Annotated in this window: 42 protein-coding genes, 2 tRNA genes and 1 pseudogene (2 of these 45 cut by a window edge); 18 read left to right on the top strand and 27 right to left on the bottom strand. The window is 42.1% G+C overall.

What is annotated here, in order from left to right; genetic code table 11:
- The 14 genes from pnp to rlmE all read right to left on the bottom strand — a co-directional run.
- A protein-coding gene (gene pnp, locus F0226_RS11090) for a polyribonucleotide nucleotidyltransferase (protein ID WP_171735697.1) crosses the window boundary here: on the bottom strand, window positions 1-1901 show its 5' portion. 220 nt of this gene lie to the left of the window's left edge; 1901 of the gene's 2121 nt are visible here — the first part of the coding sequence; its start codon is at window positions 1899-1901; its stop codon lies off the left edge, out of view.
- A 360-nt stretch (window positions 1902-2261) separates the two neighbouring features.
- The gene (gene rpsO, locus F0226_RS11085; RefSeq protein ID WP_010436144.1) at window positions 2262-2531 is read right to left on the bottom strand and encodes a 30S ribosomal protein S15; all 270 of its coding nucleotides are present in this window, start codon (window positions 2529-2531) and stop codon (window positions 2262-2264) included.
- Between the two features lie 185 nt (window positions 2532-2716).
- The gene (gene truB, locus F0226_RS11080; protein ID WP_171735696.1) at window positions 2717-3670 is read right to left on the bottom strand and encodes a tRNA pseudouridine(55) synthase TruB; all 954 of its coding nucleotides are present in this window, start codon (window positions 3668-3670) and stop codon (window positions 2717-2719) included.
- Window positions 3670-4083 carry a 30S ribosome-binding factor RbfA gene (gene rbfA, locus F0226_RS11075; protein WP_171735695.1) on the bottom strand — a complete coding sequence of 138 codons (414 nt, stop codon included), beginning with the start codon at window positions 4081-4083 and terminating at the stop codon, window positions 3670-3672. The genes truB and rbfA overlap by 1 nt, the downstream gene beginning before the upstream one ends.
- Window positions 4084-4217: 134 nt before the next feature.
- Window positions 4218-6908, bottom strand: a complete 2691-nt coding sequence (gene infB, locus F0226_RS11070; RefSeq protein ID WP_171735694.1) for a translation initiation factor IF-2 — start codon at window positions 6906-6908, stop codon at window positions 4218-4220.
- A gap of 20 nt (window positions 6909-6928) precedes the next feature.
- Window positions 6929-8416 (bottom strand): transcription termination factor NusA, encoded by a 1488-nt coding sequence (gene nusA, locus F0226_RS11065; RefSeq protein WP_171735693.1) that lies wholly within the window; start codon window positions 8414-8416, stop codon window positions 6929-6931.
- Window positions 8417-8451: 35 nt separating this feature from the next.
- The gene (rimP, locus tag F0226_RS11060) at window positions 8452-8907 is read right to left on the bottom strand and encodes a ribosome maturation factor RimP (RefSeq protein WP_137373440.1); all 456 of its coding nucleotides are present in this window, start codon (window positions 8905-8907) and stop codon (window positions 8452-8454) included.
- A gap of 235 nt (window positions 8908-9142) precedes the next feature.
- Window positions 9143-9219, bottom strand: a tRNA-Met gene (locus tag F0226_RS11055).
- A 53-nt stretch (window positions 9220-9272) separates the two neighbouring features.
- A tRNA-Leu gene (locus F0226_RS11050) sits at window positions 9273-9357 on the bottom strand.
- A 15-nt stretch (window positions 9358-9372) separates the two neighbouring features.
- Window positions 9373-9705, bottom strand: a complete 333-nt coding sequence (gene secG / locus F0226_RS11045; protein WP_171735692.1) for a preprotein translocase subunit SecG — start codon at window positions 9703-9705, stop codon at window positions 9373-9375.
- A 236-nt stretch (window positions 9706-9941) separates the two neighbouring features.
- Window positions 9942-11282, bottom strand: a complete 1341-nt coding sequence (gene glmM / locus F0226_RS11040) for a phosphoglucosamine mutase (RefSeq protein WP_171735691.1) — start codon at window positions 11280-11282, stop codon at window positions 9942-9944.
- A 19-nt stretch (window positions 11283-11301) separates the two neighbouring features.
- Entirely contained in the window at window positions 11302-12144 is an 843-nt protein-coding gene (folP, locus tag F0226_RS11035; RefSeq protein ID WP_171735690.1) for a dihydropteroate synthase, read from the bottom strand.
- Window positions 12145-12233: 89 nt separating this feature from the next.
- Window positions 12234-14192 (bottom strand): ATP-dependent zinc metalloprotease FtsH, encoded by a 1959-nt coding sequence (gene ftsH, locus F0226_RS11030; RefSeq protein ID WP_171735689.1) that lies wholly within the window; start codon window positions 14190-14192, stop codon window positions 12234-12236.
- Window positions 14193-14299: 107 nt separating this feature from the next.
- Window positions 14300-14929 (bottom strand): 23S rRNA (uridine(2552)-2'-O)-methyltransferase RlmE, encoded by a 630-nt coding sequence (gene rlmE / locus F0226_RS11025; RefSeq protein WP_171735688.1) that lies wholly within the window; start codon window positions 14927-14929, stop codon window positions 14300-14302.
- A gap of 127 nt (window positions 14930-15056) precedes the next feature.
- On the opposite strand from rlmE, the gene yhbY reads away from it, so the two are divergent.
- On the top strand, window positions 15057-15353 hold the full coding sequence (yhbY, locus tag F0226_RS11020; RefSeq protein WP_004738252.1) for a ribosome assembly RNA-binding protein YhbY: 297 nt from the start codon (window positions 15057-15059) through the stop codon (window positions 15351-15353).
- A 77-nt stretch (window positions 15354-15430) separates the two neighbouring features.
- On the opposite strand, the gene greA is transcribed toward yhbY, so the two are convergent.
- Window positions 15431-15904 carry a transcription elongation factor GreA gene (gene greA, locus F0226_RS11015; RefSeq protein ID WP_171735687.1) on the bottom strand — a complete coding sequence of 158 codons (474 nt, stop codon included), beginning with the start codon at window positions 15902-15904 and terminating at the stop codon, window positions 15431-15433.
- Between the two features lie 513 nt (window positions 15905-16417).
- On the opposite strand from greA, the gene F0226_RS11010 reads away from it, so the two are divergent.
- Together F0226_RS11010 and dacB are read left to right on the top strand one after the other, a co-directional pair.
- On the top strand, window positions 16418-17410 hold the full coding sequence (locus F0226_RS11010; RefSeq protein WP_171735686.1) for a porin: 993 nt from the start codon (window positions 16418-16420) through the stop codon (window positions 17408-17410).
- Between the two features lie 112 nt (window positions 17411-17522).
- Window positions 17523-18923, top strand: a complete 1401-nt coding sequence (gene dacB, locus F0226_RS11005; RefSeq protein WP_171735684.1) for a serine-type D-Ala-D-Ala carboxypeptidase — start codon at window positions 17523-17525, stop codon at window positions 18921-18923.
- A 108-nt stretch (window positions 18924-19031) separates the two neighbouring features.
- On the opposite strand, the gene F0226_RS11000 is transcribed toward dacB, so the two are convergent.
- Window positions 19032-19877: a magnesium transporter gene (locus F0226_RS11000; RefSeq protein WP_171735682.1), complete on the bottom strand. Its 846-nt coding sequence runs from the start codon at window positions 19875-19877 to the stop codon at window positions 19032-19034.
- 415 nt (window positions 19878-20292) lie between these two features.
- Window positions 20293-21480 carry a tyrosine--tRNA ligase gene (tyrS, locus tag F0226_RS10995; protein ID WP_171735680.1) on the bottom strand — a complete coding sequence of 396 codons (1188 nt, stop codon included), beginning with the start codon at window positions 21478-21480 and terminating at the stop codon, window positions 20293-20295.
- A gap of 129 nt (window positions 21481-21609) precedes the next feature.
- Here tyrS and F0226_RS10990 point away from each other — a divergent pair, with 129 nt between their 5' ends.
- A complete protein-coding gene (locus F0226_RS10990; RefSeq protein WP_171735678.1) occupies window positions 21610-22899 on the top strand; it encodes a peptidoglycan DD-metalloendopeptidase family protein in 1290 nt (429 codons plus the stop codon).
- A 185-nt stretch (window positions 22900-23084) separates the two neighbouring features.
- Here F0226_RS10990 and F0226_RS10985 read toward each other — a convergent pair.
- The 3 genes and pseudogenes from F0226_RS10985 to erpA all read right to left on the bottom strand — a co-directional run bounded on the left by F0226_RS10985 (window position 23085) and on the right by erpA (window position 27993).
- Window positions 23085-26142: pseudogene (locus F0226_RS10985) on the bottom strand (efflux RND transporter permease subunit).
- 11 nt (window positions 26143-26153) lie between these two features.
- Window positions 26154-27290, bottom strand: coding sequence for an efflux RND transporter periplasmic adaptor subunit (locus tag F0226_RS10980; RefSeq protein ID WP_171735676.1), 1137 nt, complete (start codon window positions 27288-27290; stop codon window positions 26154-26156).
- 361 nt (window positions 27291-27651) lie between these two features.
- Window positions 27652-27993 carry an iron-sulfur cluster insertion protein ErpA gene (erpA, locus tag F0226_RS10975; protein ID WP_171735674.1) on the bottom strand — a complete coding sequence of 114 codons (342 nt, stop codon included), beginning with the start codon at window positions 27991-27993 and terminating at the stop codon, window positions 27652-27654.
- 296 nt (window positions 27994-28289) lie between these two features.
- Here erpA and hemL point away from each other — a divergent pair, with 296 nt between their 5' ends.
- From hemL to F0226_RS10905, 14 genes are all read left to right on the top strand, one after another.
- Window positions 28290-29582: a glutamate-1-semialdehyde 2,1-aminomutase gene (gene hemL, locus F0226_RS10970; RefSeq protein WP_171735672.1), complete on the top strand. Its 1293-nt coding sequence runs from the start codon at window positions 28290-28292 to the stop codon at window positions 29580-29582.
- A gap of 319 nt (window positions 29583-29901) precedes the next feature.
- Entirely contained in the window at window positions 29902-30987 is a 1086-nt protein-coding gene (locus tag F0226_RS10965; RefSeq protein WP_171735670.1) for an AI-2E family transporter, read from the top strand.
- Between the two features lie 116 nt (window positions 30988-31103).
- On the top strand, window positions 31104-32126 hold the full coding sequence (rsmC, locus tag F0226_RS10960; RefSeq protein WP_171735668.1) for a 16S rRNA (guanine(1207)-N(2))-methyltransferase RsmC: 1023 nt from the start codon (window positions 31104-31106) through the stop codon (window positions 32124-32126).
- 215 nt (window positions 32127-32341) lie between these two features.
- Window positions 32342-35731, top strand: coding sequence for a response regulator (locus F0226_RS10955; protein ID WP_171735666.1), 3390 nt, complete (start codon window positions 32342-32344; stop codon window positions 35729-35731).
- 666 nt (window positions 35732-36397) lie between these two features.
- Window positions 36398-38080, top strand: a complete 1683-nt coding sequence (locus tag F0226_RS10950) for an ABC transporter substrate-binding protein (protein ID WP_171735665.1) — start codon at window positions 36398-36400, stop codon at window positions 38078-38080.
- Between the two features lie 171 nt (window positions 38081-38251).
- Window positions 38252-39238, top strand: coding sequence for an ABC transporter permease (locus F0226_RS10945; RefSeq protein WP_171735664.1), 987 nt, complete (start codon window positions 38252-38254; stop codon window positions 39236-39238).
- A 2-nt stretch (window positions 39239-39240) separates the two neighbouring features.
- Window positions 39241-40266 carry an ABC transporter permease gene (locus tag F0226_RS10940; protein ID WP_171735663.1) on the top strand — a complete coding sequence of 342 codons (1026 nt, stop codon included), beginning with the start codon at window positions 39241-39243 and terminating at the stop codon, window positions 40264-40266.
- 2 nt (window positions 40267-40268) lie between these two features.
- Complete coding sequence (locus F0226_RS10935) at window positions 40269-41249, top strand: ABC transporter ATP-binding protein (protein ID WP_171735662.1); 981 nt, start codon at window positions 40269-40271, stop codon at window positions 41247-41249.
- Window positions 41250-41357: 108 nt separating this feature from the next.
- Window positions 41358-42353, top strand: a complete 996-nt coding sequence (locus tag F0226_RS10930) for an ABC transporter ATP-binding protein (RefSeq protein WP_171735661.1) — start codon at window positions 41358-41360, stop codon at window positions 42351-42353.
- 93 nt (window positions 42354-42446) lie between these two features.
- Window positions 42447-44183: a glycoside hydrolase family 9 protein gene (locus F0226_RS10925; RefSeq protein ID WP_171735660.1), complete on the top strand. Its 1737-nt coding sequence runs from the start codon at window positions 42447-42449 to the stop codon at window positions 44181-44183.
- 2 nt (window positions 44184-44185) lie between these two features.
- Window positions 44186-45061 carry an N-acetylglucosamine kinase gene (locus tag F0226_RS10920; RefSeq protein ID WP_171735659.1) on the top strand — a complete coding sequence of 292 codons (876 nt, stop codon included), beginning with the start codon at window positions 44186-44188 and terminating at the stop codon, window positions 45059-45061.
- Between the two features lie 21 nt (window positions 45062-45082).
- Window positions 45083-46999 (top strand): family 20 glycosylhydrolase, encoded by a 1917-nt coding sequence (locus tag F0226_RS10915; protein ID WP_171735658.1) that lies wholly within the window; start codon window positions 45083-45085, stop codon window positions 46997-46999.
- Between the two features lie 98 nt (window positions 47000-47097).
- On the top strand, window positions 47098-49503 hold the full coding sequence (locus F0226_RS10910; protein WP_171735657.1) for a N,N'-diacetylchitobiose phosphorylase: 2406 nt from the start codon (window positions 47098-47100) through the stop codon (window positions 49501-49503).
- 70 nt (window positions 49504-49573) lie between these two features.
- Window positions 49574-50986, top strand: a complete 1413-nt coding sequence (locus tag F0226_RS10905; protein ID WP_171735656.1) for a phosphoglucomutase/phosphomannomutase family protein — start codon at window positions 49574-49576, stop codon at window positions 50984-50986.
- 122 nt (window positions 50987-51108) lie between these two features.
- Here F0226_RS10905 and F0226_RS10900 read toward each other — a convergent pair whose 3' ends face one another.
- The 7 genes from F0226_RS10900 to acnB form a co-directional block, all read right to left on the bottom strand.
- Entirely contained in the window at window positions 51109-52137 is a 1029-nt protein-coding gene (locus F0226_RS10900; protein WP_171735655.1) for an ABC transporter ATP-binding protein, read from the bottom strand.
- On the bottom strand, window positions 52137-53762 hold the full coding sequence (locus F0226_RS10895) for an iron ABC transporter permease (RefSeq protein WP_171735654.1): 1626 nt from the start codon (window positions 53760-53762) through the stop codon (window positions 52137-52139). Before F0226_RS10895 ends, F0226_RS10900 begins: the two co-directional genes overlap by 1 nt.
- A 102-nt stretch (window positions 53763-53864) precedes the next feature.
- A complete protein-coding gene (locus tag F0226_RS10890) occupies window positions 53865-54878 on the bottom strand; it encodes a Fe(3+) ABC transporter substrate-binding protein (RefSeq protein ID WP_171735653.1) in 1014 nt (337 codons plus the stop codon).
- 146 nt (window positions 54879-55024) lie between these two features.
- Window positions 55025-56254 carry an ammonium transporter gene (locus F0226_RS10885; protein ID WP_171735652.1) on the bottom strand — a complete coding sequence of 410 codons (1230 nt, stop codon included), beginning with the start codon at window positions 56252-56254 and terminating at the stop codon, window positions 55025-55027.
- Between the two features lie 27 nt (window positions 56255-56281).
- Window positions 56282-56620 carry a P-II family nitrogen regulator gene (locus tag F0226_RS10880; RefSeq protein ID WP_137373407.1) on the bottom strand — a complete coding sequence of 113 codons (339 nt, stop codon included), beginning with the start codon at window positions 56618-56620 and terminating at the stop codon, window positions 56282-56284.
- A gap of 248 nt (window positions 56621-56868) precedes the next feature.
- Window positions 56869-57246, bottom strand: a complete 378-nt coding sequence (locus tag F0226_RS10875; RefSeq protein ID WP_171735651.1) for a YacL family protein — start codon at window positions 57244-57246, stop codon at window positions 56869-56871.
- A 218-nt stretch (window positions 57247-57464) separates the two neighbouring features.
- Window positions 57465-57671, bottom strand: the 3' end of a protein-coding gene (gene acnB, locus F0226_RS10870) for a bifunctional aconitate hydratase 2/2-methylisocitrate dehydratase (protein WP_171735650.1). Its footprint extends 2382 nt past the window's final position; only the last 207 of its 2589 coding nucleotides appear in the window; the start codon falls outside the window, past its right edge — the gene reads right to left on this strand; its stop codon occupies window positions 57465-57467.

Raw genomic sequence — 57671 nt, 5'->3', positions numbered from 1 at the left:
GCTAGACGAGCAACTTTACCTTGGTAGATACGACCCACTTCAACTTCAGCAGTGATCTCTTCGATACGACGGATAGCTTCTTTAGCAGCTGCGCCTTCAGTAGCAGCAATCTTGATTGTGCCATCGTCTTCGATTTCGATTGTAGTACCCGTTTCTTCACAAAGAGCACGGATAACTGCGCCGCCTTTACCGATAACATCTTTGATCTTATCAGAGCTGATCTTCATCATGTGAATACGCGGAGCGAATTCAGAGATGTCTTCACGAGCACCAGAGATAGCTTCATCCATTACAGAAAGGATGTGCTTACGTGCACCTTGCGCTTGGTTAAGAGCAATTTGCATGATCTCTTTAGTGATACCTTCGATCTTGATATCCATCTGAAGAGCAGTGATACCAGCGTTAGTACCTGCTACTTTAAAGTCCATGTCACCTAGGTGATCTTCATCGCCAAGGATGTCAGAAAGAACAACGAAATCGTCGCCTTCTTTAACAAGACCCATTGCGATACCCGCAACAGAAGCTTTGATTGGAACACCAGCATCCATAAGTGCTAGAGATGTACCACATACAGAAGCCATTGAAGAAGAACCGTTAGATTCTGTGATTTCCGATACAACACGAACTGTGTATGGGAATTCGTCAACAGAAGGCATTACTGCTTGGATACCACGTTTAGCAAGCTTACCGTGACCAATTTCACGACGCTTTGGAGAACCAACAAAGCCAGTCTCACCTACACAGTATGGAGGGAAGTTGTAGTGTAGAAGGAAGTTGTCTTTCTTCTCACCCATTAGGCTATCAATGATTTGTGCATCACGTTGTGTACCAAGCGTTGCAGTAACAAGTGCTTGAGTTTCACCACGAGTAAATAGAGAAGAACCGTGTGTACGTGGAAGAACACCAGTGCGTACGTCTAGTGCACGAACCATGTCTTTTTCACGACCATCAATACGAGGGTTGCCAGCGATGATGCGGCTACGTACTACGTTTTTCTCTAGAGAACCAAGCATGCCGCGGATTTCGCGCTCATCTAGGTTTTCATCTTCAGCAAGAAGTGCAGCTACAGCTTCAGTTTTGATTGTGCCAACTTGCTCATAACGAGCCATTTTCTCAGTGATCTGGTACGCGTCAGATAGACGAGTTTCAGCTTGCTCAGCCACTTTAGCTTTAAGCTCAGTGTTAACTGCTGGCGCTTCCCAGTTCCAAGATGGAGTTGCAACTTCAGCAGCAAACTCGTTGATCGCTTTGATTACAACTTGTTGTTGGTCGTGACCGTAAACAACCGCTGAAAGCATTTCTTCTTCAGATAGGTTATCTGCTTCAGATTCAACCATTAGTACTGCGCCTTCTGTACCAGACACAACTAGGTCTAGTTTAGAGTTTTCAAGCTCAGTATTTGATGGGTTAAGAACAAGTTCGCCGTCGATGTGACCAACACGTGCAGCACCGATAGGACCATTGAATGGAGCACCAGAGATAGCAAGCGCAGCAGACGTCGCGATCATAGTGATCATGTCTGGGTTTACGTCAGGGTTGATAGAAACAACCGTAGCGATAACTTGAACTTCGTTTTTAAACGCACTTGGGAAAAGTGGACGAATTGGACGGTCAATCAGACGAGCTGTTAGCGTTTCGCCTTCAGAAGGACGACCTTCACGCTTGAAGAAACCACCAGGGATTTTACCCGCAGCGTATGTACGCTCTTGGTAGTTAACTGTTAGAGGGAAGAAATCTTGACCTACAACAGCTTCTTTTTTAGCAACAACAGAAACGAATACTGATGTATCGTCCATCGTTGCCATTACAGCAGCAGTAGCTTGACGTGCCATTACGCCCGTTTCTAGAGTTACAGTGTGGTTACCGTACTGGAATGACTTTACAACTGGTTTTTCAAACATTGTATATCCTTCATCTGAAAATCGCTTTTCAGAATAAGTGAATGAATGCTCCGCAATAACTAATCGCGACTAGTAAAAAAAGACGAGTAGCTCAATAAGGCTTAACATCTGCTTTTAATAGTCGCGACCTATTGGCCGACATCTGTGACTGTTATTGTTGAGCTAAATAGAGTGCTAAATAATCAAACAATTATTAGCGTGCAAGAGTATAAACTATTTTCTTGGCAAGAGACATTTTCACGACTAAAAATCAGGTTAACCGCACAGAGACCCCTCATTTATCACATCAAAAATATTACAGGCACAAAAAAAGGAGCATAAATGCTCCTTTTCTTCAAACTGTCTTCGCAGACATCGCAATTAGCGACGTAGGCCTAGACGCTTGATTAGGTCTTGGTAACGAGCAAGGTTTTTACCTTTCAAGTAATCAAGAAGCTTACGACGGCTAGAAACCATACGTAATAGACCACGACGGCTGTGGTGATCGTGTTTGTGCGCTTTGAAGTGACCTTGTAGGTGGTTGATAGAAGCAGTAAGTAGTGCTACTTGTACTTCTGGTGAACCTGTGTCGCCTTCAGATTGTGCGTATTCTGCAACGATTGCTGCTTTAGTTTCTGCATTCAGAGACATAAATCTCTCCTGATAAGAGTAAGTTTATATTTGTAGCAGCCAATCTCTGATTCAGCCGCTACGCGAGCCGAGGATTATAGGGAAGTTTCCCAGTAAGGGCAATAATAATTGAACGTAGAATAAACAAAAAAGCGGACACCGAATCGGATACCCGCTTTTTATTTAATGACGACTATTACCAATAGCTAAGCTTGCGGCTCTTCATCTCGAAAAACAACAAGTCGCTTAGGTGCAACGCGACCGTCTTTATCGATCTGAGCAACGCCAAGGAAAAGTTTTTCCTCACCACTTGTCATTCTGACAGTACCTTCAGTAGGAGCACCTGCAATTTGAACCGGCATTCCGTGCTGAACAAGGTCCATCAACTCAGCATTCATATTCACTTCAGGTAAATCTTCAACTGCGGTATCCATTGGCATAAGCAATGGATCAAGCAACTCTTTAGGTGCAATATCTTGATCTTGAGCTTGCTCTAAAAGCTCATTCAATTGCTCTAACGTTACCATTCGTTCATACGGATACTTTGCAACACCAGTACGACGAAGCATAGTCACGTGAGCACCACAGCCTAGCATTTCACCAAGATCATCAGTAATCGTGCGGATATAAGTGCCTTTTGAACAATGTACTTCCATCTCAACTTCATCGCCTTCAAAGCGAAGAAGCTCAATAGAGTACACAGTGATCTTACGAGATTCACGAGGAACCTCGATACCTGCACGTGCGTATTCATACAAAGGCTTACCTTGATACTTCAATGCAGAAAACATTGAAGGAATCTGGTCAGTTTCGCCTTTGAAGGTTTCGATACAACGTTCAAGTTGCTCTTGAGTCACGTTTACATCACGCGTCTCAACCACTTCACCATCTGAATCAGAGGTATTGGTACGCTCACCAAGCTTTGCAATAACCACGTAGCGCTTATCAGAATCCAATAGAAACTGAGAGAACTTCGTTGCTTCACCAAGACAAATTGGCAGCATGCCAGTCGCAAGAGGATCCAAAGCACCGGTGTGCCCTGCTTTCTCTGCAAAGTAAATGCGTTTTACTTTTTGCAGTGCATCATTAGATGAAATACCAGTTGGCTTATCTAATAGAATTACCCCGTTAATAGGGCGACCTTTACGACGGCGAGCCATTACTCTTCACCCTTTGTTTCTGTATCTTCATCACGACCAGCTTCATGCTGCTTACGCTTATCTTCACTCAGAACTTCACTTACTAAGTTAGACATACGCATACCTTCAACTAATGTATCGTCATATGTAAAACGAACTTCAGGAGTCAGGCGGTGACGAATACGCTTACCAAGAGCCATACGAACTGGCACTTCATGCTCTTTAAGAGCAGCAAGACATGATTGAGGTGTTTGTTCACCGATACATAGGAAAGTCACGAACACTTTTGCGTATGCAAGGTCACGAGACACTTCTACATCAGAAATAGTTACCATACCAATACGTGAGTCACGGACTTCACGTTGCAAGATAAGTGCTAGCTCTTTTTGAAGCTGCTGAGACACACGTTGTGTGCGGCTAAATTCTTTTGACATTTTCTTTTCTCACTTAGAAAGATGGGGGGCTTGGTAATAACCAGCCCCCCATGGTGTATTCAACAACCGATTACTTATTACCTTTACTAGTAATGTTAGTAACCTTAGTCAATATGTCGAGTCGTACAGACTGATTAGTCTAGAGTACGTTGAACCTCAACGATTTCGAATACTTCGATCTGGTCACCAACGCGAACGTCGTTGTAGTTCTTAACGCCAACACCACACTCGTAACCATTCTTAACTTCTTGTACGTCATCTTTAAAGCGACGAAGTGACTCTAGTTCGCCTTCGTAGATAACAACGTTTTCACGAAGAACGCGAATTGGGTTGTTACGCTTGATGGTACCTTCAGTCACGATACAACCAGCAATTGCGCCGATCTTAGGAGACTTAAATACGTCACGAACTTGAGCAAGACCAATGATCTCTTGACGGAATTCAGGAGCAAGCATACCGCCCATCGCCTGTTTAACTTCGTCGATCAGTTGGTAAATGATTGAGTAGTAACGTAGATCTAAGTTTTCATTCTGAACAGTGCCACGAGCAGTTGCGTCAGCACGAACGTTGAAACCTAGGATAATAGCGTTAGAAGCTGCTGCAAGCGTTGCATCAGTTTCAGTAATACCACCAACACCAGAACCTACGATGTTCACTTTAACTTCATCAGTTGAAAGTTTCAGTAGAGAATCTGCAATTGCTTCTACAGAACCTTGTACGTCAGCTTTAAGTACAACATTAAGTTCAGCAACTTCACCAGCTTCCATGTTCGCAAACATGTTCTCTAGCTTAGCTTTCTGTTGACGAGCTAATTTAACATCACGGAATTTACCTTGACGGTAGTTAGCTACTTCACGAGCTTTACGCTCATCACGAACAACAGTCGCTTCATCACCTGATGAAGGAACACCAGAAAGACCTAGAATTTCTACAGGAATAGATGGACCTGCAGTTTCGATGTCTTTACCGTTTTCATCGCGCATTGCACGAACACGACCGTACTCTTGACCACAAAGAACGATGTCGCCTTTATTTAGAGTACCAGACTGTACTAGTACTGTTGCAACTGGACCGCGACCTTTATCAAGACGAGATTCAACAACAACACCAGATGCCATGCCTTCTTTAACTGCTGTAAGTTCAAGAACTTCAGACTGAAGAAGGATTGCTTCTAGAAGACCTTCGATGTTTGTACCCTGTTTAGCAGAGATGTGAACAAACATGTTCTCACCGCCCCATTCTTCAGGGATAACGTCGTATTGAGCTAGCTCATTCTTAACGTTGTCTGGGTTTGCACCCTCTTTATCAATCTTGTTCACAGCAACAATCAGAGGAACGCCTGCCGCTTTCGCGTGCTGGATTGCTTCGATTGTTTGTGGCATTACGCCATCGTCCGCTGCTACTACTAGTACAACAATATCTGTCGCTTGAGCACCACGAGCACGCATTGCAGTAAATGCCGCGTGTCCAGGAGTGTCAAGGAAAGTGATCATGCCGTTGTCAGTATCAACGTGGTAAGCACCAATGTGCTGCGTGATACCACCAGCTTCGCCAGAAGCAACGTGTGCTTTACGAATGTAATCAAGTGTTGAAGTTTTACCGTGGTCAACGTGACCCATGATAGTAACAACAGGAGCACGACCTTCAGCGATTGCATCGCTATCACGATCCGCTAGTACTGCTTCTTCAAGTTCATTTTCTTTACGAAGAATAACCTTGTGACCCATTTCTTCAGCAACAAGAGCTGCTGTTTCTTGGTCGATCACTTGGTTGATAGTCGCCATAGCGCCCATCTTCATCATAACTTTAATTACTTCAGTTGCTTTAACTGACATTTTGCTCGCCAGTTCAGAAACAACGATTGTTTCGCCAATAGCAACGTCAGACTTAGCAACAGTTGCAGATTTATCAAAACCTTGCTGCATTGAAGTTGGTTTAGCAAGCTTACCTTTACCGCCACGACCACGTTGGTTGCGACCACCACGGTTGTTGCCAGGTTGAGCTGCTGGAGCAGGCTTCTTCTTGCGACGACGAGGTGCTTTCTCGTCTTTTTTATCAGCTGCATCTTCTGCTTCACGAGCGTAAGTAGAAGTAGTCACATGGTAATCCGCAGATTTCTCTTGCTCTTTCTTCTTTTTCTCTTCTTCAGACCAACGTTCTTGGTTCTCTTCTGCTAGCTTACGAGCATCTTCAACTAGTTTTGCAGCTTCAGCTTCAGCTTTACGCGTTGCTTCTTGCTCCTGACGTGCTTTTAGCTCATCAGCTTCTTTCTTCGCTTGTGCGTTTGTGTCTGCGTTCTTTGAATTCATGTCTTTTTTAGCCTTATCAGCTTGTGCGCGTTTTGCCTTTTCTTCAGCTTCACGTTTAGCATCTGCTTCACGTTTTACTTTCTCTTCGGCTTCGCGCTGTGCTTTCTCTGCAGCTACACGTTGCGCTTGCTCTTCAGCTTCGCGTTGTGCTTTATCTTCCGCTTCACGAGTATCAGCTTCTTCGGCTTCTCGTTTCGCTTCATCTTCGATTGTGCTGCGCTTTACGTAAGTACGCTTCTTACGTACCTCAACTTGAACATCCTTACTCTTACCGCCTCCAGCGGCAACACTTAACGTGCTGCGGGTCTTGCGTTGAAGAGTTAAGCGAGTCGGTTCAGTTTCACCAGAAGTGTCACCATGTTCTTTTTTCAGGTGAGTAAGCAAACTTTGCTTTTCTGCATCTGAAACTTGATCCGTTCCTGCTTTCTTCATTCCTGCATCAGCAAGTTGTTCAATTAAGCGGTCAACTGGCGTACCAATCTCTTCACTCAGTGCTTTAACTGTTAATTGTGTCATACCGCTCTCTCCTTGCTGAGTTATTCTTCGTCGCCGAACCAACAGATGTTACGTGCAGCCATGATAAGCTCACCGGCACGTTCTTCTGTTAGATCTTCAATACCTTCTAGTTCATCGACACCTTGATCAGCTAAATCCTCAAGTGTAGCAACACCTTTCGCTGCTAACTTGTAAGCCATCTCGCGCTCAAGACCTTCTAATGCAAGCAAGTCTTCTGCTGGCTCAACGCCATCAAAAGTTTCTTCTTTAGCAAGTGCTAGAGTAGTCAGAGCATCTTTTGCACGGTTGCGTAACTCTTCAACGATGCCTTCATCTAGACCATCAACTTCAAGAAGCTCATTTACAGGAACGTACGCTACTTCTTCTAAAGTAGAGAAACCTTCTTCAACAAGCATTTGAGCGAAATCTTCTTCGATGTCTAAATGCTTCATGAAGTTTTCAATTGAAGCAACCGCTTCTTCTTGGTGTTTCTTCTGAAGATCTGCAACTGTCATTACGTTCAGTTCCCAACCAGTTAGTTGAGATGCTAGACGTACGTTTTGACCGCTACGACCAATAGCTTGAGCTAAGTTATCTGCTTCTACTGCGATATCCATTGAGTGTGCGTCTTCATCAACGATGATAGAAGCTACATCGGCAGGAGCCATTGCGTTGATAACAAATTGTGCCGGGTTATCATCCCAAAGCACGATATCAATACGCTCACCGCCAAGATCATTAGAAACCGCTTGTACACGTGCGCCACGCATACCAACACAAGCCCCTACAGGGTCAATGCGTTTATCATTCGTTTTCACTGCGATTTTAGCACGTGAACCTGGATCACGAGCTGCACCTTTCAATTCAATCAGTTCTTCACCAATTTCAGGCACTTCTACGCGGAATAGTTCAGCTAACATTTCAGGCTTAGAGCGAGTAATGAATAACTGGAAACCACGAGCCTCTGGTTTAACTGCATAAAGCAAACCACGAACACGGTCACCTGGACGGAAGTTTTCACGAGGAAGTTGGTCATCACGAAGGATTACCGCTTCAGCATTGCTACCTAGGTCTAGGATAATTGTGTCACGGTTAACTTTCTTAACAACACCAGTAACTAACTCACCTTCATTATCGATAAACTGCTCAACGATTTGAGCGCGCTCAGCTTCACGTACTTTTTGTACAATAACTTGCTTAGCGGTTTGAGTCGTAATACGGTCGAAAGTTACAGATTCGATGTCATCTTCAATGAAACCACCTAATTCGATTTCAGGGTCATCGTACTGTGCAGCTTCAAAAGAGATTTCTTTTGTTGGGAATTCAACAACTTCAACAGCTTCCCAACGACGGAAAGTTTCAAAATTACCCGTTTTACGGTCAATTTCAACACGAACTTCAATTTCAAGTTCGCTTTTCTTTTTAGTTGCTGTTGCAAGCGCGATTTCAAGCGCTTCAAAAATACGCTCACGAGGAACTGCTTTCTCATTTGAAACAGCTTCTACTACCGCTAAAATTTCTTTGTTCATTTATCTAGCCTCTTAAGCTTTTCTCACGAGGAGAACTAAAATTTAGGGATCAGGTTAGCTTTCGAAATATTGCTTAATGGAAACTCTTCTGTGTTCCCTTCAGCTAATATCGAAATAGTCTCACCATCAACAGATTGGATATCACCTTTCCATTTACGACGGTTGGCTACAGCCATTTTCAAAACAATGCTGACCTCGTGACCAATAAATTGTTGGTAATGCTCAGCTTTAAACAGTGGTCTTTCTAGACCTGGTGAAGACACTTCAAGGTTGTAAATCACTGAAATTGGATCTTCAACGTCTAATACTGCACCTACTTGATGACTTACTTCAGCACAATCATCTACAAAAATACCATTTTCATGATCAATGTAGATACGTAGCGTTGAGTGCTCACCCGCACGAATAAATTCTAATCCAACTAACTCATAACCTGACGCAGCTACAGGAGCTTCAAGCATTTCAGTAAGTTGTCTTTCTAAACCAGTCATTTAACCACTCCAGAAACAAAAAAAGGGCTCAAAGCCCAATTTAAATTCCAAGCAAACATTACCTAAATGCATTTATAAATGCTTAGATAACAAAAAACCCCGTAATAAGCCGGGGTTTTTGTTGCTGGACCCTGATTCGTTAAGTAATTATCTAATAAGATTAATACTTAACTCGTAGTGAGGTTCACACTACGTAAACTTGCTACCAACTTTCACACATACGTGCTTAGAAAATTGGTTGCGGGAGCCGGATTTGAACCGACGACCTTCGGGTTATGAGCCCGACGAGCTACCAAACTGCTCCATCCCGCGTCCGACTTGTGAGCATTATACGCCCAACAAGATGTTTTACAAGTTTGTAAACATGGTGCCGAGAGAGGGACTCGAACCCTCACACCCTAAGGCACTAGCACCTCATGCTAGCGTGTCTACCAATTTCACCATCTCGGCATCAAATCTTTCAGATTATTGTGGAATCTCGTCGCCTTGCGCCGGAACTTCACTCACTGCATCATTAGCTTGTTGAATTACCTGACCTTGAGTCGGGTCAATCCACTGTGACTCAGTTTTATGTGTGTACATATTACCAAGCACTAAGCTAATAACAAAAAATACGATTGCAAAAATTGCAGTCATTCGGGTAAGGAAATTTCCTGAGCCACCAGCACCAAACACAGTGTTTGAAGCGCCAGCACCGAATGAGGCTCCCATATCTGCGCCTTTACCTTGTTGAATTAACACTAGGCCAATTACACCAAGCGCTGCCAACAGGTAAATCACAAGTAGAACTGTAACCATTTTTCCACCTATGTTCCTAATTGTTGAGCCAGCGCCGTTCTAAAACACTATTTAACGATGTTTAGAGAACAAGGCTAGCGACCTCCTAACTGAAGGCCGAGCAATACTAACGAATGCTTACTTACCTGACAAGTGGAATTTGCCAAAAATAAGCCTTTAGAAAACAAACGCTCAAAAAAAACACAAAACAAGCACAAAACTACTCTATGCTTGTTTTGATTAACGCTATAAGTTGACTAACAACTGGCTTTTACTGCGCCTGCAATTTTAAGAGCAGAGCTTTGTACTAACTCTGCATCTTCACCTTCGACCATTACACGTAGCAATGGCTCTGTACCAGATTTTCGAAGTAAAACTCGCCCTTTTTCACCAAGAACAAGTTCAACCTCTTTAACTGAACGAATTACCGCTTCTGCTTCTAATGGGTTTGAATCACCACTAAATCTTACGTTTTCTAAAACTTGTGGGTATAGCGTCATACCTTGCGACAGCTCGTTCAACGACATTTCACTGTCGACTACAGATGCTAGCACCTGCAATGCCGCAACAATCGCATCACCAGTTGTCACTTTATCAAGCAAAATAACGTGACCAGAATTTTCAGCACCGATCTTCCATCCTTTAGCCAAAAGCTGTTCCATTACATACCGGTCACCTACAGCAGCACGTACAAATGGAATACCTAATTGCTTAAGCCCATTTTCCATACCAAGGTTAGTCATCAATGTACCGACAACACCACCCTTCAGTTCACCACGGCGCAGAGCATCACGAGCAATGATGTATGCGATTTGGTCGCCATCAACTTTGTTCCCCAACTCATCAACCATAATGATACGATCACCATCACCATCAAAGCCGAGACCTAACGCGGCTTTCTCTTCAACCACTTTCGCTTGCAGAGCTCGCACATCTGTTGCACCTACTTCATGGTTAATGTTGGTTCCATTTGGCTCAATACCCATTGCAATGACTTCAGCACCGAGTTCTCTAAAAACTGCTGGAGCAATGTGGTATGTCGCGCCATGAGCACAATCCACAACAATTTTCATTCCAGATAAGCTCATGTGATTAGGGAATGTGCTTTTACAAAATTCAATATAACGACCAGCAGCATCATTTAAACGAACGGCTTTACCTAGCTCTGATGACTCTACACATTCGATGTCTTTATCTAATTCAGCTTCTATTGCTAACTCAATCTCATCTGACAACTTTGTGCCTTCAGAAGAGAAGAACTTAATACCGTTATCATAATATGGGTTATGAGATGCTGAGATAACAATCCCAGCTTCTGCACGGAAGGTTTGTGTTAAATAAGCAACAGCAGGAGTTGGCATTGGGCCTGTGAAAGTGGCTTGAAGACCAGCAGCAGCAAGACCAGCCTCTAACGCAGATTCCAGCATATAACCAGAAATACGAGTATCTTTACCTATGATAACTTTTTTCGTTCCTTGCTTAGCAAGAACACGACCAGCAGCCCAACCAAGTTTAAGTACAAAATCCGGGGTGATTGGGTATTGACCTACTTTTCCACGCACACCATCTGTACCAAAATAACGTCTTTTATCTGACATGAGTTTTCCTTAATTTTTATTATTTTTCAATTGAATGATTGTTGTTCATCACTTGAATGATCTTCATCGCTTCTAATGTCTCTTCAACATCATGAACACGAATAATTTGTGCACCTTTCATTGCCGCGATTGTAGCGCAAGTAACGCTTGCGACCACACAATCAGCAGGAGCTTTATCTAACAGCTTAAAAATCATAGATTTCCTAGACATTCCCGCTAAAATCGGTAAGCCAAGCGTATGAAATTTTTCAAAATTCGCTAATAGATGGTAATTATGCTCAATGGTTTTACCGAAGCCAAAGCCAGGGTCTAAAATAAGTTGCTCTTTAGATATGCCCACAGCCTCACAAGCCTCAACCCTTTCTTTTAAAAAGCCTTCAACATCCGTGAAAACATCGTCATAACTCGGGTTGGCTTGCATAGTTCTTGGCTGACCTTTCATGTGCATCAAACAAACAGGAACTTGAGCTTGAGCCGCAGCTTCTAAAGCACCTGGCTCTTGGAGCGCTCGCACATCATTGATCAAGTCAGCACCGGCTTCAACGGCTTGACGCATCACTTCTGCTTTGCTGGTATCAATAGAAACCCAAACATCAAAATTGGCTCGAATTGCCTTAATGACAGGAATAACCCTTGATAGTTCATCTTCTAATGTAACTTCAGGCGCTCCTGGGCGTGTAGATTCACCACCGATATCAATAATACTGACACCAGCTTTGATCATACGCTCAGCTTGCAGCAATGCATTATCTAATGAGTTGAATTGACCACCATCAGAAAATGAATCGGGAGTAACATTGAGGATACCCATTACATGCGGACGATCTAAAGGGAGAGTTTTGTTGTTTGCTTGTAATATCATGGAAGGCAGGTCTTAAAAGGTTAAAACACTTTACGCTATAAACAGAAAAACCCTGAGCGTACTCAGGGTTTTAATTAATAGCTTAGCGATTAAGAATCTTTGTTTTGCGCATCATCTGATTCAGATTTAGCATCTTCAACTGTCGACTCTTCAGCTTTTGGTTCAGCTTTAGCTTGTTCTTCTGACTTAGCTTCTTCCTTTGCAGGTTCAGCTTTTGCCTGATCACCCCAGCCAGCTGGCTCACGAATGTCAGTCTTACGTTCCATGAGGTCATCAATCTGACCTGCATCGATCGTTTCGTACTTCATAAGCGCATCTTTCATCGAGTGCATCAAATCCATATTGTCTTCTAGGATTTGTTTAGCTCGAGCGTAGTTGCGGTCGATAAGAATACGAATCTCTTCATCGATAAGTCGAGTTGTATCGTCAGAAACATGCTTCGCTTGACTCATACCGCGACCTAGGAAAACTTCGCCTTCTTCTTCAGCATAAAGAAGAGGACCCAGTTTCTCAGAGAAGCCCCATTGCGTAACCATCTTACGAGCAATATCTGTTGCACGTTCGATATCGTTAGACGCACCAGTCGAAACCTTCTCTTTACCGTAGATAAGTTCTTCAGCAAGACGACCACCGTACAAGCTAGAAATCATTGACTCTAGATGTTGGCGAGACATACTTACGCGATCTTGCTCTGGTAGATACATCGTCACACCAAGTGCACGACCACGTGGGATGATTGATACCTTGTACACTGGATCGTGTTCAGGTACCAAACGACCAACAATCGCGTGACCAGCTTCATGGTAGGCCGTTGATTCTTTCACTTCTTCAGACATAACCATTGAACGGCGCTCTGCACCCATCATGATCTTATCTTTCGCAAGTTCAAACTCAACCATAGATACATTGCGTTTGTTTCCGCGAGCAGCAAATAGAGCCGCTTCGTTAACAAGGTTCGCAAGATCTGCACCAGAGAAACCTGGAGTACCACGAGCAATCAGAGATGGTTCAACATCGCCTGACAGTGGAACTTTACGCATGTGCACTTTAAGAATCTGTTCACGACCACGGACATCAGGTAAACCAACCACAACTTGACGGTCAAAACGACCTGGACGAAGTAGTGCTGGGTCAAGTACGTCTGGACGGTTAGTCGCAGCGATAACAATAATACCTTCGTTACCCTCGAAACCATCCATCTCAACTAGCATTTGGTTCAGTGTTTGCTCACGTTCATCGTGACCACCACCAACACCAGCGCCACGTTGACGACCTACTGCATCAATTTCATCGATAAAGATGATACATGGCGCGGCTTTCTTCGCTTGTTCGAACATGTCACGTACACGAGATGCACCAACACCAACGAACATTTCTACGAAGTCAGAACCAGAGATAGTAAAGAACGGTACTTTTGCTTCACCCGCAATCGCTTTTGCAAGCAATGTCTTACCAGTACCAGGAGGACCAACCAACAGAATACCTGTAGGGATCTTACCACCTAGCTTTTGGAAACGGCTTGGGTCACGAAGGTAATCAACAAGTTCTTTAACGTCTTCTTTTGCTTCGTCACAACCTGCAACATCAGCAAACATCGTTTTAATTTGTTCTTCGCTCATCATTCGAGCTTTACTCTTACCAAACGACATTGCGCCTTTACCGCCGCCGCCGCCTTGCATTTGACGCATGAAGAAAATCCATACACCAATCAGTAAGATCATTGGGAACCAAGAGATGAAGATAGTGCCAAGTAGGCTCTGTTCTTCTGGTGGTGTGCCCTGAACTCGAACATTTTGATTAATTAAGTCATCAAGTAGCTTTTGATCATAAACAGGCATGTAAGTTACATACTTAGAACCACCACCACGACGGGTAAAGGTGATTTCACTGTTATTGAACTGTGCGTCTTGAATCTGGCCTTGGCCAACTTCCTGTACAAATGTGGTGTAATCTACTGCTCTGCCATTACTTTCACCAGGGCCAAAGCTCTGGAATACAGACATAAGCACTACAGCAATAACAAGCCACAGAATTAAATTTTTTGCCATGTCACTCAAGGTGTCAGCCTCTCGATAACTAATTGTAATTAAAGGTAGGGTACTACAGTTTGTAAACTGTAGCCATATTGTTAACGCTCACTTTTGAAAGAGAATCGTTAACCTTTGTAACCAGTGGCTACGATAAAAACTTCACGAGAACGTGCTCGTGATGAATCGGGTTTTCTGACCTTTACCGTTTTGAACATCTCACGGACATCCTTAACGTATTGATCAAACCCTTCGCCTTGGAAAACTTTGACAACAAAACTACCATTGGTAGCTAGAACTTGTCGACACATATCCAATGCTAATTCAACTAAGTACATAGCTCTAGGCTGATCTACAGAGTTATTACCCGCAATATTTGGTGCCATATCTGACATCACTACATCAACCATATTAGGTTGAATGCGCTCTAATAGTGCGTCTAATACTGCTTCTTCACGAAAGTCACCTTGAAGAAAGCTAACACCAGCAATTGGATCCATTGGTAGTAGATCACACGCTATGATCTGACCATTGTCACCTATAATCTTAGCACCGTATTGAGACCACCCCCCAGGAGCAGCACCCAAATCGACGACAGTCATACCTGGTGCAAGCAATTTATCTTTGGATTGAATCTCTTCCATTTTAAAATAAGCACGAGAACGATAGCCTTTTTTTCTAGCTTCATTTGCATACTTGTCGTCGAAGTGTTCCTTCAACCAACGACCAGAACTGGCCGAATGTTTCTGTTTACTCATTAGATACCTAAATCGGTGAATAAATACTGATTGCCCAATACTATGATGAATAAATTATAGTCTTCAGCATTAGATGGCGTTAAAATAGGTTTTTTCAACCCTAATATTAAAGAAAATTGGCCGCGTAATGAACCTAAGTACCAAACAAAAGCAGCATCTAAAGGGCCTAGCTCACAGTTTAAAACCTGTAGTGCTAATGGGCGCAAATGGACTTACTGAAGCTGTTCTAGCGGAAATCGAATTAGCTCTAGACCACCACGAACTGATCAAGATTAAAGTTGCATCAGAAGACCGTGAGACTAAGCAACTGATTATCGATGCAATTGTACGTGAAACTAAAGCAGAGAAAGTACAGACTATCGGTAAAGTTCTAGTACTGTTCCGTCAGTCAGAAGCACGTAAAATCGAGATTCCACGTAAGTAATCTATTATTACCTACATGAGAAACAAAAAAGGTCGCAGTTAGCGACCTTTTTAATATCTGCGATAAAATAGTTAACTTTAGATGTATTCTACTTTATCAATTTCGAAATCTTTCTCACCACCAGGTGTAGAAATAAGCACTTCATCGCCTTCCATCTTACCAATAAGACCACGAGCAATTGGCGATTTTACAGAGATACGACCTGTTTTTATTTCCGCTTCGTCTTCTGAAACAATTTGGTATTTCACTTCTTCGTCAGTATCGACATCAATTAATGTCACTGTAGTACCAAAAATGATTTTCCCAGTATTTTCCATTTGAGTAACATCAATGATTTGAGCTAAAGAAAGCTTGTATTCAATATCACGGATCTGTGCTTCACAGATACCTTGCTCTTCACGAGCGGCATGATATTCAGCATTTTCTTTTAAATCACCGAGTTCACGAGCTTCACCAATCGCTGCTGAGATAACAGGGCGTAGCTTTAATAGGCGATCTAATTCGTCACGTAGCTGCTGAGCGCCACGTACTGTCATTGGAACCTTTTCCATTTCTTACCTCTATGCCAAAGTTTTCTTTGGACAAAATAAACCTACCCAACCTTAGTGATTAGGTAATAGAAACAAACTCATTTATATAGTGTAAACAAACTTGATATCTAAATCACGTTTATTCCGCTTTGTATTCAAAAAGCGTAATCGAGCTCATATTTGCCTACATCACAAAACTAGAATTTTGGTCTCATCTTTAAAACTAACAAAAGAAAAACATAAAAAAACAAAAAAAAATAAAAAAAAATTACGCCGAACAAAAAATCAAAATAAAACAAAATCAACAAGTTAATAACTCTTACACTCAATAAAACAGTGTTCATAATTTCAATTTATATTGTTTTACTAACTCAGTAGGGAACTTTAAGGTAAAAAGTAACCCACGGATTGCACTGGCAAGTTTCTCGCTTAATGTTATAAGCCTGATTATGAAGCTTGATTTATACAGGCAATACAAAAAGGATACATATCCTTGATAAAACTATTTATGGACAGTAATTAGGAATTAATAACATGAACAAAACAATTATCGCTCTAGCAGTATCTGCTGCTGCTCTTACTACTGGTGCAAACGCTGCTGAACTTTACAACCAAGATGGTACATCTCTAGAAATGGGTGGTCGTGCTGAAGCTCGTCTATCTATGAAAGATGGCAAAGCATCTGATAACTCTCGTATCCGTCTTAACTTTTTAGGTAAAGTTGAAATCCAAGACGGTCTATACGGCGTTGGTTTTTACGAAGGTGAATTCACTACAGCTGATAACGATGGCGGTTCTGACCTAGATAACCGTTACACGTACGCTGGTCTTGGCGGTAAATTTGGTGAAGTAACTTACGGTAAAAACGATGGCGCACTTGGCGTAATCACTGACTTCACAGATATCATGGCTTACCACGGTAACTCTGCTGCTGATAAATTAGCGGCTGCTGACCGTACGGACAACATGCTTTCTTACAAAGGTCAATTCCAAGACCTAAGCGTAAAAGCAAGCTACCGTTTTGCTGACCGTTCTGAGAACGCTACTGAAACTGAGTATGTAGATAACGGCGAAGACGGTTACTCTCTATCTGGTATCTACGCTATCGGCGAAACTGGCGTTAAGCTAGGTGCTGGCTTCGCAGACCAAGCTGAAGAAAACGAATACATGCTTTCTGGTTCTTACACAATGGGCGACCTATACTTCGCTGGTGTATTTACTGACGGCGAAAAAGCTAAGAACAACGGTGACTACACTGGTTACGAGCTAGCAGCTGCGTACACTATGGGTCAAACTGTATTCTCTTCAACATACAACAATGCTGAAACTAACGGTGACACATCTGCTGATAACCTTGCTGTAGACGCAACTTACTACTTCAAGCCTAACTTCCGTGGTTACGTATCATACAACTTCAACCTTATCTCTAAAGGTGATACGTACGGTACAGCTGGCGGCGCAAACACTGGCGCAACGTCAATCCAAGCTGAAGACGAGCTAGCTCTTGGTCTACGTTACGACTTCTAATTTTAGTTACCTAATTGATTAATTAGTTAATTGAGAATCAAAACGCCCGCTCTCTAGCGGGCGTTTTTTATATCTGTATACTAAAAATTCTAATCACAACTTTGATCTGACTATGCGAATTCTTACTGCCCTAATATTTTTTAGTTTTTCCTTTTCAGTCTTTGCATACACTCCACTGAATTACCTCCCAGAAGGAAGTGTCTCTAGCCTTATAGTAGAATCACTAGATTCAAGTGAAGAGTTCATTTCGCTCAATAGTGATCGGTTTTACCCTCCAGCAAGTACCCTTAAGCTCGTCACTGCTCTCGCAGCTAAATTAGAATTAGGGAATCGCTTCCACTACTCAACGTCTTTATATAAAAGCGGCAATGATGTTGTGATTGCTTTTTCTGGTGACCCAACGTTAAAGCGAGAACATTTAAAGCAATTACTTAGTGATTATAAAATAAAGTATGGAAGCCAAATAGCCGGTAACATTTTGCTAGATAACTCTGCGTTTACAGGTTATGACCGTGCTGTAGGCTGGCCTTGGGATATTTTAGGGGTGTGCTACAGTGCCCCTGCATCAGCTATTACGCTTGATGAAAATTGCGCTCAGGCATCAATATATACTCAAGATGATGGACATACTCGGGTTTACATTCCGGCTCACTACCCGATCACGGTAAACACTGAGACATCAACAGTCTCCCGCTCCGGGCAAAAAGCAACACAGTGCAGCTTAGAGTTAACGACCACACCGAATAATGAATATCAACTGTCTGGCTGCTTAATAGAAAGAAAGAAGCCTCTCCCTCTTAAATTTGCTATACAAAACCCCGAATTGTACGTGCAAAATGTAACCTCTGATCTAGTCGCTGAACTTAAAATAGATATAAAAGGGCAAATCACAGTTAAACCTGCTAGCTCAGCCGAGATGACATTAGTATCAGAGCACCTCTCACCTTCGCTTCCCTCACTTCTCGATACCATGTTGAAAGAGTCCGACAACTTAATTGCAGATAACCTGACGAAGACGTTAGGCGCTACTTTTTTTGTCCAAGCTGGCAGTTTTAATAACGGAACTGAAGCAATCAAACAGATTTTATTGAGTAAGGCTGGGATTGATATTCAAAATGCAAAGTTAACAGATGGCTCAGGGTTATCTCGGAACAATAGAATGACAGCAGAAAGCATGACCCAAGTGCTTCACTTTATTTGGGAACATGAAAAAGATCTAAATTTACTTCAGTCTATGCCCAAGTCTGGCCTAAGCGGCACATTACGCTATAGAAAGAGCATGAGAAAGGCACCAATAGAAGGCAATATCATTGCAAAAAGTGGCTCTGTATACGGGAGTTATAATATGGCAGGGTTTGGTTTAGACAAAGCAGGGAAACCTAACAGTGTTTTTGTTCAATTTGTGAGGGATTACTACCCTGTGAAAAATAATACTGACACGCCAGTGATTGCTCCAATTACACAATTCGAAAAAGCGTTTTACAAAGATGTCATTAAGTTTAGTCAACAATAATTACTTGGTAGGGAGCGACCAACGAAGTTCGCTCCCTATATCTAATTTCTGCACTCTAAGCTCTAGGCTCTAGGCTCTAGGCAATTTTGTAACCTACCCCGTATTAGTTCAAGCAATTCCAAGAAAAGCATTCACTACGGTAAAGTAGACCCACATCCCTGAAATATCCACAATTGAAGCGAGCACTGGGCTCACTAATACTGCAGGATCAAGCTTGAATAACCGTGCAACGATCGGCAACCCACCACCAAGCACCGTTGATATCGTCACTTGAATAAACAGAGCGACAGCAATAGCTAAGGCGATCATGTTGATGTCATAGCCCCCCGTCGATTGGTTTTCACTAAACAGCAAAATACGCCCAATCATCACCACCGCAATCGCTAGAGCTAAACAAATAGCGACTCTAAACTCTTTCCATAGAACGTTAACCCATTGCCGCTTCTTCAACTCACCAGTGGCTAAAGCTCTGATGACCAAAGTCGCGGCTTGTGTTCCCGTATTACCACCTGCAGCAGCGATTACCGGCATATAGATAGCAAGAAGTACTAGTTGGCTGAGGATGTCTTCATACTGAGCAATGATAAGCCCAGAGACAATCCCCAATAGTGCTAACGCTATAATCCAACCGATACGCTGCCTAACGTGGCTCATGACTCCAGTAGAAAGGTAGCCCTGCTGAGGTTCAACCTCTGAGTAGATAAGCCCTAGTTGGTGAGCTAGATGTCGAGAGCGCTTCTCAAAGCCCTGCTCTTCTAGCTCACTAAGTAAAGTTTGAATCGTACTAAGAGAGCATTGCCCGAGTACTAGCACCGCATCTTCAAGCGGCATTCGGTTCAAAAGGTTAATTTGTTGCTCACGTCCGTACTGTTGAAATGCATTCGATACAGCTTGGATGTCTTTCTCTGAGTACAGAGCTTCAATAGATAAAAAAGTGTTGTTCATTACCGTCATGGCGAATCTCCCGATTGGCAAAGGTAACGACCATCAAAACAAATAGCCTGTAGCTAGTACTCAAGAGCATATAACTTGTACACCAAGAGCATGAAGCTAAGGCATAAAAATAAGCGCACCAAGAGCTTAAAGCGCTAATGGGTCTACTTGTTAGAATCTAGTGTGTGGAAAAGAATGAAGGGGGAAAACAAAGATACCCTACCTGAACGGCAGGACAATAGATCAATACCGAGACAGGTTATTCTTCTCCATTCAAACTAGGAGGATGGTCGGTATTGTTCATAAAAATCTCCAGAATTACTGTCAATATGACAGCGCGCATAGTGTAGCAATGCACGTTGAAAAACTTCGTCAGCTTTGTGTCAATAAAAAAGGCATCCGTGGATGCCTTTTGTTCAAATATTAATGTGCGTTATTACTTTATAGTAATACGAGCAAACTTACGCTTACCTACTTGGTAAACTGCAGTACCTGCTTCAGGTACGAATTTGTTGTCTTCAATCTTCTCGCCTTCAAGCTTAGCAGCGCCTTGCTTGATCATACGCATCGCATCAGAAGTAGAGTTTACAAGACCCGCTTCTTTTAGAACGTTAGCAATTGGCAGGCCAGATTCGAATTCGAATTCAGGCATATCATCTGGCACTTGGTTCTTAGCAAAACGGTTAACGAACTCTTGCTCAGCTGCTTCAGCATCCGCTTCACTATGGAAACGAGCAATAATCTCTTTCGCTAGCAGTACTTTAACGTCACGAGGGTTTTTGCCCGCATCAACGCCAGCTTTCAGTTCCGCAACTTCTTCAAGTGGGCGGAAAGACAGTAGCTCGTAGTAGCTCCACATTAGATCGTCAGAGATAGACATGATCTTACCAAACATCTCGCTTGGTGCTTCGCTAATGCCAATGTAGTTGTGCGCAGACTTAGACATTTTCTTAACGCCGTCTAGACCAACAAGTAGTGGCATCATTAGTACCGCTTGTGGTTTTTGACCTGCTGCTTTTTGCAGTTCACGACCCATTAGAAGGTTAAACTTCTGGTCAGTACCGCCAAGCTCAACATCGCTCTCTAGTGCAACAGAGTCGTGACCTTGAAGAAGTGGGTACATGAATTCGTGAATAGCGATCGGTTGACCACCAGCGTAACGCTTTTTAAAGTCATCACGCTCAAGCATACGAGCAACAGTTTGGTTAGAAGCAAGACGAATCATGCCTTCAGCACCAAGCTCAGATAACCACTCAGAATTGAAACGAATTTGCGTTTTCGCAGGATCTAGAATCTTGAATACTTGCTCTTTGTAAGTTTCAGCATTCTTCAATACGTCTTCACGGCTTAGTGGTGGACGAGTTGAGTTCTTACCTGACGGGTCACCAACCATTGCTGTGAAATCACCAATAAGGAATGTCACTTCATGACCTAGCTCTTGAAACGCACGTAATTTATTAAAGATTACTGTGTGACCAAGGTGGATATCTGGTGCAGTCGGATCGGCACCCAGTTTAATGCGTAAAGGACGACCTTCTTTTAGCTTAGCTATCAGTTCGTCTTCTGGAATCAGTTCTTCTACGCCACGTTTGATCTCGGCTAATGCTGCTTCAATACTCGCCATTCTTGTTCACTCCCACAGATTTGGCAAAAATATAATAGTTCGACATCTTACTTGAATAGCGATGTATTTTGAAACCAGTTACACTATTCTGTCGCCTATTTTCACAAAATTTACAGAACGAACCGGATCATGTTGTCTATTTTTGCACGCCTTCCTATTTTGCACCGGGCTTTTATCGCATTCTTCAGTGCGATAATTTTCATAGCTTTGTTTTTGTTACCTGAAGCCAATAGCTTAAGAGATTCTGAGAATCGACTTGAGGTTGGTAAACAATACCCACTTTCCATTAATGCTGAAGCGCTTGCTATAGGGACAGATATAGCCCCTACAGCCGTTCTTAAATGGGAAAAATATACCGTTCGTTCAGGCGAAAGTACCGCTGTTCTTTTTAAGCGTATTGGATTATCACCTCGCCTACTCCACGACTTAGTAAGCAGCGATAAAGACATAAAAAACCAGTTGTCTAACCTTCGTCCTGGAGACGTGCTTCAATTCGGTTTTGATGAAAATAACGACCTAATTCAACTTAAGCGTCAACTCAACGCTTTTGAGACATTTCGCATTACAGCATCAGGTGACCAATTCACATCTGAACTGGACAAAAAAGAAGTCAACTACCAATACAATTATGCCCAAGCCAACATCACTTCAAACTTTTGGAATTCGGGGATAAATGCAGGTTTAACCGCCAACCAAATCATGGAACTTGCAGGGATATTTGGTTGGGATATTGATTTTGCTTTGGATATCCGAAAAAACGACAGTTTTAAAATTCTATACCAAGAAAAGGTAGTGGAAGGAGAAGTGGTTGGTCGAGGGAAAATTATGGCGGCTATCTTCAATAACCAAGGTGACACTTTTACTGCGGTTTTAGATGATAAAAGCGGTAACTATTACGATGAACAAGGTCGAGCGATGAAGAAGGCTTTCCTACGCTCTCCAGTTGATTTCAGACGTGTAACCTCAAACTTTAACCCTAACCGAAAACACCCAGTAACAGGTAAAGTCAGAGCCCATCGAGGCACAGATTACGCGGCACCTGTAGGCACACCAATTTGGGCGGCAGGCGATGGTATTGTTCAAAAATCTAGTTACAACCAATTTAATGGTAACTACGTTTTCATACGCCACAGCAATACCTACATAACTAAATACCTGCACTTGAAAAAGCGCTCTGTCAAAACAGGTCAGCGAGTTAAACAAGGACAAACCATTGGTACTTTAGGTGGGACAGGCCGAGTCACAGGTCCTCACTTACATTATGAATTCTTAGTCAATGGGGTTCACAAAAATGCTCGAACGGTGAGATTACCTCAATCAAAATCTCTAAAAGGCAAAACAAAGAATACTTTTATTGCTAACTCAAAAATTAGATTAGAGAAATTAGAGCGTTACGGACAATTACTCGCAACAAAGTAATCACTAACTAATCCTTAACGATTTTAAGCTGAGTAATAACACTGAAAGTCTAAAATAAAAAATAGCGCCGAAATCAGGCGCTATTTTACTTTTACAGCTTACTCATTTTGATGATAGCTGCTCTTGATAGCAAGTACTGCTGGTAGTAAGTGCTGTGATAATAACAACTGACTGATTTAAAAAAATTAATCCGATTGAACCTCTTCCTTCTTAGCTCTGCCTAACATCAATAAGCAAGGCGTTAAGACTAATGTCAGCACTGTTGCAAATGCTAAGCCCCCCGCAATGGCAGTAGCAAGTTGCGACCACCACTGCGTACTCGGTGCTCCAAATTCAATTTTTTGATTAATTAAATCTATATTCATTTCTAAAACCATAGGCATTAAGCCTAAGATGGTTGTCACGGTGGTCAGCATTACTGGTCTTAAACGTTGTACACCAGTTCTCAAGATGGCATCACGCTTATCTAATCCGCGTTTAACCAACTGATTATAGGTGTCAATGAGAACAATATTGTTATTGACCACAATCCCAGCTAAGGCAATTACACCAATCCCAGACATCACGATGCCAAACGGTCTTTGGAATATAAGTAAACCAACAAAAACACCAACAGTAGAAAACAAGACAGCACTCAAGATCAGAAAGGCCTGGTAGAAACTGTTGAACTGAGTAATAAGAATCAGCGCCATTACTGCGAGAGCAACCAAGAAAGCACTCTGTAAAAAGGCTGAAGAATTTTCCTGCTCTTCATTTTGACCGCGAATGCGAAAATCAACGCCGTTAGGTAAACCTAATTCATTCAGTGCTTGCTCTATTTGGGGTAACTCTAGTGCTAAATTAAACCCTTCTTCCATATCTGCCATGATATTTACGACTCGTTTTCCATCGAGTCTCTTGATCGTATCTTGTTTATGGTCAGGTACAATTTGAGCAAAATTCGTAATAGGCACTAAGCCTGCTGGCGTCTTCACTCTTAGTTGGTCAAAACGACCGATATCTCGCTTATCATTTGGATAGCGAACAAGGATATCGACTTCTTCTGAGGAGTCATCCGGTAAATAATCACCAATTTTCAATCCATTAGTCACAAATTGAACGGTATTACCGACTAAGGTTGCATCAGCAGCAAAACGAGCCGCGTCATCTCTTCGAATATCAACTTTCCAATCGATCCCTTCTTTGCTTGAAGTATCACTGATGTTTTTAAGAGTAGAGTTACCATCCGCCCAAGCTCTCACCACTTTTGCGGCTTGATTTAATTGTTCAGGTGTACGAGCAGACAACTCAATAACAAGATCATTTTCAACAGGTGGTCCCGCATCTGGAAACTTGTATTCAATTTCGACACCAGCATAGAGATCAGTTTGTAGCTTTAACTCTTCAATGATCGCTTTTACGCTTCGGCGGTATTGCCAATCGACAGGCGTTATTGATATCAAACCTATCTGGTCGTCTCCACCCGTTCGGGTATACACACTTTCAAACTCATCATGATTCAGCATAGTTTGCTCAATATCACGCATGATAGTGTCTTTTTCTTGGATGGAAAGGTCCTTCAGGGAAGAACTCAGCACCAAGCCCGGCTTTAGAATAAGTAAAACCAACCGCCACAGATAATATGATTGCGCTACAAAGAATCTTAAATGGATGTTTGATGGCTATCGACAGCGTATGGTAATACGCTTTAGTTAGCCCCTTCGCTTGCGAAAAGTCACCGTTATGCAAGGCAACCATTCGAGCTTGGTTAGCTGACGACACATACTGTGGCTTTCCAATTAAACCGCCTAACACTGGCACAAATAAAAGCGCCATAATAAGTGACGCACTTAATGTAGCAATTAGCGTTAATGGTAAATATTTCATGAATTCGCCAGTTACATCCGGCCAAAACAGCAGAGGAGCAAAGGCTGCAAGCGTTGTCGCTGTAGATGCAGTAATCGGCCATGCCATACGTTTAGCTGCATCGCGGTAAGCTTCTTGTCTGCTTTCCCCTTCTTGCATTCGCCTATCTGCAAATTCGGTAACAACGATAGCGCCATCCACTAGCATGCCAACTGCCATGATCAGTGAGAATAATACGACTATATTCACTGTTAAGCCGAAAACTGAAAGTACTAATAAACCAGTAAGAAATGACCCAGGAATCGAGATACCAACTAACAATGCCGTTCGAACGCCTAAGATGGCGATAATAACAATCACAACCAAAATGATTGCTGACAATATATTATTTTGAAGGTCATTAAGCATGATCTTCACATCTTTTGATTCATCCCATGTATATTTAACGAGTAAATTATTTGGCCACTCCGCTCGTTGTTGAGCACCCGCCACTACAGCTTTTACGAGTGCTACCGTCTCAATGATGTTTTCCCCTGCTCGCTTCTTTATATCTAAAACAACAGCAGACTTACCATCTAAACGGGCAAAGCTTTCAGGATCTCTAAAGGCACGGCGAACTGTAGCCACATCTCCAAAAGTCACGACTTGTTTACCATCAACTTTAATAGGCAGTTCTAGTACGTCTTTTAAAGAATTGAAAACAGAAGGGACTTTTACTGAAAATCGCCCATAGCCCGTATCAACAAAGCCCGCCGCTACTACCCTGTTATTCAAAGCAATAAGATTATAGATATCCGCCTGATCTAGGCTATAACTTTCCATGAGTAAAGGGTCGACAATAATCTCAACAATATCATCCCTGTCGCCCGCGATATCTATCTCAAGGATTTGCCTATAACTTTCTAATTTATCACCTAGTTCTCGGGCGATCTGAACAATTGTCCGCTCTGGCACTGTGCCATATAAAACGACAGAAAGTACTGGTTGCTCAGAGGCTAAAGTCACTTCATTTACGGTAGGCTCGTCGCTATCTTCCGGCAGTTTGGGTTTTGCAAGATCAACCGCATCGCGAACATCCGCCATTGCTTTTGTTAGATCAACACCGACATTAAATTCCAACACAACAGAAGCATGACCTTCAGCCGCTGTTGCTGTCATTTCCTTTACGCCTTCAATCGATCTTAACTCTTGCTCAATCGGTCTTACGAGTAAACGTTCAGCATCACCAGGTGAGATCCCTTGATGTCCAACGGATACATAAATTATGGGAATAGTAATATCAGGGCTGGACTCTTTAGGTATCGCGATATAAGTGCCCACGCCCGCAATGAGAATCAGTGCTAATAAGGACAACATTGTTCTTGCACGAGACAACGCCGCATCAATAATTGAATACATTCGTTATCCCTCTACTTATCTGACATCGTTGATTGTTCAAGCTCGGGAGTCAATTGCTGCTTCACAGCAACGACAGAATCTCCATCACGTACAAAACCTTGCCCAACAGTAATAATATCAACCTGTTGACCTAATCCAGTTAGCCAAACACCATCTTGCTCAGCTTTTACCAATTGAATCTCAACAAACTTAACAATAGGCATCTCATCTTTTAGAACTAACGTCTTAACCCCTAAGTTTCCTGCTTCATCCAATGCAAGCATCGCAGGGGTTATTTTTATGGCATCTTGAGTTTCAAGGCTGAGAGTGACTTCAGCACTCACCCCAGCAGGTAACAAGCCTTGTTCATTGGCGATCTCAATTTCTATTGGAAATGTATTAGTTGAAGTCGATGAAATACGAGAGATATAACGCAAGTTACCTTCCACCTCACTTCTACCTAACAGACGCACAAATGCTGATTGATCGACCTGTAAATGCTGTATATGACGCTCACTTACGTCAGCTTCAATCACTAAAGGATTAAGATCAATAACGCCTGCAACTGGATCTCCAACCCCAACAAAGTCACCTAATTCAACCAATAACTCCTGAACCACGCCTGAGAATGGTGATGTAATTCGCGTATTCTTTAAGGCTAATTCGGCATTACTTTTCATCGCTTTTGCTTCCGTTAATGAAGCTTCTGCCGTGGTATAAGCAATTTCACCTTGTAGCCCTCTTTTCTTAAGTGATTGAGCAGCTTTAAACTCTTTTTGTTTTAACCTATATAAAGCTGATGCTCGCTCAAGCTGAATTTCAAGGTCCCCCTTATCTATCTGAGCGATGGCTTGTCCGGCTTTTACTTGATCGCCTTTTTTAACATTTAACTTAACGATTTTCCCTGCGATTTCAGCGCCTAATCGTGCATGCCTATCTGGAGCTGTACGCCCATAAAGTTCAATGGTTTTGTAAGTAGGGGAAGATATAAAGGTCTGAAAAGACACTTTCGCCAAAGGAATTTCAACTGATTTTTTAGGCGACGCCTCTTCTGCATGACCAGCACCTAGCCCCAGCCAAATGGACAACAACACCACGAGAAATAAGGAAACTAACCAAGGCTGCTTAAATTGTTGGGGGATAAATGATCGAGAAAAATCAGAGGGCATAACAAGTCCTTTTCTGCTTGGATCTATGTGATGAGGGCAAACGAATAAAGATAAACGCAACCACGTGCAACTTCCAGATACACAAAGATAACAGTAACAGACCAAGCTTTATCAAAGTTGAGATGTTATCGACAGTTTAATAAATATGCCGTTTACTAAACACAAACAAAATTAATGAAAATACCCTATTAAAATCAATAGTTAGATATATAGAAGAGGTTTAATACTCAAACCAAAGTGTCATTAGAAAGGCAAGATAGGAGGATTAGTGACACTTTTTAGGCAATAAAAAACGCCGAACAAAAGTTCGGCGTTAATCATATCGTTGGTGTTACTTTATCGCGTGTATTACTTCGAAAAGCTACACGCTGAATGAAGCACCACAGCCACATGTCGTCGTAGCATTTGGGTTATTTACAAAAAAGCGAGCGCCTTCTAGGCCCTCAGTGTAATCAACCATACCACCCATTAAATATTGCAGGCTCATAGGGTCAACAACCAGTGTTACGCCACTATTCAAAATGGTGGTATCGCCATCGTTTACTTTTTCGTCAAAAGTAAAACCATACTGGAAACCACTGCAACCGCCACCCGTAATATATACACGTAGTTTTAGATCTGGATTTTCTTCTTCTGCGATCAGCGTTTGTACGCGACTTGCTGCTGCATCAGAAAAAGATAAAGGAATATTTGCTTCGCTCACGACAACCTCTCTCATTCGTGTCAAAAACAACCTGATACAAATCTAGTTCGAGATCATAGTTGCTGAATATTTTTATAATACACAGTGATTATCTAATACCTGACTGAAACGTTCAAGTATTCACCATAGGATATGTCCGTTTAAGCTTTTAAAGGCAAATTAATTTCTTTAATAAGACGCGTAACGCCTCAAATAAGGCAGTTTCAAGTGATTATATTGGCGAAAACATTTCTAGTTAGATAATGGATAGGTACAATGCGAGCCAATTGGTCCGACAATCAAAAGAGGATATATCAATGACCAAATCAGCAGAGTTGTATCAAAAAGCACAACAAACCATTCCTGGTGGCGTTAATTCACCTGTTCGTGCATTTAACGGTGTTGGCGGTTCTCCGATTTTCGTTGAACGTGCAGATGGCCCACTTATTTTTGATGCTGATGGTAAAGCGTACATTGATTACGTTGGATCTTGGGGACCTATGATTCTGGGTCACAACCACGGTGTGATTCGTGAAGCGGTTATTGATGCAGCGCAGCGTGGTTTAAGTTTTGGTGCTCCAACCGAAACTGAAATTAATATGGCTGAGTTAGTATCTGAAATGGTTCCTTCAATGGAACAACTTCGTATGGTGAGCTCTGGTACTGAAGCGACAATGAGCGCTATTCGTCTAGCTCGTGGGTTCACTGGTCGCGATAAAATCCTTAAGTTTGAAGGCTGCTATCATGGCCATGCTGACAGCCTACTAGTTAAAGCTGGATCGGGTGCATTAACACTAGGTCAACCAAGTTCACCTGGCGTACCAGCTGATTTCGCAAAACTGACACTGACAGCAACATTCAATAACCTAGATTCTGTTCGTGAACTTTTTGCTGCTAATAAAGGCGAAATTGCATGCATTATCGTGGAACCAGTTGCTGGCAACATGAACTGCATTCCACCAGTAGAAGGCTTCCACGAAGGTCTACGTGAAATTTGTGATCAAGAAGGCGCGCTACTTATTTTTGATGAAGTAATGACTGGTTTCCGCGTAGCAGAAGGCGGAGCTCAAGCTTACTACAACATCAAACCTGACTTAACCTGCCTTGGTAAAGTTATCGGCGGCGGAATGCCTGTTGGTGCTTTTGGCGGACGCAAAGATGTAATGCAGTACATCGCGCCAACAGGACCTGTATACCAAGCTGGTACACTATCAGGTAACCCTGTAGCAATGGCTGCTGGCTATGCATCATTAAACCTTCTTCGTGAAGAAGGTAATGAAAAGCGTCTTGCTGCAAAAACTAAGCAACTTGCAAATGGCTTCAAAGATCTTGCTGATAAGCATGGTATTCCAATGCTAGTACACCAAGTTGGCGGTATGTTTGGTTTCTTCTTCACTGACCAAAAAAAAGTAACTTGCTATGAAGATGTGACTAAGTGCGACGTTGAACGCTTCAAACGCTTCTTCCACCTAATGCTAGATCACGGTGTTTACCTTGCACCTTCAGCATTCGAAGCAAGCTTTACTTCTCTTGCTCATGGCTCTAAAGAAATTGATGCGACATTAGAAGCCGCTGATCGCAGCTTTGCTATCATTGCAGCAGAAGCTTAATAACGTTAAATCAAAATGAAAAAGAGCTGCGATTACGCGGCTCTTTTTATTTGCACTTTCTTCAGGTGAAGAGTACCGATAAACATTAGCGATGAACGCTAGCTTCCATTTAAGTACTTATCTTTCCCAGAACAGAAAAACAAGTAGCATGATGGTTCCTAAAAACATCCGAAACCAAGGAATCTCTTTACGTGGCTGTTGTTCTTCACTCTCGCACTTCTCATTCTTATTACAGCATCCCATAATATAAACTCCTCATTGCTAACCATCTGTTTTACAGCCATTATAAACATAGAACGTTAATTGAGAGAGCATCATCGTGTCAGAAAAAATTAAAATCACTTCCAGTCATTGGGTCATTATTGTTGCTCTACTCGCAGCAGCCTATGCCTGCTACTTACTTATTGAACCCTATGTAAATTCAATAATAATGGCGTTTATTATTTCTTTGCTGATGTTCCCTATACACGAATGGCTTGAAAAGAAACTCCCAAATAAAGCCAATACCGTGTCATTGCTCTCTTGTATCATACTGACGTTCATTATTGTCATTCCCCTACTTGCCGTATTTGCCGCTATCGTTCAGCAAGGTTCGCTATTCTCTCAAAACACTTATCAGTGGGTGACACATGGCGGTATTCAAACTCTATTCGAACACCCTATCGTGGTTAAAGCCTTAGCGTTTATCAATAACTACCTGCCATTTGATAACATTGAGCCTCAAGCCATTGCTCAAAAAGTTGGAGAATTTGCGACAAGTTTCGGCTCTAAGTTAGTAGGTATTAGCGCTAAGATCTTAGGAGACGCGACCAACTTCTTAATGGACTTTTTCTTGATGCTATTCGTTCTGTTCTTCCTATTAAGAGATCACGATAAGATCATCAGTGTCGTAAGACATATTTTACCGCTGTCACGTAGCCAAGAAGACAAATTACTGACCGAAATAGAAGAAGTCTCTAAATCTGCAGTAATGGGTTCATTCTTAACAGCTATCGCACAGGGTTTTGCTGGCGGTATAGGCATGTGGATTGCAGGTTTTCCAGGGTTATTCTGGGGTACAATGATGGGCTTTGCTTCATTCATCCCTGTCGTTGGTACCGCTTTAATTTGGATACCAGCCGCCACTTACCTATTCCTTACAGGAGAGACCACTTGGGCTATTTTCCTAACGATTTATTGTATTGCCATTGTCGGATCCATTGATAATTTACTTCGTCCACTCCTGATGCAAGGCAGTGCCGGTATGAATACTTTGATGATCTTCTTCTCACTGCTAGGTGGTATACAACTATTTGGTTTGATTGGTTTAATTTATGGTCCGTTAATTTTCGCAATCACAATTGTACTCTTCAACATTTACGATGAAGAGTTTAAAGATTTTCTCGATCAACAAGACAACAACTAATGACCGACTGCGCGTCTACACTCTAAAGACAGCCTGCACACATTAAAACTTCAAGCTTAGGGCGGATTATGCGAAAATCCGCCCTCATTTTTGCTAACCATTCAACAGAGTGCCTTATGTCTGCATTTATTGCTCCAAGCCAAATTGCTCAACGCCAACTCGCCTATTTCGAAGGCAAACATGTTCTAGTAGCTGGCGAGTCGGAAGATTTATTTCCGGTTGAACTGGCAAAGCATTGTGAGTCTGTAACTGTTTTTACGTCGAACTACAGCTATTATCGTCAACTTGACGGATACAATTCGATTCAACGCTTCTATGGCACTGAATTTACGGAAGAAACAAAAGCAGATTTAGTCTTACTCTATTGGCCAAAGGCTAAAGCAGAAGCAGAATATTTATTAGCAATGCTCTTTGCTAAATTAGGCAAAGATACCGAGATTGTTGTCGTGGGCGAGAACCGTTCTGGAGTAAGAAGCATTGAAAAGATGTTCAGCCCGTACGGAAAAGTAGTCAAATATGATTCAGCTCGTCGATGCTCATTCTATTGGGGTCAATGCTTCGAACAGCCGGCAGAGTTTGATCTACAAAATTGGTTTAAAACTTACTCTGTAAATATCGGCGACCACAATTTAACGGTAAAAAGTTTACCTGGTGTCTTTAGCCATGGTGAATTTGATATAGGTAGCCAATTGCTATTGGATAGCCTACCTTCATTAAACGGGAAAGTTCTCGACTTTGGTTGTGGTGCTGGTGTTTTAGGTGCCGTAATGGCTTCAAGAAATCCTGATATTGAGCTAGAGATGTGTGATATCAGTGCTTTTGCTGTCGCTTCTAGCCAAGCGACCCTAGAAGCTAATGGTCTCAAGGGGAAAGTCTTCGCTTCTGATGTCTATTCCGACACCTCTAAAGACTATCGATTTATTATTAGTAATCCACCATTTCATTCAGGTTTAGATACCAGCTATGGTGCAACCGAAACCTTGCTGGCAACTGCACCTAGTCATTTGAATAAAAAAGGTGAGCTTATAATCGTAGCGAATAGCTTCTTAAAATATACCTCAATCATTGAACGCGCTTTCGGTAAATGTTCGATGCTAAATAAGACAACCAAATTCGCAATATATCACGCTAATAAATAATACATTCTATTTGGTGCAGGGGGTTCTCTGCACTAAATGCCTACATTCCCCGCAATATTCTATAAAAATGCGCCTTCGCACACGCTTTAAATACCACTTACTTGTCAAAGTAAAAAAACTCGTTAATTTCGTTAAATTAGGACCCATTCATTCGATTCTTTGTACTGTTTCTCGTAGATGAGATCCGTACTTTAAAGGGAAGTTGTACCTTATTTATGTTCAGATTCTATCGAAAACAGAAGTTTAAGCGCCTTCAAAATACTCTAATGCTTGCATTTCTTGTTCTTAGTATTACTCCTGTCACTGTTATCGCCTTCTTCTTTCTTCAATCACACAGTGCTGATCTACAAGAACAGAGTACCTCTCACTTAATATCCGTTCGTGACACCAAACAGCAACAAGTAACCGACTATTTACAAGCTCAAGAATCACAAGTGATAGGCTTTGTTCGATCGGAACTTGCAATAGCCAGTGGCGGTAGGTTTTATGGTTTAGTGAACGCATTTCAGCGTTTAGGGCTTGATGTTGATGAAGCTAGAGATAATGCCCAGCAAAGATACATTCAAGGCTCAGGCAATCAGATCAAAACGTCAATTCTCCCTGAATCAAACAGTTATGTAGGAAGTGAACGATACCGTCTGCTTCATACCCGCTACCATCAAGCTTACCTTGAGTTACTTAAGCGATCTGATTTTGATGATATTCTACTTGTCGATATCAACGGTAATGTAACTTACTCCGTCTATAAGAATGACAACTACGGCACCAACTTAACAACCGGTAAATATAAAGACTCGAATTTAGGTCAAACTTTTACACGGTTGCATCAAGATGTGATGAGTAAACGTAAATCGAACGAAGACTACACACCTATCATTGTCTCTGATTTTGAATTAGAAAATGGCAAACAAAGCGCATGGCTCGGTGCACCCATCATTCAGCAAGGTTACCTCCACAGTTATGCCATGTTTAGGCTACCAAACAACGGAATTACCAACCTAATAGCAGACCTTAACAAGTCATCTAACATGCATTCGCTGTTAGTAGGTAGTGACCACTTACCTCGGAGCTTAGCCCATAGCCAAGAGTCAATAAACTTAAGCCTTGAAGTGGTTGATAAAGCATTAGCTGGTGAAAATGCAGTAGGTACCTTTAACAATGCGTTAGGTGAACCCACAATTGCTGCCTATACACCTATTAAACTGAAATATGCGACTTGGGCTCTTGTCGTTGAGCTTCCAGAAAAAGAAGCTTTTTCGCGAATCTATCAGTTAGAGAAAATCTTTGTTATCACCATGCTTACTGCCATCATTTTGGTGGTAGTTGCCTCTCATTACTTGTCAAACTTCATTACATCCCCGCTTCTAAAGTTAACTTGGGCAGCTGAGAAAGTATCGGCTGGAGATTTAGATGAAGCGATGATCAACATGGAACGCAAAGATGAAATTGGTCGCCTCGCGGTTAGTTTTGAAAGAATGCAGCGCTCTATTCGCGAAAAAATACTCCTGATAAAAAGCCAAAACCAAGAACTTGAGGACAACTTAAAAGTCATCCAAAAGCAGAATGACGACCTTCAACTTGCCAATAAGCTTAAAGATGAATTCTTAGCCACAACATCTCATGAGTTAAGAACCCCATTACACGGTATGGTCGGTATTGCAGAAGCTTTAATCTCAGGGGCAAATGGTCCTATTCCTGCAAGCCAGAAATATCAACTCGATATTATTATTAACAGTGGTCAACGCTTGACGACTTTAGTCGATGACCTGCTGGATTATCATAAAATGCGTTATGGCAGCTTAGATATTAATAAGTCAGCCGTAGATCTATCAGCGGCCACCAGCTTAGTGTTAGAGCTTTCTCATCACTTGCTTGGTAACAAACCCATCCGCATTATTAATCAAGTACCAAGTAATCTAGCTCTTGTATCATCAGACCCTCAACGTCTTGAACAGGTTATGTATAACTTGGTTGGTAACGCCATCAAATATACAACTGAAGGTAAGATTGTCATTTCGGCAAGCATCATCGATGACAATATTCGCGTACAAGTTGTGGATACAGGGCAAGGAATTCCTGCTGAATATTTGGATCATATTTTCGAACCGCTTATTCAAGCAGGGCAAGATGCAAACCGCTACCGCCAAGGTGCGGGTTTAGGTTTGTCGATCAGCCGTCAACTTATCGAACTCATGGGTGGCTCACTGTATGTCAGCAGCCAAACCATGGTAGGGACAACTTTTAGTTTCACCCTCCCTCTTGCATCGGAAGAAGAAATTACGGCAATCAGTCCAACAGGCGCTCATTCACACTTTCAAGCACCGGAAGCGATTGAAAACCATCAACTTGATGCTTGTGTCATTGATGAGAACCCAGATGGTCCATTACTCATTATTGCAGACGATGAACCTGTTAACTTACGAATTCTGGATAGCTTCTTAAAAATTGAAGGCTATCGAGTACGTACAGCAAGTGATGGCCCTGAAACTATTGAGCTCATTCAAAAAGAAAAACCTGAATTATTACTGCTCGATATCATGATGCCAGGAATGAGTGGCTATCAAGTCTGTGAAACTCTCAGAAAAGACTTCGACCACGCGCAACTGCCTATCATCATGCTTACCGCTTTGAATCAGACAGAAGACCGCGTAAGAGGCTTTGAAGTAGGAGCGAATGACTACCTATCAAAACCATTTAATAAGCAAGAACTTGCAGCAAGAATTACGGCTCACTTATCGGCAAGTAAAGCGGAACAACGTCGAGTAGAAAACGATCAGCTACAACAAGAGTTAAAACACAGAGCACTGGTTGAAGCTAACCTTTTAGAAACGCAGGGAAGACTGCTAGAACAACTAGAGTCAGCACCAGAGGCAATCATCTGCATTCGAGAAGACCAACATATACGTTTTGCAAACGAAGCCGCAACAAAGCTATTTAGGAGAAGCCAAGAACAACTGAAGCGCTCTAGAGCTGATGAAATCATTGCCCCTAAATACTTAAACGTAGAGCAAGCGCATTATTGCGGCGATATCGACATCTATATAAACGACACAAGGCAGCATATATCGACTGACATACTTAAGTTGCCACAAGGCTCTGGATTAGATTCAATGTACATTTTTAACGTCGGTGGCGGCGTTAATTCAGCTCGAATTAATAACCTAGAGACCGCTGTAGAAGCGCTGTCTAGTTATGCATTTGAAGGCGATAAAGATAAATTGCAACAACTTAAAGAGCTTGGTGGTGAGTTTACCCGTATTGCAGATAAAGCAGCAGGTGAAGGAAAAAATAAGCAAGACATCATGCGAGAAGTTTTAGTTGAAGCGATGACGAACTCACTCGATTACTGGGAATCAGTAACTGGTGAAAGTAAATTCGCTTTTGCTGAGAAAAGTCAATTATGGCGCGTATACCTAGACAGAAGTACCTTACAAACAAGAACCCTAGATAAGTACTTACGCGTGGAAACACTACCGAAAACTCCTAGATGGCGAACGGTACTCAGTTCTATTGAATTCATTCTAGAGCATTGCAATGAGCAAAGCCCTGAACGAACTCATATTGAAGCTCTTAGAGATAAGCTACAAAAGCTGCTCACTAGCTAAAATAAATTAGACCATTGGAATCATTTTAGCCTGCTCATTGCAGGCTTTTTTTTAAGCTGATTAATGGCGTTCAGTATTAAAAAAATTGTATGGTTTATAGATAAACACAGGTTATTTAACCAAGAAAATTAACACGGTAATCGATGTGTCTATCCCACAATAAAAACTCTAATTTCCAGTATTTACTTTAATAACCCTACTCATTACTTGAGTTTGCGAACTTAGTCACGACAGAACGGCAGATTTAATTTTTTAAGATAAATTAACGAGAATTCAGCAAGTGATGCGGATCTACAAATATAAAAACCATAAGTAATCCCTTTAAATAAAAGAGCCAAAGAGTAAGTATTTACTAACAAAATAAATATCATACATGGTCTATTGCGACACACATCAACACTTAAAACTGGTTCGTTTTTCAACCAATTTCAATGTTTTTAACGAGAGTGACGAGAGGAAAGGTTATTTTAACGTTTTTAACGGGAATCTCATTTGCCAAATCTCTCCATTCGGTGTTTTCTAAGGGTGCCCAAGGCCTACAGGCCACTCTTAATGCTTCATGAGGAAGCGAAAATTCTAAGAGGTAGGCCTTAAAAGAATGTGTCTTATTAAGTTAGATAACATTCAATCCATTAGTGAAATGAAAGCAAATAGTAAGGAACAGCTATGCTTGCCAATATAAAAAAAACAGCACTAGCAACAGCAATTATTGCAACCGCTACGACAGGTTTTGCATCAGTAGCAACCGCTGCAGAACGCAGTGAACTGACTATTCACCCGAAGGAATTTACTACTTTCGTACGTAACTTTAACCCGTACCTAGGTGCTACTAACCTTCATACAACAACTGACTTCTTATATGAGCCTCTTGTTGTATTTAATGAAATGCACGGTAACACGCCAGTTTTCCGCTTAGCTGAAAACTACAAAATGTCTGATGACTTAATGAGCGTGACTTTCGACATTCGTAAAGGTGTTAAATGGTCTGATGGCGAAACATTCTCTGCTGATGATGTTGTTTTTTCTTTCAACCTAGTAAAAAGCAAACCTGAGCTGGACCAAAGTGGTATCAACTCTTGGGTATCTAGCGTTGAGAAACTGAACGATAACCAAGTTCGCTTCCGTCTAACAGAAGCAAACTCAAATGTGCCTTACGAAATTGCTAAAGTACCTGTAGTACCTAAGCACATTTGGAAAGACATCAAAGATCCTGCAACGTTTACAAACGAAAACCCTGTAGGTTCTGGCCCATTCACTGAAATTGATACTTTCACAGCTCAACTTTACATCCAGTGTGAAAACCCAAATTACTGGGATGCTGGCAACCTAGATGTTGACTGTCTACGTGTACCTCAAATCGCTAACAATGACCAATTCCTTGGTAAAGTTGTAAACAGTGAAATGGACTGGACATCTTCATTCGTACCAGACATTGATCGTACGTATGCTGCTGCAAGTCCTAAGCACCACTACTGGTACCCGCCAGCAGGTACTCAAGCATTCGTAGTAAACTTCAAGCACCCAGACGCTGCTAAAAATGAAGCGCTAAGCAATGTAGATTTCCGTCGTGCATTCTCTATGGCTCTTGACCGTCAAACAATCATCGACATCGCATTCTACGGTGGCGGTACAGTGAATGACTTCGCATCAGGTCTAGGTTATGCGTTCGAAGCTTGGTCTGACGAAAAGACTCACAACAAATACAAAGGCTTCAACACGTACAATGCTGAAGGCGCTAAAGATCTTCTAGCAAAAGCTGGCTTTAAAGATGTAAACAAAGATGGCTTTGTTGATACACCATCTGGTAAGTCATTCGAGCTAATGATTCAATCGCCAAATGGCTGGACTGATTTCAACAACACAGTTCAACTAGCAGTAGAGCAACTAAATGAAATCGGTATTAAAGCGAAAGCTCGTACACCAGATTTCTCTGTATACAACCAAGCGATGCTTGAAGGTACATACGACGTAGCTTACACAAACTACTTCCACGGTGCTGACCCATACACTTACTGGAACAGTGCTTACAACTCAGCACTACAATCTGGCGACGGTATGCCGCGTTTCGCAATGCACTACTACCAAAACAACAAGCTAGATGGTCTACTTAACAGCTTCTACAAAACGGCTGATAAGAACGAGCAACTTGAAATCGCACATGGTATTCAACGTATCATCGCTGAAGACCAAGTTACGGTTCCTGTAATGTCTGGTGCTTACATGTTCCAGTACAACACAACTCGCTTTACGGGTTGGTGGAACGAAGAAAATCCAAAAGGCCGTCCAAACATTTGGGCTGGTATCCCAGAGCGTCTACTTCATGTACTGGACCTAAAACCAGTTAAATAAGTAATCGTTCAATCTTGGCGGCGTAACTTCTTACGCCGCTTATAAAAATCCCCCGCAGTCTTAATTGAATGTATGGCGCTTGTCGTCAGGGGGTTTTTCGTTCCAAATTTTCGCTAGGAACGACCTGAATCCAGAAACAGGGAAACAATCTGGGTGAGTAAGGTGTGAGTTATGGGTTATTTTTTAAGACGTTTGTCATTTTATTTTGTCGCGCTGTTAGTTGCTGCGACGTTAAACTTTATTATTCCGCGAGCAATGCCTGGTGACCCAGTTACCATGATGTTTGCTAACGCTTCAGTTCAAGTAACACCAGAGCGTATCGCTGCTATGAAAGAGCTTCTTGGCTTCGTAGATGGCGGGTTACTTGTCCAATACATCGCATACATGAAAAACATCCTAAGCTGGGAGCTTGGTACGTCTATCCAGTTTTACCCGCTGTCAGTTAACACTCTTCTAGGTGGAGCATTTGGTTGGTCTCTATTCCTAGCAGGTACAGCTGTAATCTTGTCTTTCTCTATCGGTTCGATATTAGGTATTTTTGCAGCTTGGCGTCGTGGTAGTAAGTACGACACATTTGTTACTCCAGGGATGCTGGTAATTCAAGCCGTTCCACAGGTTGTTATCGCAATGCTTGCGATGTTCACTTTCGCAATCGGACTGAAATGGTTCCCAACCGGATACGCCTATACCGCAGGTACTTTACCTGACTGGACAAGCTGGGCATTCATCAAAGATGTCTTATACCACGCCGCTCTTCCTCTATTTTGTGCATCTGTCGTTCAAATTGGTGGCTTCTTAGTAAACATGCGTAACAACATGATTAACTTACTAGCTGAAGACTACATCACGATGGCTAAAGGTAAGGGGTTAAGTGAAAACCGAGTGGTATTCAACTACGCAGCTCGTAACGCAATGCTTCCAAGTGTAACGGCATTATCTATGTCTCTTGGTATGGCGATTGGTGGTCAGCTTATCATCGAAATCATCTTTAACTACCCAGGTCTAGGCAGCGTTCTATTCAACGCAATCACAGCTCGTGACTATCAAGTTCTTCAAGGTCAGTTACTTATCATGACGCTATTTATGCTGTTCTTTAACTTACTAGCAGACATGCTTTACGTTGTACTTGACCCTCGCCTACGTAAGGGAGGCAAATAATCATGAAAGGTATTATCAAATTAATTTGGGGAAATCCTGTAGCACTCGTTGGTGTTGTGATTCTAAGCGTATTTTTATTCATCGCTTTAGCAGCTCCACTGGTTACTAAGCACGCTCCTGATAAGCGAACAGGCAACCCACATGAGTACCCAGGCTTTGTTGTTAAATCAGCGCAAGCTAACCCAGATGGTTGGATTGCTACAAACCTAGCTGATGACCGCCGGACTCTAATCATGTCAAAGAAAGCCGACCACATACTAGGTACTTCGCGTATGGGTCGTGACATCTGGTCACAAGTGGCTTACGGAGCTCGAGTTTCTCTAGCGGTAGGTTTTGGTGCAGGTCTAACAGTATGTTTCTTCGCAACAGTAATTGGGGTTTCCGCTGGTTACTTCGGTGGGCGTGTTGATGACATATTAACTGCAGCAATGAACATCATGCTAGTTATCCCTCAATACCCGCTTCTATTCGTAGTTGCAGCATTTGTTGGGGAGGCAGGACCATTAACCATAGCCTTGATAATCGGTTGTACATCCTGGGCTTGGGGCGCACGTGTTGTTCGTTCACAAACCTTAGCTTTACGTGAAAAAGAGTTTGTTAAAGCGGCTGAAGTTCTAGGTGAGTCATCGTTCCGAATCATCTTTGTAGAAATTCTTCCAAACCTAATCTCGATTGTAGGTGCAAGCTTTATTGGCTCGGTAATGTACGCAATCATGATGGAAGCCACTATCTCGTTCTTAGGTCTTGGTGACCCGAATACAATTAGTTGGGGCATCATGCTGTACAACGTACAAACATCATCTTCTATGCTAATTGGCGCATGGTGGGAACTACTTGCTCCTTGTATCGCCTTGACGTTCCTTGTAACAGGATTGGCACTACTTAACTTCGCTGTTGATGAAATTGCTAACCCGCAGTTACGTTCACACAAAGGTATGAAACGCTGGAAGAAACTAGCCGCACAAGACAAGTCTGAGCGTGAGCCAGAACTACCACCACAAAATGCACTTTGGAGCGGAGATAAATAATCATGTCTAATCCACTAATTTCTGTCCGCAACTTATGCGTTGACTACATAACTGAAGCTGGCGATGTTCGTGCTTGTAACAATGTTAGCTTTGATATTGCCCCTGGTGAAGTCCTTGGGCTAGCAGGTGAGTCTGGATGTGGTAAATCCACTGTCGCTTTCTCTTTGATGCGCCTTCATAAGCCGCCAGCATTCATTTCAAGTGGTGAGGTTATTTTCAACGGTGAAAATATCCTAGATTACAGCGATGACCGTATGCAAGCGTTCCGCTGGAGCGAAATGTCGATGGTTTTCCAAAGTGCTATGAATGCACTAAACCCTGTATTGCCAATGACAGAACAATTCTGTGACGTAATCATGCGTCATACAAGTATGACTCGTGAACAAGCACTAAAACGTGCAAGTCAATTACTTGAAATTGTTGATATTCACCCTAGCCGATTAACCGATTACCCGCACCAGTTCTCTGGTGGTATGCGTCAACGTTTGGTGATTGCCATTGCACTCGCATTGAACCCAAAACTGATCATCATGGACGAACCAACAACAGCATTAGATGTTGTGGTTCAGCGTGAAATTCTTCAAAAGATCTATGCACTTAAAGAAGAATTTGGTTTCTCGATTTTGTTCATCACGCATGACTTGTCATTAATGGTCGAGTTCTCTGACCGCATCGGCATCATGTATTCAGGTGAATTAATCGAAGTCGCGAATTCACAAGATATTTTAGAAAACCCTTATCACCCGTACACCAAAGGGCTGGGAAGTTCATTCCCTCCTCTTACGGGGCCAAAAACAAAATTGGCTGGTATTCCAGGTAACCCTCTAAATCTATTAGAGATACCAGAAGGTTGTCGCTTCCAAGCTCGTTGTGACCGTGTACATGAAGCATGTACTAAAGTTCCAACAACACTGCGTACTATTGACCCGGGGCACTTATCGAACTGCCACTTATACGGCGAAATAGCACACAGCAAACTATAGCTTAGCGACAAGATAGCTTGTCCGCTGGAAACAGCGGATATAACAACTAGCGAGCATAAAGCCGCAATAGAACAAGCTTGGTAGTAATAAGGATTTCTGGAGACAATTATGAGCAAAGAATTCGGTCAATTATTGGTAGAAGGCAAGAATGTTGTAAAAGACTTCCCAATAAGCAGTACCACCATCCAAACCCCTATGATGCGTGCAATCAATGACGTGTCTTTCAAAATGTATAAAAGCCGCGGGCTTGCCGTGGTTGGTGAATCAGGTTCAGGTAAATCAACGACGGCTAAAATGATTGCAAAAATGTACGCCCCATCAGGCGGCACTATTGAATACAAAGGTCGTGATATACAAGAGATCTCAAGCAGAAAAGATCTGATGCATTACCGCGAAGGTGTGCAAATGGTTTGGCAAGACCCATTTGGCTCTCTGAATCCAACCCATAACATTTTCCATCATATTGCTCGCCCACTGATTATCCATAAAAAAGTGACTTCGGGTAATAAGAAAGAGCTTGAAGAGCGTGTTTACGATCTTCTTGAGCAAGTTGGTCTTATTCCGCCAAAAGAAACAGCAGAAAAGTACCCTCACCAACTGTCTGGCGGCCAACGCCAACGTGTCAACTTGGCTCGTAATATTGCAGTAGGAGCTGAGGTTGTTTTAGCGGATGAGCCAACATCGATGCTAGATGTATCAATCCGTGCGGGTGTTTTAAATTTAATGGAAGAGATGAAGTTTGAGAAACAAATGTCTCTGCTGTACATCACTCACGACATCGCAACGGCACGTTACATTGCTGAAGATCTTTCAGTGATGTATGTCGGTCACATGGTTGAATGGGGCGATACAGATGATGTAATAGCTAACCCACAACACCCATATACTCAACTACTTGTTTCAGCAGTACCAGACCCTAAAAAGTCTATCCATGAAAAACTTGCAGGTAACAAGGGTGAGATTCCTCTGTGGACACCTGAATCTGCTGGTTGTCCTTTCGCTGGTCGTTGTACTCAGGTCATGGATAAATGTAAAGAGCGCTTACCAGGTGTTACTCAATTAGCTGATAACCACTTTGTACGCTGCTATTTGCACGAAAGTTAACATTAAATCCAGTTAGGGCTTAATCGCCCTAACTTTTTGTATCCAAAATAAAAGTACCTAGCCAAAAGAAACTAGGACTGTCGGAGATTATTGATGCAGTTACTCACTAACCACATTGGCTATGAATCAAGCGGCTTTAAGCAAGCGATTCTACAGACTCAAAAAGAACGCTTATCAAGCCATTCTGTATTACTCGTTTGTGCTGACAACCATGTAACTGTCGACACCTTTGAGCTAGTTAAAAGTGGTCAAGTAGCCAATTGGCACCAAGGGCAGTTCTATACCATAGATTTTACTTCAGTATCTAAAGTGGGTCGCTATTACCTACGTTTCGATAATTTACGTTCTGAAGTGTTTTCTATCGGTGAAAACTTGCTTATGGACACGACCTTCTCTGATGTCTTGCATTACTTCAAATCCCAGCGATGCGGCGGTATCTTTGATAAAAAAGATCAGCATGCAAAATTATTGAACTCTGACGTTCACGTTGATGTGCATGGTGGTTGGTACGACGCATCTGGTGATGTGAGTAAATATTTCAGCCATTTATCTTATGCAAACTATCTAAACCCACAGCAAATTCCAATGGTTGTTTGGAATATGTTGAAGAGCATAACGCTCACAAGTGAGCACCCTCTTTTCCCGAAATTCTCCACAACTCGTCTAACTGAAGAAGCTCTTTTTGGCGCTGACTTTTTAGTCAGAATGCAAAGCCCAGGTGGCTTCTTTTACATGACTGTTTTTGATAAGTGGAGTAAAGATACTGAACAAAGAGACATCTGCGCTTACGCGACTCAAGAAGGTCATAAGACCGACGATTACCAATCAGGATTTCGCCAAGGGGCTGGCGTTGCAATTGCAGCCTTAGCATCTGCATCTGCTTTAGAAGTGTCTGGTGAATTCTCAAGCCAAGAGTACCTAGAAGCGGCTGAACGCGGCTATTGGCATCTAAAAGAATACAATCTTAGTTACTTAAATGATGGTGAAGAAAACATCATTGATGAATATTGCGCATTACTTGCTTCAACAGAACTTCACCGAGTGACTCAGAAAGCTGAATATCTACAAGAAGCGAGAGTTTGGGCTAAACGCTTAAGCCGCCGCCAAATGACAGACAGCAATTTTGATCACTTCTGGTCGGCAAATTCAGATGGTAGCCGCCCTTATTACCATGCAGCGGAAGCGGGATTACCCGTCATTGCTTTATGCGAATTTGTGTCTATCGAAACCGATACAGAGTCCAAACAAGAAGCTATAAATGCAATTGAAAAAGCATGCCATTTTGAAGTATCGATTACCAATGCTGTAACGAATCCATTTGGTTACCCAAGGCAGTATGTCAAATCAGTCGACAGTGAAAAAAGAGACGCTTTCTTTGTCGCACAAAACAATGAAACAGGCTACTGGTGGCAAGGTGAAAATGCACGTTTAGGATCGTTATCCTCTATGGCTTACCTTGCTCAACCACACATTCAAAATCCTGAACTAAAGCAGCGTTTAGCGAAATTAGCACAAAACAGTTTAGATTGGATTTTAGGGCTTAACCCATATCACATGTGCATGCTCGATGGGCACGGACATAATAACCCTGACTACCTTCCTAAGCTTGGCTTCTTCAATGCTAAAGGCGGAGTTTGTAACGGCATTACTGCTGGGTTCGACGACGAACAAGACATTGCATTTAATCCTCCTGGTCAGAAAGATGACATGCTTCAAAACTGGCGTTGGGGAGAACAATGGATCCCTCATGGGGCTTGGTTCTTACTCGCAACAGCATGCCAGTTTAATTTCCTTACTTCGAACAATCTCATTACAGATAAGGAGCTATAACCATGACTCTTTACTATGTAGGAATTGATGGCGGTGGTACATCGTGCCGAGCTCGAATCAGAGACAGCAAGGGAACATTTATTGGTGAAGCAAAAAGTGGCAGTGCCAATATTTTGCTAGGTGTTGAAGTTGCGATGGCATCTTTAACATCAGCCATTACTGATGCAGCTACGCAAGGTGGGCTCACGCTGAGTGATTTTTCTAATATGCATGTCGGTCTTGCTCTTGCTGGTGCTGAGCAAAAGTCTGCATGGATTGATTTTATGAAGTTAGATCACCCATTCGCGAGTATTACTCTTAATACGGATGCTTATGGCGCATGTATCGGCGCACATAATGGTGACGATGGCGCCATTATGATCGGTGGGACAGGCTCTTGCGGAATTTATCTTCAAGGTAAGACACAACATGTTGTTGGTGGGCGTGAGTTCCCAATATCAGATCAAGGTGGTGGCGCTGTGATGGGGCTTCGCCTTATCCAGCAAGTACTACTGGCTGAAGACGGAATTCGTGGAAAAACAGCTCTTTCATTACATGTTATGAATCACTTCAATAACGATATTGATGAGATTGTTGCTTGGTCTAAAACTGCCATTCCAAAAGACTACGGACAGTTCTCCCCTATCATTTTCCAATTAGCGAATGAAGGTGATGAACTGGCTATTGAAATGCTAAAACAAACTGCCGCTGACATTGAAATGTTTATCCTAGCCTTACACCGAAAGGGAGCACAAAAAGTGTGCCTGATGGGCAGTATCGCTGAACGTATTCTAAATTGGTTATCTCCTCCCATTCAGCAATGGATTGTACAACCTCAATTTGACGCCATTGAAGGCGCATTGATGTTTGCCGGCAAACCCGAACACAACTTGTATTAACAAGCTATACAAGGAAGGATTATGACTTACCGCATCGAATTAGCTGTTTTATCTGAACAAAAGCAAACGTGCCGCTTTGGTTTAACTGTGCACAACTTAAGTGATATTGATGTGACTGATTGGTCACTGCATTTCGCTTTCGATCGTTTCATTCTTCCAGAAAGCCTTTCTCAAGGCACTCTCAAACAAGTAGGAAGTTTTTGCTCTTTTACGCCAAATACGACTCAGCTTAAAGCGAACAATCATTTCTATTTTGAATTTAGTATCCAAAGTGCACCATTCAGATTTTATTCTGATGGTTTAAACGAAGCGTTTATCCAATCTCACTCTAATGGTGAAATGCAGATACTGCCGATCACTATTTCACCAATTGTTCTAGCTTCTCCATATCGGGAGCGCAGCACTATTGAAGATGTAGAAAGAGCTCAGATAGCAATAATTCCACAGCCAAACTCTTTAACACAACAATCAGGATCTTTTAGCTTAACTCCTGCTTCGGGCTTATTAGTTAAAACCACACTAGCAAAAAATGCGGTCACTTGGCTTACACAAGAGCTAAAGGACTGTTTTGGTTTACAAGTTAGTGAATCAGCATCTGGTTCTATTACTTTTGCAAGTAACCCAATTTTGGATGACGGCGAATACAAACTTTCGGTCAACACTGACGGTGTTTCTATAGAGTCAGGAAGCCAATCTGGTTTTATTCATGCAGTTGCAAGTTTCATACAATTAATCGAAGTTAAAAGCAATTCAAGCTTCTCAATCCCCAACTGCAAAGTAGTTGATGAACCTAGATTTAAATATCGTGGGATGATGCTCGATTGCGCGAGACACTTTCACTCTGTAGATCAAGTAAAGCGCCTAATTAACCAACTTGCGTACTACAAATTCAATGTTTTTCATTGGCACCTTACCGATGACGAAGGTTGGAGGATTGAGATCAAAGCTCTGCCGGAGTTGACTGAAATTGGCGCATGGCGCGGCATCAAGCATGCGATTGAACCTCAATATACGCATTTATCTGAAACCTACGGCGGCTTTTACACTCAAGAAGAAATCAAAGATGTCATTGCTTTTGCAGATCAGCGAGGCATTACCATTATTCCTGAAATTGATATTCCAGGTCACTGCCGTGCAGCCATCAAATCTCTGCCACACATGCTGGTTGAAAATGCAGATAGCACTCAATACAAGAGTATTCAACACTATACCGATAACGTCCTAAATCCAGGTCTAGAGGGTACATACCAATTCCTTGATACCGTTATTGAAGAAGTATCCACTCTTTTCCCTAGCGAACTTATCCATATGGGCGCAGATGAAGTGCCTCATGGCGTATGGGGCGAAAGCCCAGCAGCGCAATCAGTCATGAGAAAGCATGGCTACCAAGAAAGCAAAGATCTTCAAGGTCACTTATTCCGTTATGCCGAAGATAAGCTAAAACAGCTTGGTAAGCGCATGGTGGGCTGGGAAGAAGCTCAACATGGAAACAAGGTAAGCAAAGAAACCATCATTTATTCATGGCTGAGCGAAGAAGCAGCGGTGAATTGTGCACGACAAGGCTTTGATGTGGTTCTGCAACCAGGTCAATACACTTACTTAGACATGACCCAAGATTATGCTCCTGAAGAACCTGGTGTTGACTGGGCATCTGTCATCCCACTAGAGCAAGCTTATAACTACGAAGCTCTATCAGATATTCCGGAAACAGACCCAATAAGAAAGCGTATTCGTGGAATCCAATGCGCTTTGTGGTGTGAAATCATTACGAATCAAGAGCGAATGGATTACATGATCCATCCACGTTTAGGAGCACTAGCTGAAGGCTGCTGGACCTACAAGAACAACCGTGATTGGTTGAATTACCTATCACGATTAAAAGGGCATTTGCCTCTATTGGACCGACTCAAAGTTCAATACCGCAACCCTTGGAAATAATGGATAGCTGAAGACGGTATTACCGACTCACAGCGCAATAGAATCAATATTAGTACGATCAACTGCAAAAAGTGCAGTTTGTTAAAAAGGATATAACAATGAAATACGGCTATTTCGATAACGATAATCGTGAATACGTCATCACGCAACCAGACGTACCTGCACCATGGACCAATTACTTAGGAACAGAGAAGTTCTGTACTGTAATTTCACATAATGCTGGCGGTTATTCATTCTACAACTCACCTGAATATAACCGTGTTACTAAGTTCCGCCCTAACGGTACATTCGACCGCCCAGGGCATTATGTTTACCTTCGTGATGACGAAACGGGTGACTACTGGTCAATCTCATGGCAGCCAGTGGCTAAAAGCTTGGACGAAGCTAATTACGAAGTTCGACATGGTTTGTCTTACTCTAAATTCAAGTGTGAATACAGTGGTATTACTGCAACTAAAACGCTATTCATTCCAAAAGGTGAAGATGCCGAAGTATGGGATGTCGTGCTTAAAAATAACACTGATAAGCCTCGTACAATCAGTACTTTTTCATTTGTTGAGTTTTCATTCAGCCATATCCAATCAGATAATCAAAACCATCAGATGTCTTTGTACTCTGCCGGAACTGAATACAAAAATGGTGTGCTTGAATACGATCTTTACTACAACACTAATGACTTTGAAGGTTTCTACTACTTAGCATCTACTTTTGATCCAGATAGCTACGACGGGCAGCGTGATAATTTCTTAGGCTTGTACCGTGATGAAGCAAATCCAATTGCCGTTGAACAAGGCAAATGTACGAACAGTGCTCAAACCTGTTACAACCACTGTGGTTCTCTGCACAAACAGTTTGTCATCCAGCCAGGTGAAGAAGTTCGTTTCGCTTATGTGCTAGGCATAGGTAAAGGCAATGGCGAGCGTTTGCGCGAGAAGTACCAAGATCTTGCTAACGTTGATGCAGCATTCCAAGGCATTAAAGATCACTGGAATGAACGCTGCGAGAAATTCCAAGTAAAATCGCCAAACGAAGGTTTGGATACCATGATCAATACATGGACGCTTTACCAAGCTGAAACCTGTGTGGTTTGGTCTCGATTCGCTTCTTTCATTGAAGTGGGCGGTCGTACTGGATTAGGTTACCGCGATACAGCGCAAGACGCGATTTCAGTTCCTCATGCCAACCCAGAAATGACTCGTAAACGTATTGTAGATTTACTGCGTGGACAAGTGAAAGCTGGCTACGGTTTACACCTGTTTGATCCTGATTGGTTTGATCCAGAGAAAGCGGATGTAGAACCATCTAAATCGCCAACCGTAGTACCTACACCATCTGATGATGACAAAATTCATGGCATTGATGATACATGTTCAGATGATCACCTATGGATCGTTCCAACCATCATTAAATATGTTGTCGAGACCGGCGAACATAGCTTCTTCGATGAAGTGATTCCTTACGCTGATTCAGGTGAAGCGACCGTCTATGAGCATATGAAAGCTGCGCTTAATTTCTCAGCAGAATATGTTGGTCAAACAGGAATCTGTAAAGGCCTTCGAGCAGACTGGAATGACTGTCTGAACCTAGGTGGTGGCGAGTCTTCTATGGTGTCTTTCCTACATTTCTGGGCACTTCAAGAGTTCCTAGACCTAGCTAAGTTCCGTAAGAACACCGCTGACGTTGAAAAATACACAGAAATGGCAGCAAACGTTCGTGAAGCTTGTGAGTCACACCTCTGGGATGATGAAGGTGGTTGGTACATTCGTGGCTTAACGAAAAATGGTGAAAAGATTGGTACTGCTCAACAAGCAGAAGGTCGAGTACACCTAGAGTCAAATACCCTTGCCGTTCTTTCAGGAGCGGTTTCTCAAGAGCGTGGCGAAAAGGCAATGGATGCGGTAGACGAGAATTTATTCTCAGAATACGGTTTACACCTAAATTCACCATCATTCGCTACACCGAATGACGACATTGGTTTCGTGACTCGAGTTTACCAAGGCGTAAAAGAAAATGGAGCAATCTTCTCGCATCCAAACCCTTGGGCATGGGTTGCAGAAGCAAAACTTGGTCGTGGTGACCGAGCAATGAAGTTCTACGATGCTCTTAACCCTTACAACCAAAATGACATGATCGAAACACGTTACGCAGAACCTTACTCTTACGTGCAATTCATCATGGGTAAAGATCATCAAGACCATGGCCGCGCTAACCACCCTTGGTTAACAGGAACATCAGGTTGGGCTTACTTCGCCGTTACGAACTTCATTCTAGGTGTTCGAACAGGCTTTGATGGATTAACTATTGATCCTTGTATCCCGACTGATTGGCCTGAATTTGAAGTATCACGTCAATGGCGAGGAGCAACCTACAACATCACAGTTCAAAACCCAAATTCAGTCAGCAAAGGCGTTAAAACCATTACAGTTAACGGCGAAGCGGTAAAAGGCACGGTTCCTGTCCTTGAAGAAGGCAGCGTAAACGAAGTGATTGTTGTTTTAGGTTAATTATCACGCGACAGTAGCTTCAATCACTGAAGCTGCTACTTATAAATGTGATATCCAAAAGGATTTTATAATGATCAAATTTGGTACTGGCGGCTGGCGTGCATTCATCGGTGAAGAATTCACCCGTGATAACGTACGTTTGGTTGCTCAAGCTCTTTCGAACATCATCAATAATGAAAATGCAGCTAAGAACGGATTCGTTATTGGCTACGATCGCCGTTTTTTATCTGATAAAGCCGCTTGCTGGTTTGCTGAAGTACTCGCAGCAAATGAAATACCAGTCAGCTTTATTGATAAGTTCGTGCCTACGCCAATCGTAATGTTTCAAGCAAAAGAAATGGGATGCATTTACTCAGCATGTATAACCGCTTCCCATAACCCAGCAGACTACAACGGCATCAAAATTTTCATTGAAGGTGGGCGTGATGCGGATGAAATTATCACAGAAAAGATTGAACTACAGATAGCAAACCTTACTCCAGAAGATGTAGTTCGGGTCGATTTTGAACAAGCGCTGAATGATAAAACCATTCAAGTGATCAACCCAATGAATGAATTTGTCGATTCAATCATTAACTTTATCGACATTGACGCGATTAAACGAGCGAACCTACGCGTACTCATAGACCCTATGTTTGGTGTGGCAAAAAATGCGCTTCAGACAGTTCTGATCAATGGTCGCTGTGATGTTGATGTGATCAACGATGGCAAAAACCCAGACTTTGGTGGTTTAATGCCATCACCAAACGCATCCACTCTATATCGACTGAAACACCTTGTCGCAGCTGAAGGCTATGACATTGGTATTGGTACAGATGGTGATGCTGACCGCCTTGGAATCATCGATGAAAAAGGTAATTTCATTCACCCAAATGAAGTACTGCTACTGCTCTATTACTACTTACTTGAATACAAAGGCTGGAAAGGTTCTGTTGTTCGAAATATCGCAACCACACACCTACTAGATAAAGTGGCCGCGGATCATGGTGAAAAAAGCTTTGAGGTACCAGTAGGCTTTAAGCACATCAGTTCTCAAATGGAAGCAGATGATTCCCTACTTGGTGGCGAAAGTTCAGGCGGACTTACCATACGTGGTCATATCAAAGGTAAAGATGGGGTGTTTGCATCAAGCCTACTTGTTGAAATGATCAGCGTAACAGGTAAAAAACTCTCTGAAATGCTTGATGAAATCTATTCAAAGTATGGCTATGCCTATACCGCAGAAGGAGATTGTACGTTCAAACCCTCTCAAAAAGAGCAGCTTTACACCAGAATTTACGTAGAGAAGCAATTGCCAGAGTTTGAATATGAGATTGAAAAAGTCAGCTATGAAGATGGGGCTAAAGTGTACTTTAAAAATGGAGGATGGGTCATTGCTCGATTCTCAGGTACAGAACCACTTTTAAGAATTTTTGCTGAAATGGAAAACCAAGAAACTGCCGAGCGAGTTCTTCTGCAGGTTAAAGAATTCCTATCACTTTAAGTACTTCTATATTAAGTACTGGTAGGAAACTCTCAGCCCTCTTTTGAGGCACCAAAGAAGAACCAATCTTGCCCGAAGCCCATGACATATCCAGAGTGTTCATGGTTTCGGGCTTTTTTCATTTAAAAGGCAAGCACTCCGTGAGTGTCCACTTTTACCGCTACAGGCTGCCCCACTTCTAACGCCTCTGCAGAAGTCGCTAATAATTTTTGTCCATTAGCTTCTATCACATAACGGCAATGGTCACCCATAAACTGCTGCTCTAGAACCGAAATAGTACTTTCAGTACCAGATGTCACCTGAATGTGCTGAGGTCTTAGCAATAACTCACAATAAGCCTCTAAACCTATTTCTGTTTGAGGTTTTGCCTCTATTACCCCTAAATCGGTTTCGAACTCTTGCTCTGAAACTCGTTTAGCTTTTAGGTAACTGCCACCACCAAGGAAGTCAGCGACAAATTTACTGGATGGCTGGTAATACAACTCTGACGCCGAACCATATTGCTCAATCACACCATAGTTCATTACTGCCATTTTATCCGCGAAGGCAAATGCTTCTTCACGGCTGTGAGTAACAAAAATGGCTGTCACACCTTGTTTCTTAAAAATCTTACGAATTTCAGAAATCAATTCATGACGAACTTGAGTATCAATATTTGAAAACGGTTCGTCCAACAAGAGTAAGTCTGGCTTATAAGCGAGTGACCGAGCAATCGCAACACGCTGCTGCTGACCACCTGACAATTGATGCGGGTACCTATCTCCAAAACCGTCAAGATGAACAAGCTCAAGCATCTCTTGAACCTTATCTTTCTTTGATTGCTCACTTTCTTTTCGTAAGCCAAAAGCTACATTTTCAAACACGGTTAAGTGCGGAAAAAGCGCATAATCTTGGAAAATCATACCAATATTACGTTGTTCTGGTGGTAACCAATGCTTACCGTCATCAATCGTTTGGCAATTAAGGTTCATCACTCCACTAGTTAATGGTAATAGCCCTGCAATTGCTTTTAGAAGGGTCGTTTTACCGCAACCACTTGCACCTAACAGACAAACAATTTCACCATGTTCAACTTCAAGTGACAACGATTCTAGAACTGTTTGAGACTCATACTGACAAGTCAGATTTTTTATTGATAATGCACAGCTCATTAGTGTTTCTGCTCCAAGGAACGATTAACGATGACTAAAGGGATTAAACCAACTAAAACGAGTAATACTGCAGGCATTGCTGCCAACTCTAAATGCTCATCAGATGCGTAGTTGTAGACATAGGTTGCTAATGTTTCAAAATTAAATGGTCGTAATAACAGCGCTGCATTGAGTTCTTTCATCGACTCAATAAACACTAGAAGTGCCGCGATTAATGCACCACGTTTGATCAACGGAAAGTGAACTCTCCATAGCATCTGGTTGGTATTACATCCCATCGTTTTAGATGCCATATCTAAAGATGGAGAAACTTTACTTAAACTACTTTCAATACTACCAATAGCCACAGCAGAAAAGCGCACCACAAGAGCAAAGATAAGCGCAAACATAGACCCTGAAAAAAGTAATCCCGGTCTGCCCCATTCCATAGCTTTTGCAACATCATTCACTTTATGATCAAGGAAAATAACCGAGACCATTACCCCAATCGCAAGCACTGTTCCTGGCACGGCATAACCTAATGATGAGAACCTCATGAAACTAGCACTCAATTTGCTTGGGCTCACACGATGATAGAAGTTCACAATTAAAGCGACGATTACACCGATAACAGCTGCGCTTACAGAGACATATAAACTATTTAAAGCATAGTCTCTAAATTCGGTCGTCCAACTTTGTGCAAAGTATTTATATGAATAAATACAAAGTTGCATCAGCGGTAAAATGAATGCGATACCGACAAGCCCCCAACACCAGAATAGTGCTAACCACTTTTTCCAGCCAGTTAAGACATATCGAAAGTCTTCATTACTGCTAAATTGATTTTGAAATAATTTCTGTTTTCTGCGGCTATAACGTTCAGCACTCAGTAAAAAAATAACAATTAACAGCATGATTGCGGATATTTTAGCAGCGGCATTCAGGTTAGAGTAACCAAGCCAAGTGTCATAAACTGCGGTGGTAAGCGTATTAACAGCAAAGTAGCTGACAGTACCAAAATCACCAATGGTTTCCATGGCGACGAGAGACAAGCCAACTGCGATGGACGGTCGAACTAACGGTAAGGATATTCGACGAAAACTTTCCCAAGGAGAACACTTCAACAGTCGAGCAGATTGCAATAAAGAAACATTTTGTTCCATAAATGCTGCACGACACAGTAAATAAACATATGGGTATAAGACTAAAGCCAATACAACAGTAGCGCCCGCTAATGTTCGGATATCCGGAAACCAATACTCCCCGGGTCCCCAGCCTGTCATATCTCGTAGGAATATCTGGATAGGTCCAGCAAAATCGAACCAGTCAGTAAAAATATATCCGATAATGTAGCCTGGCATCGCCAATGGAAGAACCAGAGCCCATTGCAGCCATTTTTCACTTGGCAGGCGACACATCGCCATGAGCCACGCACTTGGAATACCAAAAAGAAGAGTTAAAGCCATTACACCAACCACTAACACCACGGTGTTATAAGCGTAAGTAGGCATGACGGTCGAAAGAAGATGACTGAACACTTCATCGGTTTCGCCAATGGCAGTATAGAAGATCGCTAAGATCGGTAAAACCAGCAGTAAAGCAAAGCTTCCACTACTGGTTTTTAATAGAGAGTTTTTTTCTTTCATTAGCCCAATTTACAACAAGGCTTTATGACACATAAATGCGTGTGCAAATACATCTCATATCCCTTTAAAAAAATAGGGGTACAGTTATACCCCTAGTTCCGATTAAAGGTCAAATTTCACTTCATCTAGAAGCTTGATTGCGGCTTCATGATGATCTGCAATTTGGTCTAGAGAAATCGTATCTGCTTTGAATTCACCCCAAGAAGCAACTAGCTCAGAAGGTTTAACATCAGCTTTAACTGGGTATTCGTAGTTTACTTCTGCGTACATGCCTTGCGCCACGTTACCAGATAGGAATTCCATTAGCTTAACTGCATTTTCTTTGTTTGGAGAGAATTTAGCCATTGCCATACCAGAGATATTTACGTGAGTACCCGTAGTCTCTTGGTTAGGGAAGTTGATGTAAACAGCGTCAGCCCAAGCTTTTTGCTCTTTATCATTAACCATTTTGCCTAAGTAGTAGCTGTTACCAAGAGAAACGTCACATAGACCTTCTTTGATAGCTTTAACTTGTGCACGGTCATTACCTTGAGGCTTACGAGCTAAGTTTGCTTTTACGCCTTCTAACCACTCTTTAGTTTCTGCTTCGCCTTTATGAGCAATCATAGAAGATACTAGAGAAACGTTGTATGGGTGCTTACCGCTACGAGTACAGATTTTACCTTTGAATTCAGGCTTAGCTAGATCAGCATACGTGAAGTCTTCACCTAGACGACCAACACGGTCACGTGAAGAGTAAACGCTACGAGTACGGGTTGTTAGAGCAAACCACTCGTTGTCAGTATCTTGGTACTGAGCTGGAATGTTCTTCTCTAGAACATCGCTGTTTACAGATTGAACTAAATCTTTTCCAGTTAGCTCAGATAGACGGCTGATATCAACAGTTAATACCACGTCTGCCGGGCTGTATTCGCCCTCTTGAGCTAATTTTTCTGCTAAACCTTTTTTAGCAAACTTAACGTTTACTTTAATTCCAGTTTCTTTAGTGAATTCTTTGAACATTGGTTCAACAAGGAAAGGTTGGCGGTAAGAGTATACGTTCACTTCTTCCGCAGCCATCGCTGTTGGAGCAAATGCACTGCACGCTAAAGCTGAAAGTGTTAGCAGTTTTTTCATTAGTAAAATCCTTTATGTCGAAATGATAATCTATATCAGTTGCGTTATTATATGTATCTCCAATATAAACACAATGTTAAATCGATAAAAAACCTGCTCATCAGAGCAGGTTTCAAGAGGCTAAAATGTAAATCTATGTAAATGATTTATTTCACTGATACAAACTCTGGGTAAGCACCTACGCCACAGTCATGCATATCCATGCCTTCTAACTCTTCATCTTCTGTTACACGAATGCCTATTGTTGCTTTAAGAATAGCCCATACCACTAAACTTGCGCCAAAGACCCATGCAAAGATTACTGCAGCACCGAATAGTTGAGCACCGAATGTTGCATCAGCATTGCTAAGCGGTACAGCCATTAGACCGAAGAAACCACACACACCGTGTACAGAGATAGCACCTACTGGATCATCAATCTTCACTTTATCAAGAGCAATGATACTGAATACCACTAGAGCACCAGAAACTGAACCGATAGCAACAGCAAATAGAGGCGATGGTGATAGAGGGTCTGCCGTGATAGCAACCAAGCCAGCTAACGCGCCGTTAAGTATCATTGTTAAGTCTGCTTTACCCCAAGTTGTCTTACATACTAATAGTGCTGCAATCGCACCTGCTGCTGCTGCTGCATTCGTGTTTAGAAATACTTGACCTACAGCCGTTGCATTCTCAAAGTCTGAAACCATTAGTTGAGAACCACCGTTGAAACCAAACCAACCGAACCAAAGGATGAATGTACCTAAAGTTGCAAGTGGCATGTTTGAACCAGGAATCGGGTAGATCTCACCTTTCTTACCGTATTTACCTTTACGAGCACCCAGTAATAGAACACCGGCTAACGCTGCTGATGCACCTGCCATATGCACGATACCAGAACCTGCGAAGTCACTAAAACCAGCTTCTGCAAGGAAACCACCGCCCCACGTCCAGTAACCTTCCATTGGGTAAATGAATGCTGTCAGTACTACAGAGAAAATAAGGAATGACCACAGTTTCATACGCTCAGCAACTGCACCAGATACAACTGACATCGCGGTAGCTACGAATACAACCTGAAAGAAGAAGTCTGATTCTAATGAGTGGTCTGCACCTTCACCTTGAGTACCAATTAGAGTACCAAATGATGGCAACCATCCACCTTCGCCGTTATCGACATACATGATGTTGTAGCCAACCACTAAAAAAGTTGTACAAGCAATCGCGTATAAACAAAAGTTCTTAGTTAAAATTTCAGTGGTGTTTTTTGAACGAACCAAACCAGCTTCAAGCATTGCAAAACCAGCTGCCATCCACATTACGAGCGCACCTGAAATGAGGAAGAAAAAAGTGTCTAGTGCGTAACGTAACTCCGTTACTGTTGTTAAGATATCCATATATAAATCTCCAATCCCTAATAATCTTTAAAGTGCTTCCGAGTCCATTTCACCAGTACGAATACGTACAGCCTGGCTTAGGTCGTAAACAAAAATCTTACCGTCACCAATTTTTCCAGTGTGCGCAGCTTGAGTAATCGCTTCTACTACGCGGTCTACATTTTCAGCTTGAGTCGCGATTTCTAGTTTTACTTTTGGCAGAAAATCAACTTGATATTCAGCCCCGCGATAAAGCTCTGTATGACCTTTTTGTCGACCAAAACCTTTCACTTCAGAAACTGTCATGCCTTCAATACCGACATCTGAAAGTGCTTCTCGCACATCATCTAACTTGAATGGTTTTACAATTGCGTTAATTAGTTTCATAGCATTTCCTTTAAGATGTTCGCTGTAATCCGTTAACTACTTAATAACAATCCAAGTACCGTGCCAAAAACATAACTAATTGTTTTTATGGACAAATAGTGTTTTGTAGCATTTAAAAACAAAAAGGCTCGCACCATAACGGTGCGAGCCTTCACTATCTTGAAGCGGAATTTTTTGTTGCCTCATTTCAGGGCAACACTGAGTAAATCAAAAAGACTCACAATGAGTGTCGGACTCTAACTCTGTAACTAAAATTCTGTATAACCTAAAAAATCTAACCAATTAGTCATCAGTAGCTCAAAGTCATCAATACCACAGCTTGCGGTACTTTCGCAGTTATAGAAATCGAACTCACTGTTCTCTTCCATCTCTTCACCATGACCAAGTACATTTTCTTGTATGGTGACTTCATCTTCATTGATCGACAAACTAATCTCTTTGCCCAATAAAGCGGTTTCTGTACTCATATTCGAGCGAGAGCGCTCAATAGCATCCATCACTTGATTCAGTTTTTGCTTATCTTTACCTATCTCTTCCTGAAGCCAACGACCAATGATTTCGTGTCCCATACTGCATTTTACGTAGTATTCACCCATCAAAGTGTTTCTTGTAAATTCGAATTCCATAATGACTTCCAGGCAAGAGATAAAAATGAGGCGAGAGTATATAGCGAAGATAGTAAGAGATCGAGCTTGATAGGTTTAAGAGAGCCTGAGCCTAAAATTCTAAGCGCTCTATGTATCTAAGCACTCTATATAAAAGACAACAAATAAAAACGCCTTCTATATTAGAAGGCGTTTAGTTCATTTACCCAGAAGAATTTACTGAACGCTATCCCAAGGCATTACGCAGGCTCTTGAAAGATAACCGTATCTGCTTTTTCCGTGTACTGACCCATTTTATGGAAGTTCAGGTAACGGTATGTATCAGCAGCTGTTGCATTAATCTTCTCAGCGTACTCTAAGTACTCTTCTTTCGTTGGAATACGACCTAGAATCGCACCAACAGCAGAAAGCTCAGCTGAAGCTAAGTAAACGTTCGCACCATTACC

Source organism: Vibrio sp. 99-70-13A1 (genome assembly GCF_013114625.1).
Taxonomy (GTDB): Bacteria; Pseudomonadota; Gammaproteobacteria; order Enterobacterales; family Vibrionaceae; genus Vibrio.
The sequence above is the reverse complement of the archived record's forward strand: the minus strand, read 5'-3'. Positions and strand labels throughout refer to the sequence as shown.

Bases quoted from the DNA above. Each gene is read 5' to 3' on its own strand.
- rpsO (WP_010436144.1), bottom strand. From the start codon at position 2,531: ATGTCTCTGAATGCAGAAACTAAAGCAGCAATCGTTGCAGAATACGCA.
- truB (WP_171735696.1), bottom strand. From the start codon at position 3,670: ATGGCTCGCCGTCGTAAAGGTCGCCCTATTAACGGGGTAATTCTATTA.
- rbfA (WP_171735695.1), bottom strand. From the start codon at position 4,083: ATGTCAAAAGAATTTAGCCGCACACAACGTGTGTCTCAGCAGCTTCAA.
- infB (WP_171735694.1), bottom strand. From the start codon at position 6,908: ATGACACAATTAACAGTTAAAGCACTGAGTGAAGAGATTGGTACGCCA.
- nusA (WP_171735693.1), bottom strand. From the start codon at position 8,416: ATGAACAAAGAAATTTTAGCGGTAGTAGAAGCTGTTTCAAATGAGAAA.
- rimP (WP_137373440.1), bottom strand. From the start codon at position 8,907: ATGACTGGTTTAGAAAGACAACTTACTGAAATGCTTGAAGCTCCTGTA.
- secG (WP_171735692.1), bottom strand. From the start codon at position 9,705: ATGGTTACAGTTCTACTTGTGATTTACCTGTTGGCAGCGCTTGGTGTA.
- glmM (WP_171735691.1), bottom strand. From the start codon at position 11,282: ATGTCAGATAAAAGACGTTATTTTGGTACAGATGGTGTGCGTGGAAAA.
- folP (WP_171735690.1), bottom strand. From the start codon at position 12,144: ATGATATTACAAGCAAACAACAAAACTCTCCCTTTAGATCGTCCGCAT.
- ftsH (WP_171735689.1), bottom strand. From the start codon at position 14,192: ATGGCAAAAAATTTAATTCTGTGGCTTGTTATTGCTGTAGTGCTTATG.
- rlmE (WP_171735688.1), bottom strand. From the start codon at position 14,929: ATGAGTAAACAGAAACATTCGGCCAGTTCTGGTCGTTGGTTGAAGGAA.
- yhbY (WP_004738252.1), top strand. From the start codon at position 15,057: ATGAACCTAAGTACCAAACAAAAGCAGCATCTAAAGGGCCTAGCTCAC.
- greA (WP_171735687.1), bottom strand. From the start codon at position 15,904: ATGGAAAAGGTTCCAATGACAGTACGTGGCGCTCAGCAGCTACGTGAC.
- F0226_RS11010 (WP_171735686.1), top strand. From the start codon at position 16,418: ATGAACAAAACAATTATCGCTCTAGCAGTATCTGCTGCTGCTCTTACT.
- dacB (WP_171735684.1), top strand. From the start codon at position 17,523: ATGCGAATTCTTACTGCCCTAATATTTTTTAGTTTTTCCTTTTCAGTC.
- F0226_RS11000 (WP_171735682.1), bottom strand. From the start codon at position 19,877: ATGACGGTAATGAACAACACTTTTTTATCTATTGAAGCTCTGTACTCA.
- tyrS (WP_171735680.1), bottom strand. From the start codon at position 21,480: ATGGCGAGTATTGAAGCAGCATTAGCCGAGATCAAACGTGGCGTAGAA.
- F0226_RS10990 (WP_171735678.1), top strand. From the start codon at position 21,610: ATGTTGTCTATTTTTGCACGCCTTCCTATTTTGCACCGGGCTTTTATC.
- F0226_RS10980 (WP_171735676.1), bottom strand. From the start codon at position 27,290: ATGCCCTCTGATTTTTCTCGATCATTTATCCCCCAACAATTTAAGCAG.
- hemL (WP_171735672.1), top strand. From the start codon at position 28,290: ATGACCAAATCAGCAGAGTTGTATCAAAAAGCACAACAAACCATTCCT.
- rsmC (WP_171735668.1), top strand. From the start codon at position 31,104: ATGTCTGCATTTATTGCTCCAAGCCAAATTGCTCAACGCCAACTCGCC.
- F0226_RS10955 (WP_171735666.1), top strand. From the start codon at position 32,342: ATGTTCAGATTCTATCGAAAACAGAAGTTTAAGCGCCTTCAAAATACT.
- F0226_RS10950 (WP_171735665.1), top strand. From the start codon at position 36,398: ATGCTTGCCAATATAAAAAAAACAGCACTAGCAACAGCAATTATTGCA.
- F0226_RS10945 (WP_171735664.1), top strand. From the start codon at position 38,252: ATGGGTTATTTTTTAAGACGTTTGTCATTTTATTTTGTCGCGCTGTTA.
- F0226_RS10940 (WP_171735663.1), top strand. From the start codon at position 39,241: ATGAAAGGTATTATCAAATTAATTTGGGGAAATCCTGTAGCACTCGTT.
- F0226_RS10935 (WP_171735662.1), top strand. From the start codon at position 40,269: ATGTCTAATCCACTAATTTCTGTCCGCAACTTATGCGTTGACTACATA.
- F0226_RS10930 (WP_171735661.1), top strand. From the start codon at position 41,358: ATGAGCAAAGAATTCGGTCAATTATTGGTAGAAGGCAAGAATGTTGTA.
- F0226_RS10925 (WP_171735660.1), top strand. From the start codon at position 42,447: ATGCAGTTACTCACTAACCACATTGGCTATGAATCAAGCGGCTTTAAG.
- F0226_RS10920 (WP_171735659.1), top strand. From the start codon at position 44,186: ATGACTCTTTACTATGTAGGAATTGATGGCGGTGGTACATCGTGCCGA.
- F0226_RS10915 (WP_171735658.1), top strand. From the start codon at position 45,083: ATGACTTACCGCATCGAATTAGCTGTTTTATCTGAACAAAAGCAAACG.
- F0226_RS10910 (WP_171735657.1), top strand. From the start codon at position 47,098: ATGAAATACGGCTATTTCGATAACGATAATCGTGAATACGTCATCACG.
- F0226_RS10905 (WP_171735656.1), top strand. From the start codon at position 49,574: ATGATCAAATTTGGTACTGGCGGCTGGCGTGCATTCATCGGTGAAGAA.
- F0226_RS10900 (WP_171735655.1), bottom strand. From the start codon at position 52,137: ATGAGCTGTGCATTATCAATAAAAAATCTGACTTGTCAGTATGAGTCT.
- F0226_RS10895 (WP_171735654.1), bottom strand. From the start codon at position 53,762: ATGAAAGAAAAAAACTCTCTATTAAAAACCAGTAGTGGAAGCTTTGCT.
- F0226_RS10890 (WP_171735653.1), bottom strand. From the start codon at position 54,878: ATGAAAAAACTGCTAACACTTTCAGCTTTAGCGTGCAGTGCATTTGCT.
- F0226_RS10885 (WP_171735652.1), bottom strand. From the start codon at position 56,254: ATGGATATCTTAACAACAGTAACGGAGTTACGTTACGCACTAGACACT.
- F0226_RS10880 (WP_137373407.1), bottom strand. From the start codon at position 56,620: ATGAAACTAATTAACGCAATTGTAAAACCATTCAAGTTAGATGATGTG.
- F0226_RS10875 (WP_171735651.1), bottom strand. From the start codon at position 57,246: ATGGAATTCGAATTTACAAGAAACACTTTGATGGGTGAATACTACGTA.